The sequence below is a fragment of the Neotabrizicola shimadae genome (assembly GCF_019623905.1).
Taxonomy (GTDB): domain Bacteria; phylum Pseudomonadota; class Alphaproteobacteria; order Rhodobacterales; family Rhodobacteraceae; genus Neotabrizicola; species Neotabrizicola shimadae.
This window is the reverse complement of the sequence record NZ_CP069370.1, coordinates 2,015,991-2,071,933: the sequence shown is the minus strand read 5'-3', so window position 1 is coordinate 2,071,933 and position 55,943 is coordinate 2,015,991. Positions and strand designations below refer to the sequence as shown.

At 67.2% G+C, this 55,943-nt stretch carries 51 protein-coding genes and 1 tRNA gene (2 of these 52 cut by a window edge); 33 read left to right on the top strand and 19 right to left on the bottom strand.

Features of this window, described 5'->3' with window-relative positions; genetic code table 11:
- Both denD and copM read right to left on the bottom strand, forming a co-directional pair.
- A protein-coding gene (gene denD, locus JO391_RS09970) for a D-erythronate dehydrogenase (RefSeq protein ID WP_220664378.1) crosses the window boundary here: on the bottom strand, positions 1 to 215 show its start. The gene continues 760 nt to the left of window position 1, outside the view; 215 of the gene's 975 nt are visible here — the first part of the coding sequence; the start codon lies at positions 213 to 215; the stop codon falls past the left edge of the window.
- A 53-nt stretch (positions 216 to 268) separates the two neighbouring features.
- Positions 269 to 649, bottom strand: a complete 381-nt coding sequence (gene copM / locus JO391_RS09965) for a CopM family metallochaperone (RefSeq protein WP_220664377.1) — start codon at positions 647 to 649, stop codon at positions 269 to 271.
- Positions 650 to 866: 217 nt separating this feature from the next.
- Between copM and JO391_RS09960 the strand changes: the two genes are divergently transcribed.
- Positions 867 to 1,658: a gamma-glutamyl-gamma-aminobutyrate hydrolase family protein gene (locus JO391_RS09960; protein ID WP_220664376.1), complete on the top strand. Its 792-nt coding sequence runs from the start codon at positions 867 to 869 to the stop codon at positions 1,656 to 1,658.
- Here the strand turns inward: JO391_RS09960 and JO391_RS09955 are convergent.
- Positions 1,575 to 2,240 carry a TetR/AcrR family transcriptional regulator gene (locus tag JO391_RS09955; protein WP_220664375.1) on the bottom strand — a complete coding sequence of 222 codons (666 nt, stop codon included), beginning with the start codon at positions 2,238 to 2,240 and terminating at the stop codon, positions 1,575 to 1,577. The two genes, JO391_RS09960 and JO391_RS09955, sit on opposite strands and share 84 nt — an antisense overlap.
- 65 nt (positions 2,241 to 2,305) lie before the next feature.
- Here JO391_RS09955 and JO391_RS09950 point away from each other — a divergent pair, with 65 nt between their 5' ends.
- The 15 genes from JO391_RS09950 to JO391_RS09880 all read left to right on the top strand — a co-directional run bounded on the left by JO391_RS09950 (position 2,306) and on the right by JO391_RS09880 (position 23,876).
- The gene (locus JO391_RS09950) at positions 2,306 to 3,637 is read left to right on the top strand and encodes an MATE family efflux transporter (RefSeq protein ID WP_220664374.1); all 1,332 of its coding nucleotides are present in this window, start codon (positions 2,306 to 2,308) and stop codon (positions 3,635 to 3,637) included.
- A gap of 100 nt (positions 3,638 to 3,737) precedes the next feature.
- The gene (locus tag JO391_RS09945; protein WP_220664373.1) at positions 3,738 to 4,421 is read left to right on the top strand and encodes a D-lyxose/D-mannose family sugar isomerase; all 684 of its coding nucleotides are present in this window, start codon (positions 3,738 to 3,740) and stop codon (positions 4,419 to 4,421) included.
- 79 nt (positions 4,422 to 4,500) lie between these two features.
- The gene (locus tag JO391_RS09940) at positions 4,501 to 6,510 is read left to right on the top strand and encodes a CocE/NonD family hydrolase (RefSeq protein WP_220664372.1); all 2,010 of its coding nucleotides are present in this window, start codon (positions 4,501 to 4,503) and stop codon (positions 6,508 to 6,510) included.
- A complete protein-coding gene (locus JO391_RS09935; protein ID WP_220664371.1) occupies positions 6,503 to 7,123 on the top strand; it encodes a TetR/AcrR family transcriptional regulator in 621 nt (206 codons plus the stop codon). The genes JO391_RS09940 and JO391_RS09935 overlap by 8 nt, the downstream gene beginning before the upstream one ends.
- Complete coding sequence (locus JO391_RS09930; protein ID WP_220664370.1) at positions 7,120 to 8,241, top strand: succinylglutamate desuccinylase/aspartoacylase domain-containing protein; 1,122 nt, start codon at positions 7,120 to 7,122, stop codon at positions 8,239 to 8,241. Before JO391_RS09935 ends, JO391_RS09930 begins: the two co-directional genes overlap by 4 nt.
- 28 nt (positions 8,242 to 8,269) lie before the next feature.
- Positions 8,270 to 9,871: a peptide ABC transporter substrate-binding protein gene (locus tag JO391_RS09925; protein ID WP_220664369.1), complete on the top strand. Its 1,602-nt coding sequence runs from the start codon at positions 8,270 to 8,272 to the stop codon at positions 9,869 to 9,871.
- A 74-nt stretch (positions 9,872 to 9,945) separates the two neighbouring features.
- Positions 9,946 to 10,866, top strand: coding sequence for an ABC transporter permease (locus JO391_RS09920; RefSeq protein ID WP_220664368.1), 921 nt, complete (start codon positions 9,946 to 9,948; stop codon positions 10,864 to 10,866).
- A complete protein-coding gene (locus JO391_RS09915; protein ID WP_220664367.1) occupies positions 10,859 to 11,716 on the top strand; it encodes an ABC transporter permease in 858 nt (285 codons plus the stop codon). Before JO391_RS09920 ends, JO391_RS09915 begins: the two co-directional genes overlap by 8 nt.
- On the top strand, positions 11,691 to 12,680 hold the full coding sequence (locus tag JO391_RS09910) for an ABC transporter ATP-binding protein (RefSeq protein ID WP_220664366.1): 990 nt from the start codon (positions 11,691 to 11,693) through the stop codon (positions 12,678 to 12,680). Before JO391_RS09915 ends, JO391_RS09910 begins: the two co-directional genes overlap by 26 nt.
- Entirely contained in the window at positions 12,677 to 13,648 is a 972-nt protein-coding gene (locus JO391_RS09905; RefSeq protein WP_220664365.1) for an ABC transporter ATP-binding protein, read from the top strand. The genes JO391_RS09910 and JO391_RS09905 overlap by 4 nt, the downstream gene beginning before the upstream one ends.
- A gap of 3 nt (positions 13,649 to 13,651) precedes the next feature.
- Positions 13,652 to 15,454, top strand: coding sequence for a S9 family peptidase (locus JO391_RS09900; protein ID WP_220664364.1), 1,803 nt, complete (start codon positions 13,652 to 13,654; stop codon positions 15,452 to 15,454).
- Positions 15,451 to 17,040: a N,N-dimethylformamidase beta subunit family domain-containing protein gene (locus tag JO391_RS09895; protein WP_220664363.1), complete on the top strand. Its 1,590-nt coding sequence runs from the start codon at positions 15,451 to 15,453 to the stop codon at positions 17,038 to 17,040. The genes JO391_RS09900 and JO391_RS09895 overlap by 4 nt, the downstream gene beginning before the upstream one ends.
- A gap of 220 nt (positions 17,041 to 17,260) precedes the next feature.
- Positions 17,261 to 20,584, top strand: a complete 3,324-nt coding sequence (locus JO391_RS09890) for a transglutaminase family protein (RefSeq protein ID WP_220664362.1) — start codon at positions 17,261 to 17,263, stop codon at positions 20,582 to 20,584.
- 8 nt (positions 20,585 to 20,592) lie between these two features.
- Entirely contained in the window at positions 20,593 to 22,992 is a 2,400-nt protein-coding gene (locus tag JO391_RS09885; RefSeq protein WP_220664361.1) for a circularly permuted type 2 ATP-grasp protein, read from the top strand.
- Positions 22,992 to 23,876 carry a transglutaminase-like domain-containing protein gene (locus JO391_RS09880; protein ID WP_220664360.1) on the top strand — a complete coding sequence of 295 codons (885 nt, stop codon included), beginning with the start codon at positions 22,992 to 22,994 and terminating at the stop codon, positions 23,874 to 23,876. Before JO391_RS09885 ends, JO391_RS09880 begins: the two co-directional genes overlap by 1 nt.
- 63 nt (positions 23,877 to 23,939) lie before the next feature.
- Here the strand turns inward: JO391_RS09880 and JO391_RS09875 are convergent, their stop codons facing one another.
- Positions 23,940 to 24,590, bottom strand: coding sequence for a lytic transglycosylase domain-containing protein (locus JO391_RS09875; protein ID WP_220664359.1), 651 nt, complete (start codon positions 24,588 to 24,590; stop codon positions 23,940 to 23,942).
- Between the two features lie 199 nt (positions 24,591 to 24,789).
- On the opposite strand from JO391_RS09875, the gene gatB reads away from it, so the two are divergent.
- The 3 genes from gatB (at position 24,790) to JO391_RS09860 (ending at position 27,399) form a co-directional block, all read left to right on the top strand.
- A complete protein-coding gene (gene gatB / locus JO391_RS09870) occupies positions 24,790 to 26,316 on the top strand; it encodes an Asp-tRNA(Asn)/Glu-tRNA(Gln) amidotransferase subunit GatB (protein WP_220664358.1) in 1,527 nt (508 codons plus the stop codon).
- Between the two features lie 172 nt (positions 26,317 to 26,488).
- Positions 26,489 to 26,827 (top strand): hypothetical protein, encoded by a 339-nt coding sequence (locus JO391_RS09865; protein WP_220664357.1) that lies wholly within the window; start codon positions 26,489 to 26,491, stop codon positions 26,825 to 26,827.
- Between the two features lie 167 nt (positions 26,828 to 26,994).
- Complete coding sequence (locus JO391_RS09860; RefSeq protein WP_220664356.1) at positions 26,995 to 27,399, top strand: DUF4177 domain-containing protein; 405 nt, start codon at positions 26,995 to 26,997, stop codon at positions 27,397 to 27,399.
- Here the strand turns inward: JO391_RS09860 and JO391_RS09855 are convergent, their stop codons facing one another.
- Both JO391_RS09855 and JO391_RS09850 read right to left on the bottom strand, forming a co-directional pair.
- Positions 27,400 to 28,503, bottom strand: a complete 1,104-nt coding sequence (locus JO391_RS09855; protein WP_220664355.1) for a pyridoxal phosphate-dependent aminotransferase — start codon at positions 28,501 to 28,503, stop codon at positions 27,400 to 27,402.
- A 160-nt stretch (positions 28,504 to 28,663) separates the two neighbouring features.
- The gene (locus tag JO391_RS09850; protein WP_220664354.1) at positions 28,664 to 28,990 is read right to left on the bottom strand and encodes a TfoX/Sxy family protein; all 327 of its coding nucleotides are present in this window, start codon (positions 28,988 to 28,990) and stop codon (positions 28,664 to 28,666) included.
- Between the two features lie 123 nt (positions 28,991 to 29,113).
- Here JO391_RS09850 and JO391_RS09845 point away from each other — a divergent pair, with 123 nt between their 5' ends.
- Together JO391_RS09845 and JO391_RS09840 are read left to right on the top strand one after the other, a co-directional pair.
- Entirely contained in the window at positions 29,114 to 29,638 is a 525-nt protein-coding gene (locus JO391_RS09845; protein ID WP_220664353.1) for an NYN domain-containing protein, read from the top strand.
- Positions 29,639 to 30,371: 733 nt separating this feature from the next.
- On the top strand, positions 30,372 to 31,301 hold the full coding sequence (locus JO391_RS09840) for an IS110 family RNA-guided transposase (RefSeq protein WP_220664477.1): 930 nt from the start codon (positions 30,372 to 30,374) through the stop codon (positions 31,299 to 31,301).
- A gap of 20 nt (positions 31,302 to 31,321) precedes the next feature.
- Here the strand turns inward: JO391_RS09840 and JO391_RS09835 are convergent, their stop codons facing one another.
- Genes JO391_RS09835 through JO391_RS21710 form a run of 3 tightly spaced genes read right to left on the bottom strand, consistent with a single transcriptional unit; the run spans position 31,322 to position 36,638 of the window.
- Positions 31,322 to 32,476 carry a hypothetical protein gene (locus JO391_RS09835; RefSeq protein WP_220664352.1) on the bottom strand — a complete coding sequence of 385 codons (1,155 nt, stop codon included), beginning with the start codon at positions 32,474 to 32,476 and terminating at the stop codon, positions 31,322 to 31,324.
- A gap of 9 nt (positions 32,477 to 32,485) precedes the next feature.
- Positions 32,486 to 34,678: an excinuclease ABC subunit UvrB gene (gene uvrB, locus JO391_RS09830; protein WP_220664351.1), complete on the bottom strand. Its 2,193-nt coding sequence runs from the start codon at positions 34,676 to 34,678 to the stop codon at positions 32,486 to 32,488.
- 55 nt (positions 34,679 to 34,733) lie between these two features.
- The gene (locus JO391_RS21710; RefSeq protein ID WP_220664350.1) at positions 34,734 to 36,638 is read right to left on the bottom strand and encodes a calcium-binding protein; all 1,905 of its coding nucleotides are present in this window, start codon (positions 36,636 to 36,638) and stop codon (positions 34,734 to 34,736) included.
- 143 nt (positions 36,639 to 36,781) lie between these two features.
- On the opposite strand from JO391_RS21710, the gene JO391_RS09820 reads away from it, so the two are divergent.
- From JO391_RS09820 to JO391_RS09805, 4 genes are all read left to right on the top strand, one after another.
- A complete protein-coding gene (locus JO391_RS09820) occupies positions 36,782 to 37,363 on the top strand; it encodes a hypothetical protein (RefSeq protein ID WP_220664349.1) in 582 nt (193 codons plus the stop codon).
- 92 nt (positions 37,364 to 37,455) lie between these two features.
- Positions 37,456 to 37,767, top strand: a complete 312-nt coding sequence (locus tag JO391_RS09815; protein ID WP_220664348.1) for an ETC complex I subunit — start codon at positions 37,456 to 37,458, stop codon at positions 37,765 to 37,767.
- Entirely contained in the window at positions 37,767 to 38,231 is a 465-nt protein-coding gene (locus tag JO391_RS09810; protein WP_220664347.1) for a GNAT family N-acetyltransferase, read from the top strand. Before JO391_RS09815 ends, JO391_RS09810 begins: the two co-directional genes overlap by 1 nt.
- Before the next feature lie 46 nt (positions 38,232 to 38,277).
- Positions 38,278 to 38,354: transfer RNA gene (locus JO391_RS09805), tRNA-Arg, on the top strand.
- A 5-nt stretch (positions 38,355 to 38,359) separates the two neighbouring features.
- Here JO391_RS09805 and JO391_RS09800 read toward each other — a convergent pair.
- From JO391_RS09800 to JO391_RS09775, 6 genes are all read right to left on the bottom strand, one after another.
- On the bottom strand, positions 38,360 to 38,617 hold the full coding sequence (locus JO391_RS09800) for a hypothetical protein (RefSeq protein ID WP_220664346.1): 258 nt from the start codon (positions 38,615 to 38,617) through the stop codon (positions 38,360 to 38,362).
- A gap of 52 nt (positions 38,618 to 38,669) precedes the next feature.
- A complete protein-coding gene (locus JO391_RS09795; RefSeq protein WP_220664345.1) occupies positions 38,670 to 39,911 on the bottom strand; it encodes a mandelate racemase/muconate lactonizing enzyme family protein in 1,242 nt (413 codons plus the stop codon).
- Positions 39,912 to 40,060: 149 nt separating this feature from the next.
- On the bottom strand, positions 40,061 to 40,768 hold the full coding sequence (locus JO391_RS09790; protein ID WP_220664344.1) for an alpha/beta fold hydrolase: 708 nt from the start codon (positions 40,766 to 40,768) through the stop codon (positions 40,061 to 40,063).
- Entirely contained in the window at positions 40,761 to 41,549 is a 789-nt protein-coding gene (locus JO391_RS09785; RefSeq protein WP_220664343.1) for an alpha/beta fold hydrolase, read from the bottom strand. Before JO391_RS09785 ends, JO391_RS09790 begins: the two co-directional genes overlap by 8 nt.
- Before the next feature lie 72 nt (positions 41,550 to 41,621).
- Positions 41,622 to 42,596, bottom strand: a complete 975-nt coding sequence (locus tag JO391_RS09780) for a threonine ammonia-lyase (protein WP_220664342.1) — start codon at positions 42,594 to 42,596, stop codon at positions 41,622 to 41,624.
- A complete protein-coding gene (locus JO391_RS09775) occupies positions 42,593 to 43,417 on the bottom strand; it encodes an alpha/beta fold hydrolase (protein ID WP_220664341.1) in 825 nt (274 codons plus the stop codon). Before JO391_RS09775 ends, JO391_RS09780 begins: the two co-directional genes overlap by 4 nt.
- Positions 43,418 to 43,544: 127 nt before the next feature.
- Here JO391_RS09775 and JO391_RS09770 point away from each other — a divergent pair, with 127 nt between their 5' ends.
- The 3 genes from JO391_RS09770 (at position 43,545) to JO391_RS09760 (ending at position 47,948) form a co-directional block, all read left to right on the top strand.
- Complete coding sequence (locus tag JO391_RS09770; protein ID WP_220664340.1) at positions 43,545 to 45,323, top strand: ABC transporter transmembrane domain-containing protein; 1,779 nt, start codon at positions 43,545 to 43,547, stop codon at positions 45,321 to 45,323.
- 112 nt (positions 45,324 to 45,435) lie between these two features.
- A complete protein-coding gene (locus JO391_RS09765) occupies positions 45,436 to 47,325 on the top strand; it encodes an acyl-CoA synthetase (protein WP_220664339.1) in 1,890 nt (629 codons plus the stop codon).
- A gap of 98 nt (positions 47,326 to 47,423) precedes the next feature.
- A complete protein-coding gene (locus JO391_RS09760) occupies positions 47,424 to 47,948 on the top strand; it encodes a hypothetical protein (RefSeq protein ID WP_220664338.1) in 525 nt (174 codons plus the stop codon).
- 3 nt (positions 47,949 to 47,951) lie between these two features.
- Here JO391_RS09760 and dtd read toward each other — a convergent pair whose 3' ends face one another.
- From dtd to JO391_RS09745, 3 genes are all read right to left on the bottom strand, one after another.
- Complete coding sequence (dtd, locus tag JO391_RS09755) at positions 47,952 to 48,395, bottom strand: D-aminoacyl-tRNA deacylase (RefSeq protein WP_220664337.1); 444 nt, start codon at positions 48,393 to 48,395, stop codon at positions 47,952 to 47,954.
- A 10-nt stretch (positions 48,396 to 48,405) separates the two neighbouring features.
- Positions 48,406 to 49,314, bottom strand: coding sequence for a carbohydrate kinase family protein (locus JO391_RS09750; RefSeq protein ID WP_220664336.1), 909 nt, complete (start codon positions 49,312 to 49,314; stop codon positions 48,406 to 48,408).
- Positions 49,315 to 49,379: 65 nt separating this feature from the next.
- Positions 49,380 to 50,342, bottom strand: coding sequence for a phosphoribosylaminoimidazolesuccinocarboxamide synthase (locus JO391_RS09745; protein WP_220664335.1), 963 nt, complete (start codon positions 50,340 to 50,342; stop codon positions 49,380 to 49,382).
- A gap of 139 nt (positions 50,343 to 50,481) precedes the next feature.
- On the opposite strand from JO391_RS09745, the gene JO391_RS09740 reads away from it, so the two are divergent.
- The 5 genes from JO391_RS09740 (at position 50,482) to JO391_RS09720 (ending at position 54,405) form a co-directional block, all read left to right on the top strand.
- Entirely contained in the window at positions 50,482 to 51,012 is a 531-nt protein-coding gene (locus tag JO391_RS09740) for a serine O-acetyltransferase (RefSeq protein ID WP_259444873.1), read from the top strand.
- A 143-nt stretch (positions 51,013 to 51,155) separates the two neighbouring features.
- Positions 51,156 to 52,388, top strand: a complete 1,233-nt coding sequence (gene trpB, locus JO391_RS09735; RefSeq protein ID WP_220664333.1) for a tryptophan synthase subunit beta — start codon at positions 51,156 to 51,158, stop codon at positions 52,386 to 52,388.
- 280 nt (positions 52,389 to 52,668) lie between these two features.
- Positions 52,669 to 53,193 carry a PepSY domain-containing protein gene (locus JO391_RS09730; RefSeq protein WP_220664332.1) on the top strand — a complete coding sequence of 175 codons (525 nt, stop codon included), beginning with the start codon at positions 52,669 to 52,671 and terminating at the stop codon, positions 53,191 to 53,193.
- A gap of 81 nt (positions 53,194 to 53,274) precedes the next feature.
- Positions 53,275 to 53,862 carry a hypothetical protein gene (locus JO391_RS09725; protein WP_220664331.1) on the top strand — a complete coding sequence of 196 codons (588 nt, stop codon included), beginning with the start codon at positions 53,275 to 53,277 and terminating at the stop codon, positions 53,860 to 53,862.
- Between the two features lie 27 nt (positions 53,863 to 53,889).
- Entirely contained in the window at positions 53,890 to 54,405 is a 516-nt protein-coding gene (locus JO391_RS09720; protein ID WP_220664330.1) for a helix-turn-helix transcriptional regulator, read from the top strand.
- A 2-nt stretch (positions 54,406 to 54,407) separates the two neighbouring features.
- On the opposite strand, the gene JO391_RS09715 is transcribed toward JO391_RS09720, so the two are convergent.
- Positions 54,408 to 55,943 carry the end of an efflux RND transporter permease subunit gene (locus JO391_RS09715; protein WP_220664329.1) on the bottom strand. Its footprint extends 1,602 nt past the window's final position, so only the last 1,536 of its 3,138 coding nucleotides appear in the window; its start codon lies beyond the right edge, outside the window; it ends in the stop codon at positions 54,408 to 54,410.

Sequence of the window (55,943 nt, the reverse complement as noted above, 5' to 3'; positions counted from 1 at the left end):
TCCGGTCGGCCGTCCAGCAGCCGGGAAGGGGCATCCGCTGCGGTCAGGTCCAGCCCGATGGCCTGAACCGCACCGGGAAAGGCCGGCACCGGCGGCGCAGTTACATCGGCCAGCGTCAGGCCGCTGACCGGCTGGCCGCCGATGCCTTGCGCGGCAACGGCAGAGGCGAGTTTGCGACCGATCATGCCGCCGGCGCCAAGGATCAGGACATGCATCGTTTCCTCCCGGTTCGGGAAAGGAAAGCCCCTGGCCGGGCGCAGCGCAAGCCTTACTCGCCCTGCGCGGCCAACCAGTCCTTCATCCAGGCGATCTCGCCTTCCTGCGCAGTGATGATCGCCTCGGCCAGTTTGCGAACCTCGGGGTCTGTGCCGTATTGCAGTTCGACCTTGGCCATGGCGATGGCACCCTCGTGGTGGGCGATCATGCCGCGCACGAAATCCACATCGGCATTGCCGGTGAAGGCGATGTCCATGTCGCGGTGCATGATGGCATTGGCTTCGCGGAAGGCGGCGGTCGAGGGCGCGTCATCGGCCATGGCCGACATGTCGTGGCCGGAATGGTCTGTCGTGCCCCCTGTGGTCTGGGCCAGGGCGGGCAAAGCGAGGAAGGTCGCAAGGAGCAGGGCGAGGCCGAGCATTCGGGCGGACATGCGGGTGCCTTTCTGTGGCGTGACAGGCCAAGGGGAAGCGATGCGCGGCGACCTCGCAAGTCACACCGGCGTGACACCGTCGCCCGCGATCCGCCCGCACTGCCCGAAATGCGGGCAACCGGTGCGGAAATGCACGGTTTCCGTGGCTTTCGCCCCTTCCGATGCCGAAGGGGCGGGCGTATCCTGTCGCAAACCTGTCACGAAGCGCGATCACACCATGACCCGTTCGGCCAAGCGGCGCCCCGTCGTCGGCATCATCGGCAACATGACCCTGCTGAACGAGCACTATCCGGTGCATGCGGGCGGCACGATGAACTCCACCGCCGTGGCAGATGTGGCGGGATGCCTGCCCTTGATCATCCCGACCGACCCGCGCTTCGTCTCTGTCGAGGAACTTCTGGATCTATGCGACGGCTTCCTGCTGACCGGGGGGCGCCCGAACGTGCACCCAAGCGAGTATGGCGAGGAAGAGACGCCGGCCCACGGTGCCTTTGACCGCTGCCGCGACGCGATCACGCTGCCCCTGGTGCGCGCCTGCGTCGAACGGGGGCAGCCCTTCTTTGGCATCTGCCGCGGCTTCCAGGAGGTGAACGTGGCCATGGGGGGCACGCTGCACCCCGAGATCCGCGAACTGCCCGGCCGGATGAACCACCGGATGCCGCCAGATGGCACGATCGAGGAACGGTTCGCGCTGCGCCATGCGGTGCATTTCACGCCGGGCGGGGTGTTTGCCCGTCTGATGGGCGCGGAAGAAGTAATGACCAACACGCTGCACGGCCAGGGCATCTGCCGGCCCGGCCAGCGCATCGTGATCGACGGGCGTGCCGGGGATGGCACGCCCGAGGCGATCTACATCCAGGACGCGCCGGGCTTCACGCTTTCGGTCCAATGGCATCCGGAGTGGAACGCCGCGCAGGACCCCGTCTCACGGGTGCTGTTCAGCGCCTTCGGGGATGCCGTGCGTGCCTGGGCCGCAGGAGAGCGGCCCCAGTTCCGGCAAAGCGCCTGAGGCTTCAAACCCGTCGAACAGGCTGGCCAGCGCCTGGTGCGCCGCTGGCAGGCGGCTTTCGTCGCCCGCCGCCCAGTCGGCCAGGTTCAGCGCCGCACCGTTCAGCATGTGGCCAAGCGCGGTGGGATCGACCGGCTTGAGCCTTCCTTCTGCGATCAGCGCGGCGAAGGTGGCCACCATCTCGCTGAAGCCCGATTCCATCAGGATGTCGAAGGCGCGTGTGCCAAGCACGGCCGGCGCATCCTGGAACAGGATGCGGCGGCGGCCCGGGTCCATCGCATCGGTCAGATAGCGGTGGCATCCCGCACGGAACGCGGTCCAGCGGTCGTCATGCGGCGCGGCGGCGTCGCCCCAGCCCTCGGCCAGTTCGGTATCGATGCGTCGAAGCACGGCCTCGAACAGGCCCTCGCGGTTGGTAAAATGGTGATGCAACGCTCCGCGGGTGACGCCTGCCTCGGCCGCCAACGAATCCAGCGACACCGCAGCATAGCCCCGTTCGCCAAAGGCGCGGCGTGCCACGGTGACAAGCCTTTCGCGCGTGTCCTGCGCGCGGTCGGCGCGAGAGGGGCGGTCAGTTGACATACGGGCCGTATGTGGGTAGAGATTTCACATACGAACCGTATGTGAAGGGCCCCACCGGTGCAACCATGCTGTCGCAGATCCGCACCGAACTTCCGGGAATCCTCCGGCTCGTCTTCCCCATCGTCGCGGGCCTTGCCGCCGCCACGCTGATCGGCGTTGCCGATGCCGTCATGCTGGCGCCGCTTGGCGCAGTGCCCTTGGCTGCCGTAGGTCTGACCGGGGCAGGGGCGGGGCTGCTGTATGCAGCCGTCTGGGGGCTCTTGTCGGCGCTGTCGGTGCGGGTGGGCGAGGCCTGGGGCGCGGGCGAGGGCCGGCGCATCCCCCATATCCTGCACAATGGGTTGGCACTTGGCCTTGGCGTGGGCATCGCCGCGGCAGGGGCGATGGGGCTGATGTGGTTCGCGCTGCCCTACCTGGACCAGCCGGCGGAAGTGTTGGAGGCGGTGCCGGCCTACTGGGCCCTGATCTGCCTCTACCTCATCCCCTATGCCGTGCTGACCGTGTTCAAGGCCACCTTCGAGGCGGTCGAACGGCCCTGGACCGGCGCGGCCTTCGCCTTTTCGGCGGTGCTGATGAACGTGGCGTTCAACTGGCTTCTGATCTACGGCCCCGGTCCCTTCCCGGCGCTTGGCCTGACCGGGGCGGGCATCGCCTCGCTTCTGGCCGAAACCCTGTCTCTGGCCTTCGCCTTTGGCTACTGGCGCTATGCCCCCTCGATGAAACGGCTGCGGCTGCGGCGGTCGCTGGACCGGGTCGAGATCACGGCGGCGCTACGCGAAGGTGCGCCCCTTGGCGTGCTTTACGTGGTGGAATCCGGGTCGGTCACGGTGGCGACGCTTCTGATCGGTGCCTTCGGCACCGTGGCGCTTGCAGGCAACCAGGTGGCCGGCACGGTGGGCGGCGTCCTTTACATGGTGCCGCTCGGCATTGCCGGCGCGGTGGCGATCCGCGTGGCCCAGGCACGCGGCGCGGGCGAACCCGGCACGCTGCGCGCCATCGCGCTCGCGGCGCTTCTGGTGGCAACGGTCTGGCTGGCGCTGGCCGCGCTGGCGCTTGGTCTCTTTGGCCGCGAGATCGCGGCGCTGATCACCGACGATCCCGCGGTGATCGAGGTGGCGGCGGCCATGTTCCTTGTCTTCGCGCTGTTCCAGCTGGTCGATGGCGTGCAGTCCACCATGATGGGCGCGCTGCGCGGCCTGTCCGATACCGCCTGGCCCGCCGGCGTCTCGATCCTGGCCTACTGGGTACTGTCCCTGCCGCTCGGCTGGATGCTGGCGCATTGGGGCGGCCTCGGCGCGCCGGGTATCTGGCTGGGCTTCCTTCTGGGCCTGATCGTCGCGGCGGCCCTGCTGATCCACCGGTTCCTGCAGAAGACGGACGAGGCCATCGCCGACTAAAGCGGAATCCGCCAGGAAACCGCGCGGTTCAACCGTCCCCGCCTTGGCAGGCGCGCCAGACAGGACTACTGAAACGTTATCGCTACCAAGGGAGGACGCCATGAAACGGTCGCGCATCAACGAAATCATGCGGGCGGCAGACGACATGATCCGCCACTACGGCTTTGTCCTTCCCCCCTTCGCCAACTGGTCGCCCGACGAGTTCCGCGCGAAGAAGGCGGTTGCTGGCCGCGTGGTGGACGGGCGCTGCGGCTGGGACATCACCGATTACGGCCAGGGCCGGTTCGACGAGATGGGGCTGTTCCTGTTCACTCTGCGCAACGGGCTCTTGTCCGACCTGCAGCGGGGCGGCGGCATGTGCTATGCCGAAAAGCTGCTGATCAGCCGGCAGGACCAGCTGTCGCCCATGCACACCCATGTCATCAAGGCCGAGGACATAATCAACCGCGGCGGCGCGACCCTGGTGGTCGAGCTTTACGGCAGCGACGACAAGGGCAACTTCGCCTGGGACCGTGGCGGCCTGGTGCGCTGCGACGGGATCGAACGGCCCTATGGCCCCGGCGACAAGCTGAAGCTCGCGCCGGGCGAAAGCGTCACGCTGATGCCGGGCGACTGGCACGCCTTCTGGGGCGAGGGCGGAGATGTGCTGATCGGCGAAGTCTCGACCGTGAACGACGACCTGACCGACAACATCTTCCGCGAGCCCATCGGCCGCTTCGCCGAGATCGACGAGGACGAGGCGCCCTGGCACCTTCTGGTCAGCGATTACGACAAATGGCTCTGACCCTGGGTCAAGCGCACAGATAGATGGTGGACAGCGGCGCTTTCCTTGTTGCATGATCGTACAACAGGGAAGGTGCCGAATGGCCGTACAAGTGCAAGACCTGCTCGACCGGGTCGAAATCGTCGAAGGTCTGATGATCCCGCTGCCGGACGGCACCCGTCTGGCGGCAAAGCTCTGGCGGCCCAAGGGCGCCGGGCGCTATCCGGCCATCCTGGAATACCTGCCCTACCGCTACCGCGACGGCACCCGCACCCGCGACCAGTCGATGCACGGCTGGCTTGCGGCGCAGGGCTATGCCTGCCTGCGCGTGGACATCCGCGGCATGGGCGACAGCGAAGGCGTGCTGCATGACGAATACAGCGCGCAAGAGCTTCAGGATGGATGCGATCTGATCGGCTGGATCGCCGATCAGGGCTGGTGCGACGGCCAGGTCACGATGATCGGCATATCGTGGTCGGGTTTCAACGGCTTGCAGATCGCCGCGCTGCAACCGCCGGCGCTGAAGTCGGTCATCACGGTCGGCTCCACCGACGACCGCTATGCCACCGACGTGCACTACATTGGCGGTTGCCTGTCGAAGGACAATTTCGACTGGTCCGCCACCATGCTGGCCCAGAACGACCTGCCGCCCGATCCCGCAATCGTGGGCGACGCCTGGCGCGAGATGTGGCGCCAGCGGATGCAGGCGAATGAACCCTGGGCGCATATCTGGTTCCGCCACCAGCGCCGGGATGCCTATTGGAAGCACGGCTCGATCTGCGAGGATTTCTCCAAGGTCAAGGTGCCGGTCTATGCCGTCTCTGGCTGGGCCGACAACTATTCCGAAAGCGTGCCGCGCCTTCTGGCGGACTTGTCCGGCCCGCGGCGCGGGCTGATCGGTCCCTGGGCCCATTCCTACCCGCATGACGTGACGGTCGAACCGGCCATCGGCTGGCTGCAAGAGGTGGTGCGCTGGTGCGACCACTGGATGAAGGGCCGCGACACCGGCATCATGGAAGAACCGATGATGCGCGCCTGGATCCAGGAAAGCGCCGCGCCCTCGACCTGCTACACCGAACGGGCGGGACGTTGGGTGGGCGAGGACCGCTGGCCCTCGCCCCGCATCCCTGGCGAAACCTGGCCCCTGGGCGCGGGGGGCGGCTTCGACGGGACGCCGGGTCAGCGTGCGGTGAAATCGCCGCTTTGGGTCGGGCTCACAGCGGGCGAGGTTGGTCGCTATGGCGAGGATGCCGACTGGCCGATGGACCAGCGCATCGACGATGCCGGCTCGCTGGTGTGGTTGTCGGAACCCTTGCCCGAACGGATGGACATCCTCGGTGCGCCCAGGCTTCGGCTGCGGATCGCGGCAGACAAGCCGATGGCGCTGGCCTCTGTGCGGCTGAACGATGTGGCGCCGGACGGGGCCTCCACCCGCGTTTGCCTCGGCATGTTGAACCTTACCCACCGCAACAGCCACGAACACCCCGAGACCCTGGAGCCGGGCCGGTTCTACGAGGTCGAGGTGGAACTGGACGACATCGGCCATGCCTTCCCGGCCGGGCATCGCGTCGCCGTTTCGCTGTCCTCGACCTATTGGCCCATTGCCTGGCCATCGCCGGAACTGGCGACGCTGACGGTGGATTGCGCGGGGTCGGCGCTGGTGCTGCCAGTGCGCGCGCCTCGGGTAGAAGATGCGGGTCTGCGTGTGTTCGACCCGCCGGTGAAGGGCATTGACACGCCACAGACGCATGACTCCGTCGCGTCCGACCATCCCCGCCGCGTCACGCATGACCTGCTGAGCGGCCGGATGGTGGTGGATTTCCCGCGGTGGACCTATGCGGTGACCTTCCAGGACATCGGCCAGACCGTCACTTCGGCCGGCCATGTCCGCCACATCCTGACCGATGGCGACCCGCTCAGCGCCGAGACCGAGACGGCATACGAAGTCTCGATCCAGCGCCCCGATGCCAAGGTCGGGCACCGCAGCACCGGACGCCTGACCTGCGACGCCACCCACTTCCGCCTGCAGACCGAGCTTTGGGTCAGCGAGAACGGCAAGGTGGTCTTCCACCGCGCCTGGGACGAACAGATCGCGAGGGACCATGTCTGACGGCGCGGCTCCCGGCCCCCGCTTCCGCCGCCTTGGCCGCGAGGTCCGCGCGGCGATGCTGGTAGAGGCCGGGATGCAGGTGCTGGCCGAAGGCGGCATCCGCGCCTTCACCATCGACAACATCTGCAAGGTCTCGGGCGCCTCACGCGGGCTGGTGACGCACCATTTCGGCGGCAAGGACGGACTTCTGGCCAAGGTCTACGAAGCGGTCTATCGGCCGCTTCTGGATGCCATCTCTCCGCCGGATGCCGCGCCACCGCATCTGCCCGAACTTCTGGATCACCTCTTCTCGCCGGCGAACTACAGCCGCGACACCCTGAACGTCTGGCTCGCGATCTGGAGCGAGATCGCCACCGGCGGCACGCTGCGCGACGAACACCGCACGCTTTACGCCCGCTACCGCGCCGTGGTCTCCGAAGCCGTGGCCCGTCATGCGGCGGCGAATGGGCGCAAGGTCAACGCCGATGCGATGGCCATGACCCTGATTGCCCTCGTCGATGGGCTCTGGCTCGAACTCTGCCTTGATCCCTCGGGCCTGACCCCCGAAGGCGCGAAGGCAGCCTGCCTGGACCTGCTGGAGCCCGTCCTCGGGCCGATCGGAGATCAGACATGAAGACCGATTGGGCAGAGCTCGGCGGCGACAGCCCCGGCACATCGCGCCGCATCGCCTGCCTGCGCTATGGCACCGAAGGCGCACGGCCCAAGGTCTATCTGCAAGCCGGCCTTCACGCCGACGAAATGCCGGGTGTTCTGGTGCTGCAGCACCTGATGACCCACCTCGATGCGGTCGAGGCGCAGGGCGGCATCCGGGGCGAAATCCTGGTGGTGCCCGCCGCCAACCCCGTGGGGCTGTCGCAATGGGCCTTCCAGCGCCCGCTTGGCCGGCAGGAATTCGACACGCTGCACAACTTCAACCGCGGTTATCCCGCGTTTGGCCCCCGCGCCGGCGACCTGGTCGAAGGCCGCCTGACCGACGATGCCGCGGGCAATGCCGCCCTCATCCGCACGGCACTGCGCACCGCTTTGGCGGAGGAAACGGAGAAGGCCCGCACCGCCATGGTCCGCGGGCAACTGGCGCTCATGGACTGGTCCATAGACGCCGACCACGTGCTTGACCTGCACTGCGATCATTTCGCGGTGATGCACCTCTACGCCTCGCCCGCCCGGCCCGCGGATACCTCGCTCCTGTGCCGCTGCACCGGCGCAAAGGTCGCGCTGATCGAGGAGGTTTCGGGCGGCAATGCCTTCGACGAGGCCCATACAGTGCCCTGGGCCCGCCTGCGCGACCGCTTCCCCGATCATCCGATCCCCGCCGGCTGCTTCTCGACCACGCTGGAATACCGTGGGCAGTTCGACGTCTCCGACGACCTCGCCGCCGCCGATGCGCGCGGGCTGATGTCCTACCTCGCGGCCGTCGGCGCACTCACCGGCTGGGACGCGCCACCGCAGCACCCCGATGCGCCGCACCTGCCGCTCGGCGGCGCGGGCGAAGCCATCGCGCCCCAGGGCGGCGTGGTGACATGGATTGCCCGGCCCGGCGACAGCGTGGCCGAAGGCGAGGTGATCGCTGAAGTCACCGATCCGATGACGCGCCTGCGCATGGCCGTGCGCGCGCCCAACGCGGGCATCTTGTTCCGCACCGAGTTGTGGAAGTCCTGCCTGCGCGGCCAGGGCCTGGCCCATGTGGCGGGCACCGAGGTGGTGCGGGACGGCGACCTTCTATCCGACTGACAAAGAACAACAACAGGGAGCAACAACGATGAGGAAGATACTGGGCGCGGCGCTGTCAGGGCTTGTCCTGGCCGCTGCACTTTCCTTCGGCGGCATGGCCTCGGCGCAGTCCGACGGCGTGCTGGATCGCGGCGTGGGCTCGGAATGGTCCTCGCTGGACCCGCATGTGAACTTCGACGCGGCGGCAGGCTGGATCCAGGCGGACGCCTATGAAGGGTTGGTGAACTTCGATGGCACCGGCAAGGTCATTCCCGGTGCGGCGGAAAGCTGGGAGGTCAGCGCCGACGGGAAGACCTACACCTTCCACCTGCGCGAAGGGCTGAAATGGTCCAACGGAGATCCGCTGGTGGCACAGGACTTCGTCAATGGCGTGCTGCGCACGCTGAACCCCGACACCGCGTCGGAGAAGGGCTACTATTTCTACTCGACCATCCAGATCAAGGGCGCCGAGGCGCTGGCCAATGGCGAGACCAAGGACGCCTCGACCCTGGGCATGACCGCGCCCGACGACCGCACCGTGGTGATCGAGATGAACACCCCGGCGCCGCACATGCTGGACCTGATGGGGTCGTTCCAGGTCTCGCCGCTGCACACGCCGTCCTTCGCCGCGAGCGGTGCCGGCGTGTTCATCGACCCGGCCAAGGTCGTGTCGAACGGTGCCTATGTCATCAAGGAGGTGGTGCCGCAGTCCCATGTGCTTCTGGAGAAGAACCCGAACTACTGGGATGCGGCCAACGTCCAGATCCCGCAGGTGCGCTACCTGGTGACCGAGGATGTCTCGACGGAACTCAAGCGGTTCCAGGCCGGCGAGATTGACGTGACCTACGACATCCCGGTGAACCAGATCGACCAGCTGAAGGCCGACATGCCCGACGAAGTAGTGATCGGCCCCTCGACCGAAGTCACCTATTACAGCTTCAACCTGAACCGCCCGCCGATGGACAACATCGACGTGCGCCGGGCGCTGACGCTGGCCATCGACCGCGAGGTGCTGCAGGAAAAGATCGTCAAGGGCGGCGCCATCCCCTCCTACTCCTATGCCGGCGGCTTCGACCCCGAATACAAGGGGCCCCAGATCGCCGAGGCGACCATGACCCAGGGCGAACGCGATGCGCTGGCGCAGGAACTGCTTGCCAAGGCGGGCTATGGCCCGGACAATCCGCTGAAGGTCACCATCGTCACCACGGTGGCCGAAGACCGCATCCGCCTTGCCCAGGGCATCTCGCTGATGTGGAAGAAGACCCTGGGCGTCGAGACCGAGGTGAACTCGATGGAACGCAAGGCCTGGCTCGATGCCTTCTATGCCGGCGACTGGGATGTCTTCGCCGACAATCTGGTGGGCGATTTCGCCGGTCCCGAGACCTTCCTGTCCTACATGCGGCCTTCGGCGGAACCCGGCTACAACTGGGTGAAACCCGAATATGACGCGGCGATGGACAAGGCGGCAGCGCTGCCCGACAAGCCCTCGCGTTATGTCGCGCTGGCCGAGGCCGAAGCGATTCTCCTGAACGACTACATCTTCGCGCCCATCGCCATCGAGCCGTCGCGCCGGCTGGTCAGCCCGAAGGTGAAAGGCTGGTCGAACTCTGCGGCGGGCTACAACAACTCGCAGTTCCTGTCGCTGGAATAGGCCGCTGGCAGGGGCCGGGGCAACGCCTCCGGCCCCTGGTGAGTTGGGTGCCAAGATGAAGGGGTAGGGCAGGGATGGGCCGCTTTCTGGCGCGGCGTTTGTGGGAGGGCGGCCTGACGCTGGCGGCGCTGGTGACGCTGACCTTCTTCGTCATGCGGCTGGCCCCTGGCGGGCCGTTTTCCAAGAACCGCAAGATCAGCCCCGAGGTGCTGGCCAACATCCAGGAACGGTTCCATCTGGACGAGCCGGTCTGGCAGCAGTTCGGCCGCTATGTATGGGGGCTGATGCACCTGGATTTCGGCCCCTCGACCCGGTTCCGAGACTATTCGGTGGGCGACATCATCGCCTCGGGCCTGCCCTGGTCCCTGACCATCGGCTTCTGGGCCATCCTGATTGCGGCCTTGGTGGGCATCGGGCTTGGCATGGCCGGGGCGATGCGCCGGAACGGCGCGACCGATCTTGTCGCGGGCCTCGTCGGCGTGATCGGCATCGCCGTGCCGATCTTCGTGATCGGCCCCCTGTTCCAGGTGATATTCGCGCTGAAGCTGAACTGGCTTCCCGTGGGGGGCACCGATGCCGGCTGGCGCGCGCTGATCCTGCCGGTCATCGTGCTGGCCCTGCCGAACATCGCCTATATCTCGCGCCTGACACGCACCTCGATGATCGAGACCCTGCGCGAAAACCACGTCCGCACCGCCCGCGCCAAGGGCATCGGCGCGCGCCGCGTGCTGACCGGCCATGTCCTGACCGGCGCGCTTCTGCCGGTCATCGCCTACCTCGGCCCGGCAACGGCAGCGATCATCACCGGGTCGATCCTGATCGAGACAGTCTTCGCCCTGCCGGGCATCGGCCGGCATTTCGTGGATGCGGCGCTGAACCGCGACTATCCGCTCGTCATGGGGATCACGCTGCTTTACGGCGCGCTGGTGATCCTCTTCAACATCCTGACCGACCTCGTGCGCGGCTGGCTTGACCCGAGGGTGCGCAATGGCTGACCGGCACCTCTCCACCACCCAGCTGCAATTCCGCCGCTTCGCGAAGAACCGCCTCGCCATGGCCTCGGTCTTCGTGCTTCTGGCCATCGTGCTTATCTGCTTCCTTGGTCCTTACGCCTTTCCCTTCACCGGCGAGGATGCGGATTTCGACGATATCTCCGCCCCGGCCGAGTTCATCTGGCCGCATCTTTTCGGGACTGACGACTACGGTCGCGATCTTCTGGTGCGTGTGCTGGAAGGCGGCCAGGTCTCGCTGGCCATCGGCTTTCTGGGGGCACTCTCCGCCGGCGTGATCGGCGTTCTTTACGGTGCCATCGCCGGATACGCCGGGGGCCGGACCGACGGGCTGATGATGCGCACTGTCGAGATCCTCTACGGCTTTCCCTATGTAATCCTCGTGATCCTCCTGTCGCTCTTGTTCGGCGGCGGCACGCTGGCGCTGTTTGCGGCCATCGTGTTCACCCTGTGGCTCACCCCCGCCGTCATTGTGCGCGCCCAGGCGCAAAGCCTGGCCCGGCGCGAGTTTGTCGAGGCCGCGCGCGCCGGCGGCATGACGCCCGCGCGCATCGTGGTAGGCCATATCGTGCCCAACTGCGTGTCAGTCGTCATCGTCTATGGCAGCCTTCTGGTGCCCGAGGTGATCCTGTCGGAAAGCTTCCTCTCCTTCCTGGGCATCGGCATCAAGGAACCCCAGGCCAGCTGGGGCAACCTGATTCAGGCCGGCACCGCGGCGATGGACACGGACCTTCGGCTCCTGCTCCTGCCCGGCGGCTTCCTCGTCGCCGTGCTCTTGAGCCTCAACTTCATAGCGGACGGGCTGCGCGATGCCTTCGACCCCAATGATCGCTGAGCCGCTTTTGTCGCTGCGCGACCTGACGGTCCGTTTCCGCCTGCCCGACCGCGAGGTCGTGGCGGTGGACCGCGTCTCGCTGGACCTCTCGCCGGGCGAGGTTCTGGGCATCGTCGGCGAAAGCGGCTCGGGGAAAAGCCAGATCCTCTTCGCGCTGATGGGCTTGCTGGCCTCCAACGGCAAGGTCGGCGGCCAGGCGCTGTTCCGTGGGCAGGACCTTCTGGCGATGAAGCCGTCCGACCTGGACCGGGTGAGGGGCGACCAGATCTCGATGATCTTCCAGGACCCGATGACCTCGCTGAACCCCTATCAGAGGGTCGGCGACCAGTTGGCCGAAGGGCTGCGCGTGCACCGGGGCCTTGGGCGGTCCGAGGCGCGCAAGGCGGCCGTGGCGATGCTGGAACGCGTCCGTATCCCCGATGCCGCCGCCCGCGCCCTGCGCTATCCGCATGAATTCTCTGGCGGTATGCGCCAGCGCGTGATGATCGCCATGGCGCTTCTGATGAAGCCCGCGATCCTGCTGGCCGACGAGCCGACCACCGCGCTGGACGTGACGATCCAGGCGCAGGTGCTTGACCTGATGGCGGAACTTGCGCGCGAGAACGGCACGGCGGTGGTGCTGGTCACGCATGACCTGGGCGTCGTGGCCCGGCTCTGCGACCGCGTGGCGGTGCTCTACGGCGGGCGGCTGATGGAGGAATCCCCGGCCGAAGCCCTGTTCGACGCGCCGAAGCACCCCTATTCCGCCGGCCTCCTGCGCGCCACGCCGCGGCTGGACGACGCGATGACCGCCCGGCTTGGCACCATCCCCGGCCAGCCCCGCGCCGGCGGCCTGTCTCCCGGCTGTCCCTTCGCCCCGCGCTGCGAGGCGAAGCTGCCCCGATGCGACACCGCGCAGCCGCCGCTTCTGGATCTTGGCGCCGGCCGCCGCGCCGCCTGCCACCTGCTGGAGCAACCGGCATGACCCTGATCTCCGCCGAAAATCTCGAAGTCGGATACCCGGTCCCCGGCAAGGGCCTCTTCGGCCGCACCCGCGTTCTGCCCATCGTCCGCGAGGCAACCCTGTCGCTCGACCCCGGACGCACCCTGGGCATCGTGGGCGAAAGCGGCTGCGGCAAATCCACCCTCGGCCGCGGCCTCCTGCGGCTGATCGAGCCTACGGCGGGCCGCGTGGTCTGGCAGGGGCAGGACCTCGCCAACCTCTCGAAAGACCAGCTCCGCAAGACCCGCGCGGGGATGCAGATCATCTTCCAGGACCCGATCGCCGCGCTCGATCCCCGCATGACGCTTCTCAAGATCGTGAGCCGCCCGCTGGCCACCTTCGAGCCCGGCCTCACCGCCGCCCAGTCCCGCGACCGCGCCATGGAGGCCCTGCGCCTTGTCGGCCTGCCCGAGGATTTCGCCAGCCGCTACCCGCACGAACTGTCCGGCGGTCAGGCACAGCGCGTGGGCATCGCCCGCGCCATCGTGGGCCGGCCAAGCCTCATCGTCTGCGACGAGCCGGTCTCGGCGCTGGATGTCTCGATCCAGGCGCAGGTGGTCAACCTCTTGATGGACCTGCAGGAACGGCTGGGCCTCGCGCTGATCTTCATCTCGCACAACCTGGCCGTCGTGCGCCACATCAGCCACGAGGTCATGGTGATGTGCCTTGGCCGCGTGGTGGAACAGGCCCCGCGCGACGCCTTCTATGCCAAACCCCTCCACCCCTATTCGCGCGCCTTGATGGAGGCGGTCCCCGAACCCGATCCGCGTCGCGAAAAGGGCAGGGTGGGCTCAGCGCTCCAGGGCGAATTGCCCTCGCCGCTCGCTCCCCCGCCCGGCTGCGTCTTCGCCACCCGCTGCCCCAAGGTCCAGCCCCTCTGCCGCACCGACCGGCCCGCCTTGCGCGACATGGGCGAAAGCCGCCAGGTCGCTTGCCACTATCCGGAGTAACCCATGTCAGATCCCGCCCGCGCCTGGGCCGCCTTGCCGCAGATCACCAACATCCGGGCCAGCGCCGATGGCCGATGGGCCTTCTGCTGCCGCGCCGGCGTGACCGAGACCGAAGAGGTCTGGGCCATCCCCGCCAATGGCGGCCCGGCCGAACGGCTGACCCACGGCCACGACCATTTCTCCATCCGCGACGTTTCGCCCGACGGGATGCGCCTGATCCTGGCGCAGTCGCGCAATTCCAACGAACACGACCACCTCTTCCTTCTAGACCGCACCGCGCAGAACCGCCTGACCCAGCTGACGCCGGAGCAGTCGATCCACTACCTCTACGGCGGGATCTTCGCCGAGGGCGGCCGGTCGGTGATCTTCCTTGCCGATTTCGATTACGACACGGGCAGCGTCACCGCCGGGGGCTGGGTCTGGAAGCAGGACCTTGCCAGCGGCACCCGCACCTGCCTCGCCCGCTCGGAATCTCCCTTCGACACCGGCATCAAACTCTCGCCCGATGGCAAGCGGCTTCTGTGGCACCGGCACGACCATCTGCCCGGCGGAACGCAGCTTTGGGTGCTGAACCTGGATGGCTCCGGCCTGGCCAAGGTACTGGACTTGGGCGAGGCCAACAATGCCCGCGGCGAATGGATCGCCCCCGACCGCATCGCCTTCGTTGCCGATCTGCACCGGCTGGACAAGGCCGGCATCCTCTCGCTTCCCACCGGCAACATCGCCTGGCTGGGGGGTGAGCCCGACTTCTTCCCCTTCGACGTGGTGCCGGGGGGCGAAGACCGCTTTGCCCTGATCGTACACGAACAGTCCAATACCCGTGCCAAGTTTTGGAATGGATTGACCCTATCGAACATTCCCAACCTTTCCGGCCGCCGCAGCCTCTTGCCGCACGATGCCTTCCCCGATGGCGGCTGGCTGGCCGAGGCCTATGACGCGGACGAACCGCACGACCTGGTGCGCATCCACCCCGACGGCGCCTGCACCACGCTTCTGAGGGCCCAACCGGACCCTGCCCGCCGCCACCCGGCACCGCCGGAAGATTTCCGCTGGACCGGCCCGGACGGAATGCCGATGCAGGGCTGGCTTTACCGGCCCGAAGGCACGCCCAAGGGCCTGATCGCCTATGTCCACGGCGGACCGACCTGGCACTCCGAAGACTGGACCAACCCCAAGATCGGCTACTGGGTGCAGCAGGGCTATGCCGTGCTGGATTCGAACTACCGAGGCTCCACCGGCTTCGGCTATGCCCACCGCGAGGCCGTGAAGGAAGACGGCTGGGGCGGCCGCGAACAGGCCGACATCCGCGCCGGGATCGAGGCCGCGCTGGCCGCCGGCATCCCCGGCCCGGTGGCGGTGGCCGGCAATTCCTATGGCGGCTTTTCCAGCTGGGTCGCCATCACCCGCCATGCCGATCTGGTGACGGCAGCCATCCCGATGTGCGGCATGTATCGCCTCGACATCGACTACCATGAAACCGAAATGCCCCATGGTCGCGCCTATTCCGAGGAAATGATGGGCGGCACCCCCGAAGAGTTCCCCGAGAAATACGCCAATGCCAGCCCCGGCAACTTCATCGACCAGATCCGTGGCCACCTGATGATCGTTCACGGCCTGGCCGATTCCAACGTCGGCCCGGAGAACACCCATACCGCCGTGCGCGAACTCAGCTCCGCCGGCATCCCGCACGAGGTGCTGCTCTTCGCCAATGAAGGCCACGGCATCTTCCGCCGCACCAATGTCCAGACCTATCTGGATCGCAGCGCCGCCTTCCTGGACCGGGCCTTCCGAGAGGGGACCAGATGACCCTGCAAGGCCATTTCATCGCCGGCCCCTTCGATGACGGCGATCCCGTCACCGGGCATTACTACGAGGCGGCAAGCCCCGACCCGGCGCGCGCCCAGGTCTGGGGCTATACCGCTGCGCTCAGCTACCGCCCCGGCGATACGCTGACCCTTCACGCCATGTCGAATGCCCCCCGCATCGCAGTGGAAATCGCCCGTGACGGGCTCACCCCGCGGGTGCTCTGGTCCGGCACAATCGAAGGCGGCTTTGCCGAAACCCCCGCCGATTGTTCGGTCCGGGGCTGCGGCTGGCCCGAACGGCTGCGCCTGCCCATCCCGGCAGACTGGCCAAGTGGAGTCTACACGATCCGTCTCACCGTGCCGGGGCATGAAAGCCAGCACATGTTCGTTCTGCGCGCCGCCAAACCCGCGGCGCGCGTGGCCATGGTGCTCGCCACCGGCACCTGGTGCGCCTACAACGACTGGGGAGGGTCAAACCACTACCAGGGCCTCACCGGACCGAAGGGCGACGACTTCGCCGCGCATGTCTCGCTTTTGCGCCCCTGGGCAAAAGGCTTCGTGCAGTGGCCCGAAGGGGCGCCGCGCATCCCCCATGCCTCGCCCTTGCTCGCCAAGCCGCGCTATCCGCACATGGACTATGCCCGCGCCCGCGGCATTTCCAAGAAATATGCCTCCTCCGGTTGGGGGGCTTTCGAGCGACCCTTCGCGCTCTGGTGCGAAGGGCAGGGGATCGCGCTGGACTACCTGACCCAACACGACCTTCACGCCGACCCCGCGACGCTGGACGGCTATCCCCGCGCCCTGATCGTCGGACACGATGAATACTGGACATGGGAGATGCGCGACCACCTCGATGCCTGGCTTGACAGGGGCGGGGAACTGGCGCGCTTTGCCGGGAATTTCTTCTGGCAGACAAGGCTTTCCGACGATCTCCTCACGCAGACCTGCTTCAAGTCCCGCGCGGGGGCGGAAGACCCGACACCCGATCCCACTCGCCTGACGAGCTACTGGGACCACCCCCAGGTCCGTCGCCCCGCTGTGGCAACCATGGGCCTGACCGGCTCGATGGGCGTCTATGCCGGCTGGAGCCGCTGCGCCGCCCACGGCACGGGCGGTTTCGTGATCTACCGCCCCGACCACTGGGCGCTCACCGACACCGGCCTCGGCTACGGCGACGTGCTGGGACGCTCATCCACGATCTTCGGCTACGAGGTCGATGGCATCGACTACACCATGACCCACGGCCTGCCCTTCGCCGCGCCCGATGCCGGGCTGCAGGGCGACCTGACCATCGTGGCGCTTTCCCCCGCCACCACGCTGTCGCATTCCTCCGGCCCCCACGACCGCGACCAGTTCATCGGCACCGCCGACGCGGAAGAGGTGGCGCAGACCGTCTACGGCGCGCTCACGCCCGAAACGCTCGGCCGCGCCAGCCGCGGCAACGGCTGCCTCGCCGAATACCGCCGGGGCCGGGGCGCGGTGCTGAACGCGGGCTCCTGCGAATGGGTGGCCGGCCTCATCAAGCGCGACGCGACGGTCGAAAGGGTGACGCGGCGAATCCTGACAGGGCCTTGGGCCGTGGCCTGAGGCGCGCCCGTTCTTTGGGCGTGCAGGCGATTTGCGCCTATGAAACAGGCAAAACACTCGCTCAACCCTGTGACACCGGGCGTCCGGCCCCGTGGTGCGGCGTCCCGTGGCGACGGCCACTGGCCCGCTTCCTCACCCTGCTTCATCTTGACCCGAAATACTGCGCGGGGAGCCGGGGGCGCGTAGCCCTCAGCCTTGCGCGTGCCGAAGGACCGGACCCATGTCGATCAAGGCCAGCATCTACCACCTGACCCACTACAAATACGACCGCCCGGTCATCCTCGGCCCCCAGATCATCCGCCTGCGCCCCGCGCCGCACAGCCGCACCCGCGTGCTGTCGCATTCGCTGAAGGTCACGCCGGCCAAGCACTTCGTGAACCACCAGCAGGATCCGTTCGGCAACTGGCTGGCCCGCTTCGTCTTTCCCGAGCCGGTGACGGAACTGAAGATCGAGGTCGATCTTGTCGCCGACATGACCGTCTACAACCCCTTCGACTTCTTCGTGGAAGAGGCGGCCGAGCACTGGCCCTTCGACTATGCGCTGGACCTGGCCGAAGACCTGTCGATCTACCGCAAGCCCGACCCGGCCGGCCCCCTGGTGCAGGCCCTGCTCGACACCATCCCGCGCAATCGCCAGCGCACGGTCGACATGGTGGTGGGCCTCAACGCCCGGCTCAACCAGATGATCGCCTACACCATCCGCATTGAACCGGGCGTCCAGACCCCGGAACAGACGCTGGAACTGGCGCGCGGCTCCTGCCGCGATTCCGGCTGGCTTCTGGTGCAACTTCTGCGCCACCTGGGCTTCGCCGCCCGCTTCGTCTCGGGCTACCTGATCCAGCTGAAGCCCGACCTCAAATCGCTCGACGGCCCCTCGGGCACCGAGGTCGATTTCACCGACCTTCACGCCTGGTGCGAGGTCTACCTCCCCGGCGCCGGCTGGATCGGGCTTGACCCCACCTCGGGCCTGCTGACCGGCGAAAGCCACATCCCGCTCGCCGCCACCCCGCATTACCGCAGCGCCGCCCCCATCTCGGGCGGCTATTTCGGCGAGGCGAAGACCAGCTTCGATTTCGACATGCAGGTCGCGCGGGTCTCCGAACACCCCCGCATCACCAAGCCTTTCTCCGATGACAGCTGGGCCGACCTCGACGCGCTCGGCCGCAAGGTGGACGAGGCGCTGATCCGCAACGACGTCCGCCTCACCATGGGCGGCGAGCCCACCTTCGTCTCGATCGACGATTTCGAATCCGCCGAATGGAACACCGCCGCCGTCGGCCCCACCAAACGCGCCCGCGCCGACACGCTGATCCGCCGCCTGCGCAGCCGTTTCGCACCGGGCGGCTTCCTGCACTATGGCCAGGGCAAGTGGTATCCGGGCGAAACCCTGCCGCGCTGGACCTTCTCGCTCTACTGGCGCCGCGACGGCCTGCCCATCTGGCAGAACCCCGACCTCATCGCCGACGAGGGGTCGTCGCAGGGCGCCACCGCCCTGCAAGCGCAGGAGCTTCTGCGCGAGATGGCGGCCGAGATGGAGATCCCCGAAGAAAACATCCTGCCCGCCTATGAAGACACCGCCGAATGGCTGGTGAAAGAGGCCAACCTTCCGCCCAACGTCACCCCCGACAATTCGAAACTGGAAGACCCCGAGGAACGCCACCGCATCGCCCAGGTCTTCGACCGTGGGCTGACAAACCCCGTGGGCTTCGTCCTGCCCGTCCAGCCATGGCAAACCAGGGCTGGCCGCAGGAAATGGTATTCCGAACGCTGGCGCCTGCGCCGCGGCCGGGTCTTCCTCACCCCCGGCGACAGCCCGGTCGGCTACCGCCTGCCGCTGAACTCGCTGCCATGGCTCAGCCCCGCCGTCTATCCCTACATCAACCCGATGGACCCCACGATCGACCGGCCCGATCTGCCTGAACCCGCCGACCTGGACGATGTCCGCAAGACGCAAGCCCTGGCCAGCTTCGTCGCCAACACGCCCGTCCAGGGCATCAACTCCCAGACGCCGACCGAGATCGAAGGCTTCGTCCGCACCGCCCTGTCGGTCGAACCGCGTCATGGCCGGCTTTGCGTCTTCATGCCCCCGGTCACGATGCTGGAAGACTACATCGACCTTCTGCACGTTGCCGAATCCGCCGCCCTGCGCCTGGGCCTCAAGGTCCATATCGAAGGTTACGCCCCGCCGCATGACCCCCGTCTGAACGTCATCCGCGTCGCCCCCGACCCCGGCGTGATCGAGGTGAACATCCACCCCTCGCACAGCTGGCAGGACTGCGTGGACATCACCACCGGCGTTTACGAGGAAGCCCGCGAAAGCCGCCTCTGCGCCGAAAAGTTCATGATCGACGGCAAGCATACCGGCACCGGCGGCGGCAACCATGTCGTGGTCGGCGGCGCCACCACGATGGACAGCCCGTTCCTGCGTCGGCCCGACCTGCTGGCCAGCCTCATCCTGCACTGGAACCGCCACCCCTCGCTGTCCTACCTCTTCTCCGGCCTGTTCATCGGCCCCACCTCCCAGGCGCCGCGCATCGACGAGGCGCGCCACGATGCGCTGTACGAGCTGGAAATCGCGCTGTCGGCCATCCCGCTGCCGGGGCAGGACACCCCTCCGCTGCCCTGGCTGACCGACCGGCTGTTGCGCAACATGCTGACCGATGTCACGGGCAACACCCATCGGGCCGAGATCTGCATCGACAAGCTCTATTCGCCCGATGGACCCACCGGCCGCCTTGGCCTGGTGGAATTCCGCGGCTTCGAAATGCCGCCCGATGCGCGCATGAGCCTGGCCCAGCAACTCCTGCTGCGCGCCCTCATCGCCCGGTTCTGGGAAAGCCCGGTCCGCGGCGATCTCACCCGGTGGGGCACTGCGCTGCACGACCGCTTCATGCTTCAGCACTATGTCTGGGAAGATTTCCGCGACGTGCTGGCTGACCTTGCCCGCCATGGCTTCCCGATGAAGGAGGAATGGTTCGTCGCTCAGGGCGAATTCCGCTTCCCCTTCTGCGGCGAGGTCGAGGTTGAAGGCACCCACCTGGAAATCCGGCAGGCGCTGGAACCCTGGCATGTTCTGGGCGAAACCGGCGCCATCGGTGGCACGGTGCGCTATACCGACAGTTCCACCGAAAGGGTGCAGGTAAAGCTCACCACAGCCGATCCCGCGCGCTATGCCGTCACCTGCAACGGTCGCCGCGTGCCCCTGCAACAGGTGGCGAACGGCGTTTCGGTCGCCGGTGTGCGCTACAAGGCTTGGGCCCCGGCCTCCGCGATGCACCCGGTCCTGAAACTCGACCCGCCGCTGGTGTTCGACATCTACGACACATGGTCGGGCCGGGCCATCGGCGGGGCGACCTACAACGTGGCCCATCCGGGCGGGCGCAACTACGACACGTTCCCGGTCAATGGCAACGAGGCCGAGGCGCGGCGGCTGGCGCGCTTCTCGCCGCACGGCCACCGGGCCGGGGCCTATGTGCCACCGCCAGAACGCATTCACCCGGAGTTTCCCATGACGCTTGACCTGCGCCGCCCGGCAGGTCTCTGATCCCGCTCATGGAAGCCAAGGCAACGCCAGAGACGCCGCAGGGCGCGGCACGGGGGTATCGGGCGCTGCCCTCGGTGCCCGATGAACTGGTGGATGCCAGGGGCGCCATCCGTCCGGTCTGGCGCGGCTTCATCGACCATCTGAACAGCCTGACGCCCGAGGAACTGGATCGCCGCATCGCGCGCGGCGACCAGTATCTGCGCGATTCCGGGGTCTATTTCCGGCAGTACGGGCAGGGGCCCGGCCCCGCCCAATCGGTCGAAAGGCCCTGGCCGCTGGCCCATATGCCGGTGCTGATGTCGGAAACCGAATGGGCCGAGGTGACCGCCGGCCTGATGCAGCGCGCAGAATTGCTCGAAGCTCTGATGGCCGACCTTTACGGCGAAAACCGTCTTGTCGCCGAAGGTCATCTGCCGCCTCGACTGGTGGCGGAAAATCCCGAATGGCTGCGCCCGCTGGTCGGTGTCAGCCCGCGCGGCGGCCATCACCTGCATTTTCTCGCCTTCGAGCTTGGCCGTGGCCCCGATGGTCGCTGGTGGGTGCTGGCCGACCGCACGCAGGCGCCATCGGGCGCGGGCTTCGCGCTGGAAAACCGTGTGGCCACCAGCCGCGTGTTCTCCGAACTCTACGCCGAAGCCAATGTCCACCGCCTTGCCGGCTTCTTCCGCACCTTCCGCGACGCCATGCAAAGCCTTGCCGGGCCGGGCGAGGGGCGCGTCGCGATCCTCACGCCGGGGCCGCTGAACGAAACCTATTTCGAACACGCCTATATCGCGCGCTACCTGGGCTTCACGCTGGTGCAGGGCGAGGACCTCTCGGTCGAAGAGGGGCGGCTCATGGTCCGCACTGTCTCCGGGCCGCGGCCGCTGTCGGTGCTCTGGCGGCGGCTCGACGGCAGCTATGCCGACCCGCTGGAGCTTGACCCCCGCTCGCGTCTCGGCACGCCCGGACTCGTCTCGGCCTTGCGCGCGGGCGGCGTGGCGATGGTGAATGCGCTCGGATCCGGCATCCTGGAGACACGGGCGCTGATGGCCTTCCTGCCCAAACTCGCCCCAGTGGTTCTGGGCGAGGCGCTGAAACTGCCCAACATCGCGACCTGGTGGTGCGGCGAGGCCTCGGCGCGCGACGACGTGCTGGAAACGCAATCGCGCATGGTCCTGTCCCCTGCCATGGCCACGGGCCTGCCCTTCGAGGGACGCCAGACCGGAACGCTGGCCGCCGCGCTGTCTTCCGCCGCCCTGGCCGAACGGCTTGCCGCGGACGGCGCCGCGCTCGTCGCGCAAGAGGCGGTGACGCTTTCCACCACGCCCGCGCTGGTGGGCGGCCGGCTCATGCCCCGCCCCATGGTGCTGCGCGTCTATCTCGCCCGCACGCCCACCGGATGGGCCGCCATGCCCGGCGGCTTCGCCCGCATCGGCGCCGCGCCCGATCCCATGGCCATCGCCATGCAGCGCGGCGGGTCCGCCGCCGATGTCTGGATCGTCGGCGACAAGCCGGTCGATCCGGTCAGCATGGTCGCCACCCCCGCCATCGGCAACCGCCGCGTCGCCCCCGGCGGCCTGCCCTCGCGCGCCGCCGACAACCTGTTCTGGCTCGGCCGCTATGTCGAGCGCACCGAGGGCATCCTGCGCCTCCTGCGCGCCTGGCACGTCCGCCTCGCCGAAACCGGCCCCGCCGCCACGCCCCTCCTCGACGCCCTCCAGCCCCTGTTCGACGCCTCCGGCACCGATCCCGTCCAGGGCATCCCCGAGGGCCTGCTCGCCACGCTGTCCGCCGCCATCGGCAGCGCCGGCCAGGTCCGCGACCGCGTCTCCCCCGACGCCTGGTTCGCGCTGATGGACATCGACAAGACCGCCCGCCGCATGGCCGCCCGCGTCGAACCCGGCGACGACGCCGCCCGCGCGCTGTCGGCCCTCATCCGCAAGCTCACAGGCTTCTCCGGCCTTGTGCACGAGAACATGTACCGCTTCCTCGGCTGGCGCTTCCTCGGCCTCGGCCGCCGCCACGAACGCGCCATGGCCATGACCTCCGTGCTCCTCACCCTGGCCGATCCCGAAGCCCCCCCCGGCGCCCTCGACCTCGCCATCGAGGTCGGCGACAGCGTCATCTCGCACCGCCGCCGCTTCACCGTCGCCACCTCGCGCGAAACCGTCATCGACATGCTGGCGCTCGACGCGATGAACCCCCGCTCGCTGCGCTACCAGCTCGACGGCCTGGTCGAAGAGATCGGCCACCTCCCCGAGGCCGACCGCTACGGCCACCTCTCGCCCCTGGCCCGCGCCGCCCTGCGCCTGCAAACCGACCTCGCCACCGCCGATGCCGAAACCATGGACAGCGACGCCCTGGCCACCCTGCAATCCGGTCTCGCCAACCTCTCCGATCTCCTGACCGAGGCCTATTTCCGCTGATGCTCTACGACCTGAAGCTGGAGATCGCCTACGACTTCGCCCGCCCCCTCGGCGCCGGCCGCCAGCTTCTGCGCGTGCTGCCCGCCCATCTGCCCGGCCGGCAAGAGGTGCTGCGCGAACGTCTCTCGATCATCCCCCTGCCGCAGGACCGCCGGTCCTTCAGCGATTTCTTCCAGACCCGTACCGTCGAAATCGCCATGCCCGCCGGCCTGACCGAGTTCCGCCTGTCCATGACCGCCTGCGTCCGGCGCGAGGCGAACGTGGCCAGCCTCGACCTCTCGCCCGCCCTTGCCGGCCTCGCGCCGGAAATCGAGGCGCAGCTCACCCTTGCCCCTGACGCGCCGCACCACTTCCTCGGTCCCAGCCCGCGCATCCCCCGTATCGACGCCATCGCCACCTTCGCCCGCGCCGCGACGTCCGGCGCCGCCACCGTGCGCGACGCCGTCGATCGGCTCGGCGCCGCGCTGCACGACCGCATGACCTTCGACGCCGAGGCGACCGAGGTGGACACCCCGCCCGAAACCGCCTTCACCCTGCGCCGCGGCGTCTGCCAGGATTTCGCGCAGATCATGATCGCGGGCCTGCGCAGCCTCGGTATCCCGGCGGCCTATGTCGCGGGCTACCTGCGCACCCTGCCGCCGCCCGGCAAGCCGCGGCTCGAAGGCGCCGATGCCATGCATGCCTGGGTCGCCGCCTGGTGCGGGGTGGAAATGGGCTGGCTGGAACACGATCCCACCAACGACTGCTGGGTCGGCACCGATCATGTCACCGTGGGCATGGGCCGCGACTACGGCGATGTCGCCCCGATCACCGGCGTCCTGCGCACCGATGGCAGCCAATCCAGCCGCCTGACTGTCGATTTCCGCGAGGCGGCCGCCAAATGACCGCCCCCAAATGACAAAGGCCCCGGCGCTCTGCCGGGGCCTTCTGCCTCTATAGGCTGGGCCTTACTGCGCGGCCGGGATCGGTCGAACCGTCAGGGGCACCGACATCGTGCTCAGGAAGGCCAGCGTCGTGGGCTTCTTCTGGCAATACTCCTGGCTGCGCGTCCATTCCGCGATATCCGCGCGCTTCTTCGCGCTGCGGAACGGCGCCCAGTCGCGGCCGAGGCCCCGCGCGCCGTTGCCAACCACCAGATTGTCGCGGTCCACCTGCGCCGCGCCGATGCGCAGCGCACAGGCCAGATTGGCGGCCCCGTCCTTCAACTCGGCCGTCGAATTGGCCTCGCAACCATACTGCCGCGCGGTCGCGGGCGAGATTTGCGTCAGCCCGATCCAGGCCCCGCCGCCGCCCGAGGCCTTCGGGTTCCATGTGCTTTCATGCTTGGCCAGCGCCGAGAAGATGCCGACCCAGAAGGCCCGGCGGTCCTCGATCGAGGCATCTTCGTAACCGGGGCACCAGGTCTCGATGTCGGCAGGCACGGTCTCGGCCAGTTCGTCATCAAGCTTCGCCGCCGCAACCAGCGAACGCGAGGTCCACACTTCGGCTTCCGGGCGATGGTCCCACCGCATCGCGGGAAGATCGTCGCCGGAGTTCATCGTCGAACAGGCCGCGGTGGCCGCAAGCGCCAGAAGGCAGAGGGTCGTCCTGAGTTGCATTGATCCGTACTTGTGGCATCGCATCCTTGCGCGACCGAAGGGTTCTGGAACGCGAATCGTGATTCTCACAACCCGACCGATCACGACTCGGTGCTGAGTCGGCGCGAATCCGCCACCCACCCGCCTTGCCCCGCCCCTTGCCCCGCAGCGCCGGCCTGCGTAAGGAAGTCTCGCAGCACCGCGAAGGGGAATGAAACCCATGCTCGACCTGACCTATGACAGCCCGAAACCGAAGGTGATTTCCGGCGCGAAATCCGACTGGGAACTGGTGATCGGCATGGAGGTTCATGCCCAGGTCTCGTCCAACGCCAAGCTTTTCTCGGGCGCCTCCACCGCCGTCGGGTCCGAGCCGAACTCGAACGTCTCCTTCGTCGATTGCGCCATGCCGGGCATGTTGCCGGTCATCAACGAATTCTGCGTGGAACAGGCCGTGCGCACCGGCCTTGGCCTGAAGGCGAAGATCAACCTGGTCTCGGCCTTCGACCGCAAGAATTATTTCTATCCCGATCTGCCGCAGGGCTATCAGATCAGCCAGCTCTACCACCCCGTGGTGGGCGAGGGCGAGGTGATCGTGGAGATGGGCCCCGGCCCCGAAGGTCAAAGAACGGCCCGCCGGGTGCGCATCGAACGCATCCACCTGGAGCAGGATGCCGGCAAGTCGATCCATGACATGGATCCGACCATGTCCTTCGTCGATTTCAACCGCACCGGCGTCGCGCTGATGGAAATCGTCAGCCGCCCCGACATCCGGGGCCCCGAGGAAGCCGCCGCCTATGTCGCCAAGCTGCGCCAGATCATGCTCTATCTCGGCACCTGTGACGGCAACATGCAGCACGGCAACCTGCGTGCCGACGTGAACGTCTCGGTCTGCCGGCCGGGCGACTACGAGAAATACCAGGCCACGCAGGATTTCGGCCATCTTGGTACGCGCTGCGAAATCAAGAACATGAACTCGCTGCGGTTCATCCAGGCCGCCATCGAGTACGAGGCCCGCCGCCAGATCGCCATCCTGGAAGACGGCGGCAAAGTCGTGCAGGAAACCCGGCTCTACGATCCGGACAAGGGCGAAACGCGGTCCATGCGGTCGAAGGAAGAGGCGCATGACTACCGCTACTTCCCCGACCCGGACCTGCTGCCCCTGGAAATCGAACAAGCCTGGGTGGACGGCATCGCGGCGTCCATGCCGGAACTGCCCGATGCCAAGAAGGCCCGCTTCATGGGTGACTTCGGCCTGACCGACTATGACGCCTCGGTCCTGACCGCCGACGTGGAATCAGCCCGCTTCTTCGAGGACGTGGCGCGGGGCCGCGACGGCAAGATCGCCGCGAACTGGGTCATCAATGAACTCTTCGGCCGGCTGAAGAAGGAAGGCCATGCCATCACCGAAAGCCCGGTCTCTGCCGGGCAACTGGGCGGCATCATCGACCTGATCTCGGCCGGCACGATCTCGGGCAAGATCGCCAAGGATGTCTTCGAGGTGCTCTACACCGAAGGCGGCGACCCTGCGCAGATCGTCGAGGCGCGCGGCTGGAAGCAGGTCACCGACACTGGCGCCATCGAGGCGGCGCTGGATGAGCTGATCGCCGCCAACCCGGCCCAGGTGGAAAAGGCCCGGACCAACGCCAAGCTCGCGGGCTGGTTCACCGGCCAGGTGCTGAAGGCCACTGGCGGCAAGGCCAACCCCGCCGTGGTGAACGAGATGGTGGCGAAGAAGCTCGGCCTCTGAGCCAGGCGGAGCGCGGGCCAGGGCCCGCGCAAGCCCTTTTCCGCCGCCCCGGCCTCCCCCCAAGGATATCTGCCGCAAAGAAGATTGGCGCCGGCGCAACAGGCTGTCTTCTGCCATGACGATGCCGCGATTCCGCCTTTCGCCGTTCTGAATCGGCGTCTAATCCGTCAACATGGACCCGATCTCGCTTACTCCGGAAACGCTCTGCCTTGGCGCCTTTGCTGCCTGCATGGTGTCGCCGCGCCGTCTGGCCATGCGGCTTGGCGGGGCCGGGGCGCTGGCCGTGCCGCTTGGCACCGGGGTCGTGCCCGCGGATGTCTCGCCCGCCACCGCCATGACGCTGGCGGCCGTAGCTCTGGTGGGCGGCGGCGGTCTGGTGGGGCTCCTGTCGCGCATGGTCTTCGTGCGTATGTTCCCCGGCTTCGGCCCGATGTTCCTCTTGCGCGCCGCCTTCTCGCTTTCCGGCCTGGTCGTGCTCTTGATGGCTGCGGGCGTCGTCCATGCCGGCTGAACGGGAAATTGTTAAGTCCAAGTTAATTCGGCTTCTTAAGCCATTGATTTCGTTTGATCAGGCGGGGCGTCCGAGCTCGGACGCGCAACCGGGCGCCGATGCCCTCGCCTCCACCCTCGCCACCGGCGCGATTTTCGGCTAGGCCTGCGACGCGCAAGGGGGACGGGATGCAACGCTACGAATACAGGGTGATGCCGGCGCCGCGGAAGGCCGACAAGGTCAGGGGCGCCAAGACGACCGAGGACCGGTTCGCCGCCTCCCTCACCGCCGTGATGAACGAGTTGGGCGCCCAGGGCTGGGAATACCTGCGCGCCGACACCCTCCCTTGCGAGGAGCGGACCGGGTTGACCGGCAGCAAGACCACCTTCCAGACCCTTCTCGTCTTCCGCCGCCCGCTCCCCGAACCCGAAGCCCAACGCCCCGTCGAGCCCGTGCTCCCCCTGCCAGCCCCGCCTGAACCTTCGGCTCCGGTCCGCCGCCCGACGCCCCTGTGGCTCGGCAAGGCCGAGGCGGCGCCCGGCGCCGCGCCCGCGCTCGGGCCAGCCGCCCCGCGCCCCGCCGCCGAGGAGTGATCAGCCCCGCGCCGCGGCCAGCGCCGCAGGCAGCGCCTCCTCCAGCACCGCCAGCGCCGCCGCATCCCCCGCGCTGATCCGGATGCAGCGGTCCAGCGGGGCTATGCCCGGCATCCGGACAAAGACGTCACGGTCCTGCAGGGCCGTCAGGACCGCCCGGGCAAATGCGCCGCCGCGGCCGCAGTCGATGGTCACGAAGTTGGTGGCCGAGGGCAGGGGCTCCAGCCCGTTGGCGCGGGCGATCCGGGCAATGCGGAGCTTGGCGTGCTCGACCTGGCCTCGGACATGGGCCAGCCAGCCTTGGTCGTTGAGCGCGGCGATGGCGCCGGCCTGGGCAATTCGGCCGAGGCCGAAGTGGTTGCGGACCCGGTCGAAGGCGCGGGCCAGCGGTTCGGCGGCCAGGGCATAGCCCATGCGCAGGCCGGCGAGGCCGTAGCCCTTGGAGAAGGTCCGGAACCGGATCACCCTGGGGTCGTCGGGGGCGATGCGGGGGGCAGTGCCGGCGGGGGCGAGGTCGATGTAGGCCTCGTCCAGAACCAGAAGGCAGGTCGCGGGCAGCAGGTCCAGCATGGCCTCGATCACCTCGGCCGGATGATGGCTGCCCATCGGGTTGTCGGGGTTCGAGAGGTACAGGAGCTTTGCCCCGGTGGCGTGGGCGGCGTCCAGAAGGGCCTGCGGGTCCTCGTGGTTGCCGAGGTAGGGGACACGGGTAAGGGTGCCGCCGTGGCCGGTCACGTGGAAGGCGAAGGTGGGGTAGGCGCCGGCGGAGGTGACGACCCGGTCGCCGGGGGCCACGGTCAGGCGGACGAGGAGGCCGAGCAGGCCGTCGATGCCCTCGCCGGGGACGATGTGGCCGGGGGCGATGCCATGGTGGGCGGCGATGGCGGCCTTGAGGTCGTGCTGGTCGGGGTCGCCGTACATCCAGGCCTCGGCGGCGGCCTGGGCCATGGCTTCGACCGCGCGGGGGGAGGGGCCGAAGAGGCTTTCGTTGGCGCCGAGGCGGGCCCGGAAGGGGCGGCCGCGGGTGCGCTCCAGCGTCTCGGGGCCGGTGAAGGGGACGGTGGCCGGGAGGCCCTGGGCGAGGGGGGTGAGGAAGCGGGTCATGCCCCGAGTTGAGCCTGAAAGGCGGCCGGGGTGCAAGGGGGGCGTCCGAGCTCGGACGCCTTGCCGGATTGAGCAATATCAATGGGTTGCGAGCGCGGATTAACTTGGACTTAACGATTGTCCGAGGCGCACAACAGGCAGAGGCGGAAACCGTCCCCGGCTACTTCGGCGGCAGCGCCCGCACGAAGCCGAGCGACAGGGCCATCAGGCGGCCCCGGCGGGTGTCGTCGGCGCAGGCTTCGTCGGAGCAATCCACCATGCCGGACATCGGGCGGCCGGTGAACATCATCGGGCTGGCGCCGGGCACGGCCAGCGCCTCGGCCTCGTTCGGCTTGCCCACGCGGAACATGGCGCCGCCCTTGTGGATGCCGCAGACCATGTGGCCGTTCAGAAGGAAGGCGAGGCCGCCGAACATCTTCTTCTCGGTCACCGGCTCGGCGGCGAGATCGTCGCGCATCAGCTGCGCCAGACCTTCATCCCAGGGCATCGGCGGCTCCTTCCCACGAAGGGCCACAGGCTAGCAGGCCGGGGCGGTGGCGCATAGGGGGCGGGGCTTGAGCGCGGCGCAGGGCTTTGGCAGGATCGCCGAAAGGTTGTGCCGGTGGTGACGATGTCCGAGTTCCTGTCCCTTCTGTCTCAGCGCGCCGGTCTGGTGGCGCTGGCCCTGGCCCTGCTGGCGCTGCCCCTGATCCTGAAGCTGCTGCACTGGGTGCGGCGCGCGCTGCAGCCGAAGCGGCATGTGGTGGTGGACGGGTCGAACGTCATGCACTGGAAGGACAATACGCCCGACCTGCTGGTGCTGCGCGCGGTGGTGGCCGAGTTGAAGCGGCGCGGCTACACCCCCGGCGTGGTGTTCGATGCCAATGCCGGGTGGAAGCTGATGGGGCGGTATCGCCATGACGGGGCGATGGCGAGGCTTCTGGGCCTGCCGGTGGCGCAGGTGATGGTGGTGCCGAAGGGGCAGGTGGCGGACGGCTGGATCCTCGCCGCCGCCCGCGACCTTGGTGCGCCGGTGGTGACGAACGACCGCTACCGTGACTGGGCCGGGGCGCATCCCGAGGTGACGGAGCCGGGGCGGTTGATTCGCGGCGGGGTGCGGGAGGGGAAGGTGTGGCTGGATTTGGGGGAAGGGTGAGCGGCGGATGATCGGAGTTGGCGCGTAGGGTGCGCATTCATTGCGCACCGTTATGGGGCCGAGGGGCGGGGGATTGGTGCGCAATGAATGCGCACCCTACGGATCGCTGGAGGGCCGGGAGTCGGGGTGAACCCCGACCTACGGGGGCCGTTGGGATCGGGGGTTTTGGGGTGGAACCTCACGCCACGCCTGCTTTCGCGCCGACAAGGCGGGTGTCCGGTGGACACCCGACCGGCGCGGTTGGCGAAATGCCGGCATTTCGCCAAGGGGTTATCCGTTGGCGCCGCGGGTTGGGCACGGGGCGCGGCTGCCCCGGCGGTCGCGCTTGCGCGACTGCCCTGCGGGGGGCAGTCGCGGCCCGTGCGCTTGGGCGCACGGGCGGGAATGCGGTGGCCGGTCGCGGCGCCCGAGGCGATGGCCTCGGGCGGGGGGCGTTGTCCCAGAAACCCGGTCAGAAACGTATGGGGTAGGGGAGGTGACACCCACCGTTCGCCGGAAATTGCGGTACGGCCTCGGTCGAGTGGGTTTCGCGGGGATGGTGGGTTTCACCCACCCTTGTCTCTTGCCGTTTTGCGATAATGTGGCTGGCAGACGAGACCCCGACCCACCCTTGGGCCTTTGAGCCCGTCGCGTAGCTTGGGGCTCGTCTGCCGACCGACTTCAAACCTGAACAGTTGCATGGGAGGGCCGCACCACCGGCCGATCCCGCAGATCAAGGACAGGCCCCATGACCTTGCCACAAGACTGCATCGGCGTCGATATCGCCAAGGACTGGATCGACGTCTTCCACCTCTCCACTGGCCACCGTGAGCGGATTGCCACGACAAAACAGGCGCTTGCCCGCTTTGCCAAGACGGCTGGGGACGCGCTCGTGGTACTGGAGGCCTCCGGCGGTTACGAGCGTCCGGTCACCGAGGCGCTGGCCAAGGCGGACGTGGACTTTGCCCGCGTCAACCCCCGCCAGGCGCGCGAGTTTGCGCGTGCGAAGGGCCGCCTGGCCAAGACCGACCGTGTCGATGCCGAGGTGCTGGCGCAGATGGGCAAGGCGCTGGAGCTGGCGCCGACCCCGCCCGCCGATCCCGACCGGCAGCGGCTGGCCGATCTGGTGGCACGGCGCGAGGTGCTGGTCGGCATGATCCGGGCCGAGAAGAACCGCGCGGGCACCACCCGCGACACCTGGCTCTCGCGGGAAATCGCGTTGTCTGTCCGCGTGTTGCAGGATCATCTTTCCGCTGTCGAGGAGCAGATCGCCGTCCTTGTCGAGACCCGCGACCGGCTGGCCGTGCAGGCCCGACGCCTGCGCTCGGTGCCCGGCATCGGGCCGGCCGTGGCCGCGGTCCTGCTGGCGCGCCTGCCCGAACTCGGCAGCCTCGAGGCCCGGCAGATCGCCGCCTTGGCCGGGCTGGCCCCCCATGCCTGCGATTCCGGCCTGTCGCGCGGCAAGCGCCACATCTGGGGCGGCCGCGCCGGCGTCCGCCGCGCGCTCTACCTCGCAGGCTTCGTTGCGTCCCGCTACGATCCCGTCCTCAAGGCCTTCCGACAACGCCTCCAAGACGCCGGAAAACCCACCAAGGTCGCCCTCACCGCCTGTGCCCGGAAGCTCCTCACCATCCTCAACGCGATGATGCGCGACGGGAGGGACTACGGGAAACAGGCGGGCTGAAAGACAGTTGCTACGGCTAGCTACGGCTGAGTGTCACTCTCACTGAGGTATCCGATCAAAATCGAATCATGATTGTCACTTGCCCAAAAATCAACAACATGCCAAAAGCTGCCTTTCCCGTCGAGTCCCGGTGATCTATATTGAACTCGAAGCTTTGTTGGGCTGCTTCCCACTTTGTATACCACCTCGCTCTCAAGAAGAGCCCGGCGAAGGACTTTGGAGTTCGGCGCAGCGGTCACTTCATGATATTCCGCCGTGCCGGAAGATCGATAAGAGCCTCTTGATATCTGAACTCGCCGAACAATTTCTATCATGCTTTCTAAGACATAGGCAGCCCGCATTTCTATGCCTTTCGGCTCAAATAGGCCAATGTCAAACTTTGTTAACCATTCCGAGTCGCGCTGAAATCTATAGACATCTGGCGTCAATCGCCGAACATTCCACCACATCGCGTGATCAATGCGAAGCTTTGCTAGGTCAGAATCGATGCGATCTCGATCGAGCACTATGTAGTCAAACGGATCTGTGACATATTGTGATATGTAGGAATTCGAGCGGGCAAACTGGGGCGCCTTGCAGAGCGCCGAGGTAAGGGCGTTGATTTGCTCTTTCTCGAATAATCTTACATCGTAGGCTTCCTCGAACTCCAGAAATAGAGCTCGACGACATAGCGTCAGAACTTCATGGAAATCTCTATTTTTTATTGCATTCTGAGCCTTGATTAGTTCCGACTTAGATGGGCTGTCCTTTAGAGAATCCACAAGGCTGAGATGCCAGAAATCGCAATCGAAGACTACCTTACATGCACTTTCAAGGAAGCGACGGGTATCGTCGACGTATCCGGCCAGCTCACGAGCATCGGGCAACGCGCCGTGGTGCTTTGCACTCACTCGAACTGAGTTTATCTCTATGAGCCTGCGCTTATTCGGCAAGGTTCGATCAGGGCCGATGCAGTCGTTTATCTTGTCAATATACTGAATGAATTCAATCTTCCTCGGCACATCCGCATTCAGATGATCACAGCAGGCAATGAAGAAGGTCTCAAGGGCGTCTTGAAGCAGTGATACTGCTGCAAAGACAGGAGGGCCCTGTTCTAGAGCGGCCTGTTCCGTCGACAATTGGTAGAAGTACCTTGCAGCAACAAGCTTCTTCAAGACTGATGGTTCAATATCCATTTCCGGCTTCTACCTCCCCCGCCGCTTGTTCCCACCCCTTGTGCCCGCCCTTCCGGCAGTACTCCTCCCGGAGGCCTTCACCGCCTTCTCGGCCGCTTCCTCCACCGCCGACTGACGCGCCAGCGGGTCGTCGGCGACGGTCAGTTCCACCGCCTCCAGCCGCTTCACCTCGTCCCTCAGCCGGGCGGCTTCCTCGAATTCCAGGTTCTCGGCGGCCTTGCGCATCTGGGCGCGGAGTGCGTCGAGGTGGGCGGCGAGGTTCTGGCCGACCATGGGCCCGCCCATTGAACGATCGACCTTGGCGGTGACGCGGTTCATGTCGGTGTCGCCCTGCCAGAGGCCGGAGAGCACGTCTTCGACGTTCTTCTTCACCGTTTCGGGCGTGATGCCGTGGGCGATGTTGTAGGCGGCCTGCTTTTCGCGGCGGCGGTTGGTTTCGGCAAGCGCGCGTTCCATGCTGCCGGTGATGCGGTCGGCGTACATGATGACGCGGCCTTCGGCGTTGCGGGCGGCGCGGCCGATGGTCTGGATGAGCGAGGTTTCCGAGCGCAGGAAGCCCTCTTTATCCGCGTCGAGAATGGCGACCAGGCCGCATTCCGGGATGTCGAGCCCTTCGCGCAAGAGGTTGATGCCGACCAGAACGTCGAAGGCGCCGAGGCGGAGATCGCGGAGAATCTCAATCCGTTCAATGGTGTCGATGTCGGAGTGCATGTAGCGCACGCGGATGCCCTGTTCGTGCATGTAGTCGGTCAGATCCTCGGCCATGCGCTTGGTCAGCGTGGTGACGAGGATGCGCAGGCCCTGGGCCGCGACCTTGCGGACCTCGTCCAGGAGGTCGTCGACCTGCATGTCCACGGGGCGGATTTCGACGGGCGGGTCGAGGAGGCCGGTGGGGCGGATCACCTGTTCGGTGAAGACGCCGCCGGTCTGTTCCATCTCCCACGCCGCCGGGGTGGCGGAGACGAAGACGGATTGCGGGCGCATGGCGTCCCATTCCTCGAACTTCAGGGGGCGGTTGTCCATGCAGGAGGGCAGGCGGAAGCCGTGTTCGGCCAGCGTGAACTTGCGGCGGTAGTCGCCACGGTACATGCCGCCGATCTGGGGGACGGAGACATGGCTTTCGTCGGCGAAGACGATGGCGTGGTCGGGAATGAATTCGAAGAGCGTGGGCGGCGGCTCGCCGGGGGCGCGGCCGGTGAGGTAGCGGGAATAGTTCTCGATCCCGGCGCAGGAGCCGGTGGCCTCGAGCATTTCGAGATCGAAGTTGGTGCGCTGTTCCAGACGTTGGGCTTCCAGGAGCTTGCCCTCGTCGTTCAGCTGTTTCAGGCGCTGGAAGAGTTCCGCCTTGATGCCCTTGATCGCCTGCTGGAGCGTGGGGCGCGGGGTGACGTAGTGGCTGTTGGCATAGACGCGGATCTTGTCGAAGCTGTCGGTCCTGGCGCCGGTGAGCGGATCGAATTCGGTGATGGATTCAAGCTCTTCGCCGAAGAAGCTGAAGCGCCAGGCGCGGTCTTCCAGGTGGGCAGGCCAAAGCTCCAGGCTGTCGCCGCGGACACGGAAGGCGCCGCGCTGGAAGGCGGTGTCGAGGCGGCGGTACTGCTGGGCGACCAGTTCGCCGATGACCTTGCGCTGGTCGTAAAACTGGCCGACCACCAGGTCCTGCGTCATGGCCGAGTAGGTCTCGACCGAGCCGATGCCGTAGATGCAGGAGACGGAGGCGACGATGATCACGTCGTCGCGTTCCAGAAGCGCCCGGGTGGCCGAGTGGCGCATCCGGTCGATCTGTTCGTTGATCTGGGACTCCTTCTCGATATAGGTGTCGGTGCGCGCGACATAGGCTTCGGGCTGGTAGTAGTCGTAGTAGCTGACGAAGTATTCGACGGCGTTGTCCGGGAAGAAGCCCTTGAATTCGCCGTACAACTGGGCGGCCAGCGTCTTGTTGGGGGCGAGGATGATGGCGGGGCGCTGCGTTTCCTCGATCACCTTGGCCATGGTGAAGGTCTTGCCGGTGCCGGTGGCGCCGAGGAGGACCTGGTCGCGTTCGCCGGACAGCACCCCGGCGGTAAGCTCGGCGATGGCGGTGGGCTGGTCGCCGGCGGGCTTGAACGGCGTCTGCATGACGAAGCGGCGGCCGCCTTCCAGCTTTGGCCGGGTCAGCACCTCGGGGCGGGGCGACAGGTCGTTGGCGTTGTTGTGGGGCATGGGGCTCTCCGGTCAGCCGCCCCAATCTATTCCGTTTTTGTTCCTGCGGTAGGGGTCACAGCACGAAGTCACCTGCGGCGAGGCTGGCGGTGTTGCGCAGGAGGAGGGCGAGGTCCGCCGCAGCGTCGGCATCGGCGTTGATTTCGACCAGAAGGTCGGCGCCCTGCTGGGTGAGCCGGATCTCGCCGCGGGCGAAATCGCCGTTCAGGTCCAGCGCGAAGGCCTGGTCGCCGGCGGCGGGCAGGGGGTCGAGGGCCGAGAGGTCGATGCGGTCGCCCTGGGCGGAGGAGAAGTCGGCGATCTCGTCATGGGCGCCTGGGATGGCGGGGCTTTGGGCGAGGGCGGTGAAGATGAAGCGGTCGGCGCCGAGGCCGCCGGTCAGCGTGTCGGCCCCGGCATTGCCTTGCAGCGTGTCGTTGCCGTCCTGGCCCGAAAGCAGGTTGGCGCCAGCGTTGCCGGTGAGCAGGTTGTCCAGCGCGTTGCCGGTGCCGTTGCGGTTGGCGCTGCCGGTGAGGGTGAGGTTTTCCAGTTCGGCGCCAAGGACATAGGACAGGTTGGTCTGCACCGTGTCGGTGCCGCCGCCGAAGGCTTCCACGATGCTGTCGAGTGCGCTGTTGACGACATAGGTGTCGTTGTCGTTGCCACCAATCATCGTGTCGTTGCCAAGGCCGCCATCGAGCAGGTCGAAGCCGAAGCCGCCGATCAGGCGGTCGTTGCCTTCGTTGCCGTAGAGCTTGTCGTTGCCCGAAAAGGTGCCGTTGCCGCCGTTCAGCGTGTCGCTGCCGGCGCCACCGACGATTTCGTTATCGCCCGTGCTGCCAAGGCCGGTGGAGCCGATGCACCGCCAGTCGCTGGCGCCGGCGTAGACCGCGCGGCTGATGAACTGGTGGACGGTATAGGTGGAAAGGTCCGTCCAGACCTCGTCGAAGCCGCCATTGCCGGTGATGACATCGGCCTGTTCCTGGACGCGGAATGTGTCGTTGCCCGAGCCGCCTTCCATCGTGTCGATGCCGGTGCCGCCGTCGATCAGGTTGGCGCCTTCGCCGCCAATCAGGCTGTCAGCGCCCGAGGAGCCGGAAATCGTATCATTGCCGATGCCGCCGACAATGGTGTCGGCCCATCGGCCGCCAACCACATCCGAACCGATGCCATTGGCAAGGGTGACGTACAGCTTCAGTCCCGGCGCGAGTTTGGCGGAGAAGTCCACCGCGCCGTCGGTCGTGATGCCGAGGCGCGTGACGTCGGAGAGGGCGAACGTATCCTCGATCCGGATGAACTGGGCATATTGCGCGGCGGTGGCGACGACATTGGTGACACCGATCAGCCCTTGGGAAACGAGAAGCGTCTCGATGCCCGTCGGCGTCACGCCGGTGAGGTCGAAGGTCGTGCCGCCGGTGATGCTGTCACGGCCCGCGCCGCCATCGGCTACGCCGGTGCCGGGGGTGTCGAGCTGGAAGAGGTCGTTGCCGCCGTCGCCGAAGGCGCTGTCGCCATCCAGCCCGAAGGACAGGGTGTCGTTGCCGCCCCCGCCATACAGCGTGTCGAATCCGGCGCCGCCGCTGAGGGAATCGTCATCCTCCCCGGCAAGGAGGCGGTCATTGCCGCCCTCGCCGAACAGCGTGTCCCGGTTCAGCCCGCCATAGAGGAAATCGTTGCCGATACCGCCTGACACCTGGTCATCGCCGGCGTCGCCATAGAGACGGTCGTTGCCCTCTTGCCCGCCCAGGACATCGCCGCCGTCGCCGCCATAGACGGTGTCGTTGTCGCCATTGCCGTCGATCAGGTCGTCTCCGGCCTCGCCCAGGATGCTGTCATTGCCGCCGCCGCCAACGACGGTATCGTTGCCCGTGCCGGCAAGAACCGTGTCATTGCCCAGCAGAGCGTTGATCGCATCGTCGCCGGAGTTGTCTTGCGGGCCGGTGGGGAAGGAATCGTCGGCGTCGGTCAGCGTGAAGGGCATTTTCCTGACATCCTTTCACATGGCGTTTTGCGGGAACCTAGGCGATTCGCGGGGAGCCGGGCAATCGTTGTCGCAACGGCAATTCACCGGGTCTTGGGCCGCAGGCCGGGTTTGCGTTGAAAAAATGTGATCCTGCTGGCAAGATGAGGTCTGACGTGCCGGAGGATTTATTGGTGCGCGCTCCGCTGGTTCGAAGCAGTCCTTTTCTTTATTGCATTCCCGCGCACACCCACGCGTTGATGCGGTTTCGCGTACATTCGGTCACGGTTGCGGAAGTTGCCATTTACGAAGGCTCTGGTGTCACGGTGGATACCGAAACGACGGAGGATTTGAGTCCGGCGTCCGGGGCGGGTGGAGAGACCGGGCCGTTGCGGCGGGTGCCGCAGTCACAGATCGACGTGGTGCGCACCTGGGAAGGGGCGCCGCCCGATGAGCCTGTGTATTATTCTTCGGTCGAGACTTACCGGAAACTGCACAGCATGGCCCTGGCCCGGTACGGGATGCGCTGGACGCCCTCCTGGGACGAGGGGCTGGATTTGCCCGAGATCGATCCCGGACCGGCGATGGACCCGCCGCGAGAGACGCGCATCACCGATGCCGAACTGGAGCGTCTGCGGCGCCGGATGATGGAGGCGCATCCCGACCATGGCGGCACAAACGAGGACTTCGAGGCGGCATATGCGGCCTATGAAGCGGCGCGGCAGCAACGGGCCGCCGAATCCTGAGGCCTGACGGGGGCGGCGCGGCCGAATAGCCTCTTGCGTCGGGGGGGGCTGATCCGCTTTATCGGCGCAGGGAACCTACGTGGAGCGACTCCATGCGCGCGCGCATCTATCAGCCGGCCAAGACCGCCATGCAATCGGGCACCGCCAAGACCCATGCCTGGGTTCTGGAATACGGGCAAAGCTCGGCGCGCGAGGTCGATCCGCTGATGGGCTGGACCTCGTCGAGCGATACGCAGACCCAGGTGCGGCTGCGGTTCGAGACCAAGGAAGAGGCGCTGGCCTATGCCAAGGCCAAGGGGATCGAGGTCACGGTGACCGAGCCGCACCAGCGCAAGCCGGTGATCCGGCCGCGCGGCTATGGCGAGAACTTTGCCACCGACCGCAAGGGCGCCTGGACGCATTGATGGCGGTGTCGATCGCGGCGGAAAGCCCGCTGACGCCGGACCTGGGCCTGCTGTTCGAGCGGCACACCGCGGACATGCACGCCGACACGCCACCCGAGAGCATTCACATGATGGACCGCGGCGCGCTTGAAGCGCCGGGGATTTCCTTCTTCGTGCTGCGCGACGGTGGCGTGCCGCTGGCCATGGGGGCGTTCAAGCGGATTGACGGGACCCATGCCGAAATCAAGTCGATGCATGTGCTGGCCGAGCATCGCGGGCGGGGCCTGAGCCGGGCGATGCTGGATCATCTGGTGGCCGAGGCGCGGGCGGCGGGCATTCTCCGCCTGTCGCTGGAGACCGGATCGCAGGACGCCTTTGCCCCGGCGCGCGGGCTTTATGCGCGGGCGGGGTTCCTGGAATGTCCGCCCTTCGACGGCTATGTGCTGGACCCGAACTCGGTCTACATGACCCGTCTGATCGGGTGACGCGGCCCTTGCGCGCGCGGCCCCGGTGACGCAAAAGGCGGGCAGCGGTCCCGTAGCTCAGCTGGATAGAGCAGCTGCCTTCTAAGCAGTAGGTCGGGGGTTCGAATCCTCCCGGGGCCGCCAGCGGTTCAGCTCATCCCCAGCATCTGCTTGATCATCGCGATCCAGCGCGTGTTGTTGCGCATGGAGCGGATGAAGGCGACGGTATTGCCGGCGTGGCCGTCGAAGGAAAAGCGCACGTCGGAGTGGAAGGCGCATTCGGTGAAGGTGGGCGGCTGGCCGCCCTTGAAGATCAGGGTCGCGCCCTTGAACGTGACCTTGTCGAAGGTGGCCCCGTCGAGCACGATGTCGCCCTGCAGGGTGGTGTTGTTGTACTTGCGGCTCATGGTCGGTCCTCCGGTCTGGCGCTTGTGGCGCGGCGGGGCGGGCTTGGCAAGCCTAGTCGCCTTCTTTCCGCGGCGCGCCACCTTCGAACCGGTTGCCGTGCCGATAGTCGCAGGGCGCCTCCTGCATCTGGAGATGCAGGCCGGTGCCCGTGAAAGGATGGGCGCGGGCGAGGTCCTCGTCGAAGTCGATGCCAAGGCCGGGGGCTTCGGGCGGAAGGATGTAGCCGTCGTCCCAGCGGATCGAGTTGCGGATGAGCTTCAAGTGGAAGGCACCGCCGGTCTCGATGGTTTCCGCGATCAGGAGGTTGGGGATCGAGGCGGCGAAGTGGACGTTGGCGGCCCATTCCACGGGGCCGGCATAGAGGTGCGGCGCCATCTCGGCGTTGAAGATTTCGGCCATGGCGGCGATCTTCTTGGCTTCCCAGATGCCGCCGACGCGACCGAGCGCGGGTTGCAGGATCTTCACCCCGCCGGCGCGGAGGAGGGTGCCGAATTCGTATTTCGTCGTAAGCCTTTCGCCGGTGGCGAGGGGCACGCGGACCTGAGCGGCGACGGCCGCGAATTCCAGCAGGTTGTCGGGCGGGATGGGTTCTTCGTACCAGAGGGGGTTGTAGGGCTCCAGTTCCCGGCCCATGCGGATGGCGCCGGGCGTGGTGAACTGGCCGTGGGTGCCAAAGAGGAGGTCAGCGCGGTCGCCCACCGCCTCGCGGATGGCTTTGCAGAAGGCCACGGAGCGGGAGATGTCGGACATCGCGGGTTCGTGGCCGCCGCGGATGGTATAGGGGCCGGCGGGATCGAACTTGACCGCGGTGAAGCCCATGTCGACGAAGCGGATCGCGGCTTCGGCGGCGGCTTCGGGGCTGACCCAGAATTCGGCCGATTCCTTGCCGGGTTCGGGGTAGAGATAGGTATAGCTGCGGATGCGGTCGTTCATGCGGCCGCCGAGCAGTGCCCAGACCGGGCGGTTGCGGGCCTTGCCGAGGATGTCCCAGCAAGCGATTTCCAGCCCCGCGAAGGCGCCCATTACCGTGGGGTCGGGGCGTTGGGTGAAGCCCGAGGAATAGGCGCGGCGGAACATCAGTTCGATGTTTTCCGGGTTTTCGCCCAGCATGTGCCGTTCGAACACGTCCTCGATGACGGCCTGCATCGCCTTTGGCCCGACAGTGGAGGCGTAGCATTCGCCATAGCCCGTGATGCCGGTGTCTGTGGTGAGCTTCGGGAAGATCCAGTAGCGGCCGCCCCAGCCGGGGAAAGGCGGGGCCACGACGAAGATTTCGAGGTCTTTCAGCTTCATCGCGTGCCCCCTTGGCTGGTCGCCGGGGGGCTGTGCGCCCCCGGACCCCCCGCAGGATGTTTCCGGACAGAAATGCGGGTGGCGCGAGGCTAGGGGCGGCGGCCGCAGCCGGCATGGCGGAAAGCGACACGCTCATGCCGCGGATGGGATCAGGCGGGGGAGGTCGCGAGGCGGGCGAGGGTCTGGGCCAGCGCCTGCGGCTGGCTGAGGAAGGGGGAGTGGGAGGTGGGCAGGCTGGCGGTGCGCCGGGCGGGGATGGCATGGGCCATGGCGCGCTGGAGCGCGGGCGGGATGGCGCGGTCATCATCGCAGAAAAGGGCGAAGGCGGGGGTGTCGGGCAGGGCCGTCAGCGGGGTTTCGTGCGGGGCAACGGGTTCCGGGCAGAGGTTCGCGCGCGCGCGGGCGATCCGATCGGTCGGGGCGTCATGGGCGAAGGTGTCGGCATAGGTTTCGGGGGCGAAGCTGTAGGTCAGGCGGTCTGGCGAGGGGCGAAGCGCGCGGGTGAGCGCGGTGGGCCGGGCCGCGCGGCGGAGGTCTGCGAGGCTTTGGCCGGGGGCCGGTATCCAGGCGGTGAGGTAGATCAGACGGCTGACCAGGTCGGGGCGCCTTTGCGCGGCGGCGGCGATGGCGAAACCGCCGGCGGAATGGCCCACAAGGACCGCCGGGCGGTCGATCCGGGAGAGAATGGCCGTGGCATAGAGGTCGAGCGTGATGTCGGCGGGTGGGGTGCGGTCTTGTCCATGGCCCGGCAGGTCAAGGGCACGGGCCGGCAGGCCGAGGGCCGCGAGTTCGGGGAGGACAAGATCCCAGCACCAGGCGCCATGGCCGGCGCCGTGGACGAGGATCAGGTCAGACATGGCCGATGCGGGTGAGGAAATCGGTGAGCACCTGGGCGTACTCCTGCGGCTTTTCGAGGAAGGTCATGTGGCCTGCGCCGCGGACCAGGCGAAACTCTGCGCCGGGGATCAGGTCTGCGGATTCGCGCATGAGGTCGGGCGGAGTGGAGCCGTCATTGGCGCCGGCGATGAACAGGGCGGGCAAGCGGAGGGCGGCGGTGGTGGTGTAGAAATCCGCGCCCGAGATCGCGGCGGCGGCGCCGAGCCAGCCTTCGGGATGGGCGGCGTCCAGCAGTGCCGCGGCGGCCGCAACGCCGGGGGCGGTGCGCCAGTTGCGACCGAACCACCGTTCCAGGCTTGAATCGCGGATGCCGTCGATGCCGGATTCGCGGAAGGCTGCGATGCGGGCGTTCCAGAGATCGGCATTTCCAAGTCGGGCGGCGGTGTTGGAGAGGATCAGGCCGCGCACGAGGTCGAGCCGCTTGGTGGCAAGGCCCTGGGCAATGAGGCCGCCAAGGGAATGGCCCAGAACGACGGTCTCCTTCAGGCCGAAGTGGTCGATCGCACGTTCGGTGTCTCGGATGAGCTGGCCCATACTGTAGGGCGCGGCAGGCACGTCCGATTGCCCGTGGCCGCGCAGATCGAAGGTGAGAACGCGCAGCTTGGTGGGGAGGAAGGGCAGGATCGGGTCGAAGCCGGCGGAGGACAGGCCAAGGCCGTGGATCAGGACGAGGGCCGGGGCGCCATCGGGTCCGGTCAGGGTGGCATTCAGGCGGATGTCGTCGAGCCAGATCAGGGGCAAATGTTCGAGTCCTTCTGAGTCAGCGCTCTTATTCCGGGTCAGATGCCACGAGAATGTTCGAAAATGGCAAGATCAGGCGAAGCGATCCAGCGCCTGCCGGAACAGGCCTGGATCGACGTTGCCACCCGAGGCGGTGCAGATCGCGGTGTCGGACCCCAGGGCGTCGGCGTGGAACAGGGCCGCGGCCAGCGCGATGGCGCCGCCCGGTTCCAGCACGATGCGCAGATGGGTGAAGGCCAGGGCCATGGCGCGCAGGGCCTCTTCATCGGTGGCGACGAGGCCTGCACCGCAGAGGCGTTGGAGGATGGGGAAGGTGATCCGCCCAGGTTCGGGGGTGACGATGGCATCGCAGATCGAGCCGGAGGGGCGGGCGTTGCGCAGGATCTGCCCGGCGGCGAGGCTGCGGGCAGTGTCGTCGAAGCCTTCGGGCTCGCATGGGTGGACGGTGAGGCCGGGGGCGCGGGCCTGGAGCGCGAGCGCGATGCCGGCGGTCAGGCCGCCGCCGCCGCAGCAGGTGAGGACGGGGGCTTCGGAAATGCCGGCCGCAGCCGCCTGTTCGGCGATTTCCAGGCCGCAGGTGCCCTGGCCGGCAATGACCTGGGGTTCGTCATAGGGCTTGATGAGTGTAAGGCCGCGTTCGGTGGACAGGGCGGTGCCGATATCCTCGCGGCTTTCGGTGTCGCGGTCGTAGGTGACGACCTCTGCGCCATAGGCGCGGGTGTTGGCGATCTTCACCGGCGGGGCGTCGGCCGGCATGATGATGACCGAAGGAACACCGTGCATGGCGGCTGCGAGCGCCACTCCCAGGGCGTGGTTGCCAGAGGAATAGGCCACCACGCCCTTCGCACGGATTTCGGGTGGCAGGGCAGAGACCGCCGACCAGCCGCCGCGGAACTTGAACGAGCCGGTCAGTTGCAGGCATTCGGCCTTTACGAAGACGCGGCGCCCGGCGATGCGGTCGAGCAGCGGGGCGTTCAGGAGCGGCGTGCGGCGGGCATGGCCCTGCAGGCGGGCGGCGGCGGCTTCGATGAGGGCGAGGGAGGTCATTGCACGGCTTTCAGGAAGGCCTGGATCGCGGCCAGGCTTTCGGGCTCGTCCAGGAAGGGGACATGGGCGCGGTCGGGGACTTCGGCCAGAATCAGGTCGGGGCGGCGGCGGCGCATCTCGTCTGTGGTTTCGGGGGACAGGAGATCGGAATTGGCGCCGCGGATCAGGGCGAGGGGCAGGCCGGCGCAGGCGTCGAAAAGCGGCCAGAGATCGGCAGGGGGGCCGTCGAAGGCGGCAAGGAAGCTGTCGCGCAGGGTGGGGTCGTAGGTGATGCGCAGGCCCTGTGGCGTTTCGCGGTAGTGCAGCCGCGCCTCGTTGAGCCAGCGGTCTGGCGGGACATGGGCAAAGCCCGTCATGTGGCGGGGCGAGGCTTCGGCCAGGGCGGCGTGGGTCTTTGCCACGGGGTTGCGCCCGACATAGTCGAAGATGCGGGTCAGGCCGGGGCGGGCGACCTCTGGCCCTATGTCGTTGAGGCAGAGGCCGCGGAGGCGGTGTTTTGCGGTGGCGGCGAGATACAGGCCGATCAGGCCGCCGCGCGAGGTACCGAGGAGGGCGGCCTTGTCCACGCCCAGGTGGTCGAGCAGGGCAATGGCATCGGCGGCCTCTTGCGGGACGGTGTAGGTGGTGGCGCCGGTCCAGTCCGATGCGCCGCGGCCGCGGTAATCCATGCGGATGAGCCGCAGGGGCGGCAAGTGGGGCATGAGATAGCCGAAATCGTGCATCGTGCGGGTCAGGCCGGACAGGCAAAGAAGGGGCAGGCCTTCGCCGCGGTCGTCATAGGCGAGGCGGGCGCCGTCGGGGGCGGTGAAATGCGTGGACATGGGCGGAACCTCCGGTCCGGCCCTTGGTGACATGCGGAGGTCGGCGGGAAAAGGGGGCGCGGCAACCGCGCCGCTTGCCCCGGCGGGAGCAACGGCCTAGATCGCCGGGGCGCGAAAGGAAGCGAGCATGGCCGATAACACGTCTGAGGTGCGCCCTGGGTCGAAGAGGGTGGGGGCGCTGCGCGGTCTGGTGCCGTTCATCCGGCCCTACCGGTCCTATGCGGCGATTGCCGGTGCGGCTCTGGTCCTGACGGCGGCGGTCAGCCTGATCCTGCCCTTGGCGGTGCGGCGGGTGGTGGACGGGTTCGGCGCCGCGGATGCAGAGCTTCTGGACCAGTATTTCGGCGCGGCGCTGGCGATTGCCGCGCTGCTCGCCCTGGGGACGGGGCTGCGCTACTACTTCGTGACGCGCCTGGGTGAGCGGGTGGTGGCCGATATCCGCAAGGCGGTGTTCGACCGGGTGATCGGCATGTCGCCGGCCTTCTACGAGCGCATCCTGACCGGCGAGGTGCTGAGCCGGATCACCACGGACACGACGCTGATCCTGTCGGTGATCGGCTCGTCGATCTCGGTCGCGCTGCGCAATCTGCTGACTCTGGTGGGCGGGCTCGTGCTGCTGTTCCTGACCTCGGCAAAGCTGACCGGGCTGGTGCTGTTGCTGGTGCCGCTGGTGGTGGTGCCGATCGTGGTGCTGGGGCGGCGGCTGCGGCAGCTCAGCCGCGAGAACCAGGACTGGATCGCCTCGTCCTCGGGGTCGGCCAGCGAGGCGTTGACGGCGGTGCAGACGGTGCAGGCCTTCACGCATGAAGGGCTGACGCAGCGCGATTTCGGCGAGGTGACCGAGAAGGCCTATCTGTCGGCCAAGGCGCGGATCGGCACGCGGTCGGTGATGACGGTGATCGTGATCTTCCTGGTGTTCACCGGCATCGTGGGCGTCTTGTGGATCGGCGCGCGGGATGTGCGGGCCGGGGGCATGACGCCGGGCGAGCTGGTGCAGTTCGTGATCTATTCGGTGATGGTGGCGGGGTCGGTCGGGGCGCTTTCGGAGATTTGGGGCGAGTTGCAGCGCGCTTCGGGGGCGACGGAGCGGCTGATCGAGATCCTGCACACGGAGGACACGGTGCAAGACCCTGTGCGGCCGGTGGCGCTGCCGCGGCCGGTGCGGGGCGAGATCGCGTTCCAGGACGTGCGGTTCCGCTATCCGGCGCGGCCCACGGTTTCGGCGCTGGATGGCGTGAGCCTGCATGTGGCGCCGGGCGAGACGGTTGCGCTGGTCGGGCCTTCGGGTGCGGGCAAGACCACGATCCTGCAGTTGTTGCAGCGGTTCTATGACCCGCAGGAAGGCCGGATCACGCTGGACGGGATCGACCTGCGGGATATGGCCCGCGCGGATTTCCGCAAGGCGATTGCGCTGGTGCCGCAGGATCCGGTGATCTTTGCCGCCTCGGCGCGCGAGAACATCCGCTTCGGGCGGCCCGAAGCCACGGATGCCGAGGTGGAGGCGGCGGCGAAAGCCGCGGCGGCGCATGAGTTTTTGGTGGCGCTGCCCGAGGGCTACGACACCTGGCTGGGCGAGCGGGGGGTGATGCTGTCGGGCGGCCAGCGGCAGCGCGTGGCCATTGCCCGGGCGATCCTGCGCGATGCCAGCGTGCTGCTGCTGGACGAGGCGACCAGCGCGCTGGACGCCGAGAGCGAGCGCGCGGTGCAGGCCGCGGTGGAGCGCATGGGCGAGGGTCGCACGGTTCTGGTGGTGGCGCACCGGCTGGCCACGGTGAAGCGGGCGGACCGCATCGTGGTTTTCGAGCACGGGCGGATCGTGGCGCAGGGCACGCATGACGAGCTTGTGGCGGGCGGCGGGCTTTACGCCCGGCTGGCGCGGCTGCAGTTCACCGACGGACAGGCCTGACCGCCAGCCACCGACGTTGCGTCCCTCCCTGCGGCGGGCGCTTGTGGCAGGGCTGATTTGTCGCCATCTTTCCCGAACTCCCCCGGATGAGAGGGGAGACGGGGAGGAGACCATGGGAAGTTTCGCGACACGCGAGGATCTGCGCGCGATCGAGGCAGAGATGCCCTGGGAGGCGCGCGAGTTGCCGCGCACCATCTACCGCTTTCTTGCGCGCACGGCTGCGTCGCATGGGGCGCGGCCCGCGATCACCTATCAGCTGATGGCCGATCCGGGTTCGAAGGCCGAAACGCTGACCTGGAACGCGCTGATGGGGCAGGTGACCCAGGCGGCGAACCTGTTGCGGTCGTTGGGCGTGGGGCCTACGGATTGCGTGGCCTATGTGCTTCCGAATTCGATGGAAACGGCTGTCACCCTTCTTGGCGGCGCCGTGGCCGGGATCGTGACTCCGATCAACCCGCTTCTGGAGCCGGAGCAGATCGCCTCGATCCTGCGCGAGACGAAGGCCAAGGTCGTGGTGACGCTGCGCGCCTTTCCCAAGACCGACGTGCCGCAGAAGGTGGCCGAAGCGGTGCGCCATGCGCCGGGCGTGCAGACCGTGCTGGAGGTCGATCTGGTGCGGTACCTGACTTTCCCGAAGTCGCTGCTGGTGCGGCTGTTGCGGCCCAAGAACCCGGTGGCGCATCATGCGCGCGTGCTGAACTTTTCCCATGCCGTGGCGGGGCAGCCTGCGGACAGGCTGAGCTTTGACGATCCGGCAGAGGATCGGGTGGCGGCCTATTTCCACACCGGCGGCACGACCGGGATGCCCAAGGTGGCACAGCACCGGGTTTCCGGCATGGTCTACAACGGATGGCTGGGCAATCGGCTGTTGTTCCGGGAGACCGACACGGTGATGTGCCCCTTGCCGTTGTTCCATGTCTTTGCCTGCCATCCGATCCTGATGTCGATGATCGCGAGCGGGGGGCATGTCGTGTTTCCGACACCGGCGGGGTATCGCGGGGCAGGGGTCTTCGACAACCTTTGGAAACTGATCGAACGCTGGAAATGCACTTACCTGATCGCGGTGCCCACGGCGCTTTCGGCGCTGATGCAGCGGCCGATCAATGCCGATGTCAGCACATTGCGCGGGGCTTTCTCGGGCTCGGCGGCGCTGCCGGTGGAGTTGTACAACCGGTTCGAGAAGGCGACCGGGGTGCAGATCGTGGAAGGCTATGGCCTGACCGAGGCGACCTGCCTTGTTGCGGTGAATCCGCCGGATGGCACGAAGAAGATCGGCTCTGTCGGGCTGCCGTTCCCCTATACCGAGGTGCGAATCCTGCGGCCCGTTTCGGGCGGGGACTTCCACGACTGCGCGGTGGACGAGGTGGGCGAGATCTGTGTGTCTAACCCCGGCGTGGTGGTGGGCGGCACCTATACGGAAGCCGAGCGCAACAAGGGACTGTTCGCGGGGAAGTATCTGCGGACGGGCGACCTTGGGCGGCTTGATGCGGATGGCTATCTGTTCATCACCGGGCGCGCGAAGGACCTGATCATTCGCGGCGGGCACAACATCGACCCCGCGCTGATCGAAGAGGCGATGATGCGCCATCCGGCGGTGGCCTTTGCGGGGGCCATCGGCCAGCCCGACAAACATGCGGGCGAGTTGCCCTGCGTCTATGTGGAACTGATGAAAGGTGCCACGGTGACGGAGGCCGAGCTTGCCGATTGGGCCAAGGCGCAGATCAGCGAGCGGGCGGCGGTGCCCAAGCACATCGAGATCCTGGACGAGTTGCCCAAGACCGCCGTGGGAAAGGTCTTCAAGCCCGATCTGCGCAAGCGCGCGATTGCGCGGGTTCTGTCGCATGACCTGGCAGAGGCCGGGTTCGCGGTGCGGGTGAGCGAGGTGGTGGAGGACCGCAAGCGCGGGCTGGTGGCGCGGCTGGAGAAGACGGGTCCGGTCGATGCCGAGGCGATGTCTCATCTCCTGGGGCAGTACACGTTGCCCTGCGATATGGTGGATTGAGCCAAGCCCGCCATGCACTTGGCGGGCGGCCTAGCCTGGGGGCTTGCGGGAATCGCGCCCCGAGCCAATCATGCAGCCATCGGTTTGTGGAGGGCATCATGGGGCGTGCGGCGGCATTCCTGGCGGCGCTTTTCTGCGCAGGCCCAGTTCTGGCGGACCCGCAATCCGAAGTGCTTTTCTCGCACAAGGCCTGGCAGGTGATGGCCGTGGCCTTCGACGACGGAAGCATATCCTGCGATGCCGAAGTGTCCGATCCGGGCGAGAGCTTCTCGATCTGGATTCACCAGGACGGGTCGGTGCAACTGGTGTTCTTTTCCTCGCAGTGGGATTTCGGCGAGGGCGACAGGGCGAACCTTCAGGTCGAGATCGATCGGCGATCTCCCTGGCGGCTGACGGATGCCGAGTTGTACCAGCAATCGGTGCTGTTCGGGCTGAGCGATGCCGATGCCGGGGCGCGATTCATCAACGAGGTGGCGCGGGGCAACGTGCTGTATCTGCGCACCGAGGAAGGCGAGGACGTGCAGAGCTATTCCCTGGCGGGGTCGCGCGCGGCGATCGACGCGCTGTTTCAGTGCGGCGATGCGCTGCCTGCTACCTCGCCCTCGAACCCGTTCAAGAACTGATCGTCAGGGCGCGGCTGTGTCCAGCCAGATGGTGACGGGGCCCTGGTTCAGGAGCCGGACATCCATGTCCGCGCCAAACTCGCCCTTGGCGACCGCGATGCCTTCGGCGGCAAGGCGTGCAGAGAAGTGGTCATAGAGCCTTTCGCCCTCGGCCGGCGGGGCGGCGGTGGAAAAGCCGGGGCGGTTGCCGCGCAGGTCGGCGGCCAGGGTGAACTGGCTGACGACAAGGGCCGCGCCGCCGGTGTCCTTCACCGAGAGGTTCATCTTGTCGGCGGCATCCTTGAAGATGCGCAGCTTGGCGATCTTGGCGGCCAGCCTGTCGGCCTCGGCCTCGGTATCGCCCTGCATGGCGCAGACGAGGATCATCAGGCCCGGCCCGATTTCGCCCGTGACGCGGTCGCCCACGGTGACGGAGGCGTGGCTGACGCGCTGGACGACGGCTCTCACGGGGTGGGCCTCACAGCTCGTGTGCCCAGGGCGGGTTGGCGCCGGGGCGCGAGCAGGTGATGGCGGCGGCGCGGGTGCCGAGTGACAGGGCGTCGGTAAGGGCTGCGTCGGACAGGCTGGCGACGGCGGCTTTCGAGAGAAGCCCGGCGCGGTCGAGCGCGGCCAGGAAGCCCGCGTTGAAGGTGTCGCCCGCGCCTACGGTGTCGGCCACGGTGATCTTCGGCGTATCGACATGGACCGAGCCGCGGGCGGTGTAGGCGGTTGCGCCCTTCGCGCCTTCGGTGATGAGGACGACCTTGGTGCCCTTGGCGAGGATCGCCGTCGGGTCGCAGGCGCCGTAGAGCCAGACGGCGTCTTCGTCGGACAGTTTCACGATGTCGGCGGCGGCGATCATGCGGTCGATGCGGGCGGTATAGGCGGCGCGGTCCTTCACGAAGGAGGGGCGCACGTTCGGGTCGATCATCGTCACGCGGTTGCCCGCCTCGCGCAGGAACAGGGCCTCCAGTGCCGATCCGCAAGGTTCGACGGCCAGCCAGATGCCACCGGAGAAATAGGCGCTGATGGTGGCGGGAAGGACCGGCATGTCGGCCAGGGTCATCATGCGGCCGGCGGTGTTCTCGTCGTAGAAGAAGTAGCTGGCATGGCCGTTCGTCAGCTTGACGAAGGCAAGCGTGGTGGGGCGGTCAGAGCGGACGCAGTAGTCGAGGTTCACGTTGGCGGCCGTGAGCGTTTCCTTGAGCACATCGCCCATGAGATCCGAGGAGAGGCCGGTGAGGAAGCCCGACGAAGAGCCGAGCCGGCCGAGCGCGATGGCGGTGTTCATAACCGCACCTCCGGCATAGGGCGCGAAACAGGCCTCGCCCGCCGTGGATGTGCGCGGCAGCATGTCGATCAGGGCCTCGCCGCAGCTGAGAATCATGGCCGTCCTCCCCCTTGTGGTGCCGCCATCCTAGCGGATCGTCATGTTAGCGCAAACATCAGCCGTCAGGCGGTGAACCAGGGCCGCAGGTTGGCCCGAACCCGCGCGAGCGGTGACTCGCCGGTCGTATCGGGCTCAAAGGACTTGCCGGTTATGCGTTCGTAGGCGTCGATATAGACTTGGGCAGTGGCCTCGATCATCTGGGCCGGAATCTGAGGGATCGGGTCATGGTACGGGTCGCAGCGTTCGGCGACCCAGGACCGGATCACGTCCTTGTCGAAGCTGGGCGGGCGTGTGCCGGCCTGGAAGGCCGCCTCGTATCCCTCGGCGATCCAATAGCGCGAGGAATCGGGCGTGTGGATCTCGTCGGCGATGAGGATGCGCCCGGCCTCGTCGGTGCCGAACTCGTATTTCGTGTCCACCAGGATCAGCCCGCGCTCGGCCGCCATCTTCTGGCCGCGCGCAAAGAGCGCAAGGGCATGGGCCGAGACCTCATCCCATTGCGCCTGGGTGAGAAGGCCCTGCGTCACAATCTCTTCCGCCGTCAGCGGCTCGTCATGGCCGCCGTCGAAGGCCTTGGAGGTCGGCGTGATGATCGGCGCGGGCAGGGCCTGGTTGGCGCGCAGGCCGTCGGGCAGGTCGTGCCCGTACATCCGGCGCTGGCCCTTGTTGTAAAGCGTCAAGACCGAGGTGCCCGTAGTGCCGGCCAGGTAGCCGCGCACCACGATTTCCACCGGCAGGATGGTGACCTTGCGGCCGATCACGACATTGGGGTCAGGGTAGGACAGCACATGATTGGGGCAGATGTCCGCCGTCGCCTCGAACCAGTAGCGGGCAAGCTGGGTCAGCACCTGGCCCTTGAAGGGGATGCAGGCCAGGATGCGGTCGAAAGCCGAGATGCGGTCCGACGCGATGAGGATGCGCCGCGCCGGTTCGGTCGCGGTGGCAGGCAGGTCGTAGCAGTCGCGCACCTTGCCGAAATACGGGTTCGGCAGTTCCGGGATGCGGGTGTGATCGAGGATGCGCATGGGGGCCCCTTGGGAGCGTCGAGGACCGCGCCGGTATCGGCAGCGGCCCCCCGGCTGTCAATGGCCTGTCACCAGCGGAGGGCCTTTCGCGGCGGGCGGCAAAAAGGGAAGGTGGCCCACGAGGCAAGGAGGCCGAGTCGTGCAGGGTGACGGTCCGGGAGAGGTTGCGGGCGTTTCGGCCGATGTGCCGGACTGGTCGCGCGAGGAGCCGCGCCGGTTCTGGGACCCCTCGCGGCGGCTGCTGCGGTCAATTCGCCGCTATCAGGCCGCCCGGGCCCGCGGAGCAGGGATCGCCGCGCGCTGGTGGGTGCTGCAGCATCGCTTCTGGTCGGTGATCACGGGAGCCGAGATTCCGCTGACGGTGCGCATTGGCGGAGGCCTTCTTCTGCCGCATCCCAATGGAGTTGTGATCCATCCCGAGGTGGAGATCGGGCCGAACTGCCTAATCTTCCAGCAGGTGACCCTGGGCAACACGGATCACCGCGCTGGTGTGCCGCGGCTGGCGGGCCATGTGGACATCGGCGCCGGGGCGCGGGTCCTGGGGCCGGTTACACTTGGGCCGCATGCGGCGGTTGGCGCCAATGCGGTGGTGCTGAAGGACGTGCCCGGCGGCCATGTCGCGATGGGAATCCCCGCCCGGATCCGTCCCCGGCGCATCGAGGGGGCCTGAGCAGGAGGGGGCCGCCGCGCTCATCTTCTTTCCGGCATGTATCCTTGGGGGGGTGAATTGGTCGAAGGCCAAGAGGGGGAGACAGCCCCCTTTCCCCGGCGGGTTCCGGGCGCTACACCAGACCGGCAGAGATGGAGGGCGCAATGGCCGAGGACGGGATCAACAGCTTCATGACCGGGCCGGACGAGGCCGGGCGCTTCGGCATCTTTGGTGGGCGCTTCGTTTCGGAAACGCTGATGCCGCTGATCCTGGAACTGGAAGCCCGGTATGAACATGCCAAGACCGACCCGAGCTTCTGGGCAGAGATGGACTGGCTGTGGAAGCACTATGTCGGCCGCCCCTCGCCGCTGTACTTTGCCGAGCGGCTGACGAACCACCTGGGCGGCGCCAAGATCTACATGAAGCGCGACGAGTTGAACCACACCGGCGCGCACAAGATCAACAACGTCCTGGGCCAGATCATCCTGGCCCGCCGCATGGGCAAGACCCGCATCATCGCCGAGACCGGGGCGGGCCAGCACGGCGTGGCCACGGCCACGGTCTGCGCCAAGTTCGGGCTGCAATGCGTGGTCTACATGGGCGCGCATGATGTGGAACGGCAGGCGCCGAACGTGTTCCGCATGAAGCTTCTGGGGGCGCAGGTCATCCCCGTGACCTCGGGCCGCGGCACGCTGAAGGACGCGATGAACGATGCGCTGCGCGATTGGGTGACCAATGTGCGCGACACGTTCTACTGCATCGGCACGGTGGCGGGGCCGCATCCCTATCCGGCCATGGTGCGCGACTTCCAGTCGATCATCGGCAAGGAAGTGCGCTGGCAGTTGGCCGAGCAGGAGGGCGAGGGGCGGTTGCCCGACACGGTGATCGCGGCGATCGGCGGCGGATCGAACGCCATGGGGCTGTTCTATCCGTTCCTGGACGATCCTTCGGTGAACATCATCGGGGTCGAGGCGGGTGGCAAGGGCGTGGACGACCGGATGCAGCACTGTGCGAGCCTGACGGGCGGGCGGCCCGGCGTGCTGCATGGCAACCGCACCTATCTTCTGCAGGATGCAGACGGTCAGATCCTGGAGGGGTTCTCCATTTCCGCCGGCCTCGACTATCCTGGAATCGGGCCGGAACATGCCTGGCTGCACGATACGGGCCGGGCGCAATATGTGAGCATCACCGATGCCGAAGCGCTGGAGGCGTTCCAGTTGTCTTGCCAGCTGGAAGGCATCATCCCGGCTCTGGAGCCGAGCCACGCGCTGGCCCATGTGATGAAGATCGCGCCGAAATTGCCCAAGGACCATATCATCGTGATGAACATGTGTGGCCGGGGCGACAAGGACATCTTCACCGTTGCCCGCCATCTGGGCGTGGACATGAAGGTCTGACATCCACTCGATTCGTGATGCAAGAGCCCCCTGCCGGACAGCCGGCGGGGGGCTTTCTTCTGGGTCGGACCGATGCCGCCCAAGGGGTCCGACGAAGGGTCGGGGACGACCCGGACCAAGGTCTTAAACCGCGGTTTAGACGTGCAAATCTCGCGCCGATGCGGTCCTTCCTAAACCGGGGGGCAATGGGCTGGTCTGTGCCTTGGGCGCCAGATGGCCCGGCAGCCGGAACGAGGCTGGGCACATCCGGGCCGAGCGCCCCTGGAACGAGGATACGGACATGACACGCATTGCACATCTTGCTGCCACGGTGGTCTTTCTTGCGACGTCCGCCGCGCAGGCTGCCATCGACCCTGCCGCGCTTGGCCGGCAGTGGTTTGCCGAAGGCTATAGCGCCGTCGAGGTCACGGTTGGCCGCAGCCAGGTGAAAGTGGAAGGCATTCGCGGGGGGCAGAAGGTCGAGGCGGTCTATGACTCTGTGACCGGGGCCATCCTGAAGCAGGAGGCCGGGGCCACCGAGGCCGAAGACGATATCCGCAATGGCATCCTGGTGCGGCAGCGCGATCGGGACTTCGTGCGTGTGAGTGCAGTCGGCCGGGACGATTCGAGCGATGATGATGGCAACGATGACGATCGTGGGCGCGGCCGCGGTCGTGGCAGCGACGACAGCGGCAGCGATGACCGTGGGGGTCGCGGGTCGGACGACGGTGCGAACCATGACAACGGTGATGACCATGGTGGCAACCGCGGCGGCGACGACAACCGTGGGAGCAACAACAGCGGCCGGGGCGGAAGCGACGACTGATCCGGCTCTTCCGGCCCGATGCGTGCCGGGCCGCGATCCACCGTGGAAAAACAACCCGGGCTTCGGCCCGTTCGAGGCCCGATGATGATCCGACGCGCCTTCCTGCTTGGCCTCGCTGCACTCCTTTCGGGGGCAGGCGGCAGCTTTGCCCAGGGCTACGCTGACACCCTGCTGTCGGAGCTGCGCCGCGAAGGATATGGCGACATCGTGCTGTCACGCACGCTTCTTGGCAGGCTGCGCATCGTCGCCGAACGGAACGGGCGGCGGCGCGAGATTGTGCTGAACCCGAACACCGGTGAAATCCTGCGCGATCTCTGGCTGGTCGAAAACGGTGTTGGGCGCGACGGCTCGTCTGGTTCAGGGCCGTCGGGACGTTCTGAGCGGTCCGGCAGCGGCAATGGCGGCAATGACGATGATGACAGCGGCGGCAATGACAGCAGCCAGAGCGATGACAGGGGGAGCGACGACGGGGGGAGCGACGACGGGGGCGGGGACCGCAGCGGAAGCGGCGGTGGCGATGATGACCGCGACGATTCCTCCGGGAAGGGGTCTTCCGGTGGTGGGTCCTCTGGAAGCGGGTCCGGTGGTGGATCGCGGTCGGATAACGGTGGGGGCGGCAGTGGCGACCGTGGCGGCGGGGACAATGGCGGTGACGACAAGGATGACTGACACCGGGTGTTTCAACAGGATGCGCGCGTGAAGGGAGGCCTCGCCATCGCTGTTGTCTTTGTTCTGCAAGCCGCCTGCGCGGTGTTTTTCATTTCCGACATCGTCGCCTCGGTTCTTGGTCTGGAGACGGAACCGCTGAACTGGGAAACCCGGGAACTTATGGAAATCGGTGCAGCCATCGGACTTGTGCTTGGCATGGGGTTCGGGGCGGTGATGCTGATGCGGGCGATCCGCGAGCGGAATCTGGCGCGCGAGCGGCTGAGGCGCGCCTCCGGCGCGTTCATGGACCTGCTGGACGAGCGGTTTGCAGAATGGGGGCTGACGCCGGCCGAGCGGGACGTTGCCCTGTTCGCCATCAAGGGCCTGTCGCTGGCCGAGATTGCCGTCCTGCGCAACACCTCGGAAGGCACGGTCAAGGCGCAGACCAATGCCATCTACCGCAAGGCGGGAGTGTCTGGCAGGCCGCAGCTTCTATCGCTGTTCATAGACGATCTGATGCGGGACGAGATCGCAGGGCGGGGCGCCCCGCGATCTGCCGCCTGAGGTCAGGCTGCGGGCTTCTTGCCCTTCACCCGTTCACGCAAGGACTGGAACAGGACGTAAAGCGCGGGAATCACGAAAATGCCGATCAGGGCCGCTGTCAGCATCCCCCCGGCCACGCCGGTGCCGACCGACCGGCGCGAGAACATCGAGGCGCCGGTTGCCAGCACCAGCGGGATGAGGCCGGCGATGAAGGCGAAGGAGGTCATCATCACGGCGCGGAAGCGGGCGGCTGCGCCTTCGATGGCGGCGTCGAGGATCGGCACGCCCTGTTCGCGGCGGGCCTTGGCGAACTCGACAATGAGGATGGCGTTCTTGGCGGCCAGCGCAATCAGCACGACAAGGCCGATCTGCGCATAGACGTTGAAGGCCATCTGCGGCACGAACTTGGCCGCGAGCCAAAGCGAACCCATGGCGCCCGCCACGCCGAAGGTCACCGAAAGCATCACCGGAACCGGGATCGTCCAGCTTTCGTAAAGCGCCACGAGGAACAGGAAGGCGAAGAGCAGCGAGAGGGCGAGGATGGCCGTGGTCTGGCCGGCGGCCTCCTTCTCTTGCAGTGCCGTGCCGGTCCAGTCGTAGCTGTAACCGGGCGGCAGGTTGGCTTTCGCCACCTCTTCCATGGCCGCAATCGCCTGGCCTGAAGAGGCCCCGACCGAAGGGTTGCCGGAGATCGTCACGGCGCGCTGATTGTTGTAGCGCAAGAGCGAGGAGGGCCCCACGGTGAAATCGACCGAGGCCACCGCGCCCACGGGCACCATGGCGCCGGTGGAGGACCGCACATGGATGCGCGAGATGTCGTCGACGCGGGAGCGGTCATCCTCGGCTGCTGTCATCTGCACCTGCCAGGCACGGCCGAACAGGTTGAAGTCGTTGACATAATAGGTGCCAAGCGTGGATTGCAGCGCGTTGAACAGGTCCGAAATGGTGACGCCAAGCGTATAGAGCCGGTCCCGGTCCACATTGAGGTACAACTGCGGGGTTTCCGCCGAGAAAGTGGTGTAGACGCCCGACAAATCCGGGTTCTGGTTCGCGGCCTGAACCAGCCCGCGCGCCGTGGCTGCCAGTTCGGCAGGCGGGTGGCCCTGGGGATCGAGCAGTTTGAATTCGAAACCCGATCCGGTGCCAAGCCCGGGGATCGGCGGCATGTTGAACGGGATGACCTGCGCCTCGCGGATGCCAGCGGTTTCCTGCACGGTGGCGCGGATCGCGGCAAAGACCGAGGTTGCCAGGGTGGGCCGGTCTTCGAAGGGCTGCATGGTCACGAAGGCCACGGCTGCATTGGACCGCACGGCACCGTCGAGCATCGAATAGCCGGGAAGGGACACCACGGAATCCACGCCGGGCAGATCCTGCAGGATCTTGGCGATGCGCGCCTGGACTTCGGCGGTGCGGTTGACCGAGGCGGCTTCGGGCAGGCGGGTTTCCACCAGGAAATAGCCCTGATCTTCGTTCGGCAGGAAGCCGGTGGGCACGGCCCGGAACAGGCCAGCGGTCAGCACCATGGCGCCCGCCAGCATGAGGACGCCGATCAGAACACG

What these genes read in the sequence shown, in the direction of transcription:
- copM (WP_220664377.1), bottom strand. Translation starts at nt 649, where the DNA reads ATGTCCGCCCGAATGCTCGGCCTCGCCCTGCTCCTTGCGACCTTCCTC.
- JO391_RS09960 (WP_220664376.1), top strand. Translation starts at nt 867, where the DNA reads ATGACCCGTTCGGCCAAGCGGCGCCCCGTCGTCGGCATCATCGGCAAC.
- JO391_RS09955 (WP_220664375.1), bottom strand. Translation starts at nt 2,240, where the DNA reads ATGTCAACTGACCGCCCCTCTCGCGCCGACCGCGCGCAGGACACGCGC.
- JO391_RS09950 (WP_220664374.1), top strand. Translation starts at nt 2,306, where the DNA reads ATGCTGTCGCAGATCCGCACCGAACTTCCGGGAATCCTCCGGCTCGTC.
- JO391_RS09945 (WP_220664373.1), top strand. Translation starts at nt 3,738, where the DNA reads ATGAAACGGTCGCGCATCAACGAAATCATGCGGGCGGCAGACGACATG.
- JO391_RS09940 (WP_220664372.1), top strand. Translation starts at nt 4,501, where the DNA reads ATGGCCGTACAAGTGCAAGACCTGCTCGACCGGGTCGAAATCGTCGAA.
- JO391_RS09935 (WP_220664371.1), top strand. Translation starts at nt 6,503, where the DNA reads ATGTCTGACGGCGCGGCTCCCGGCCCCCGCTTCCGCCGCCTTGGCCGC.
- JO391_RS09930 (WP_220664370.1), top strand. Translation starts at nt 7,120, where the DNA reads ATGAAGACCGATTGGGCAGAGCTCGGCGGCGACAGCCCCGGCACATCG.
- JO391_RS09925 (WP_220664369.1), top strand. Translation starts at nt 8,270, where the DNA reads ATGAGGAAGATACTGGGCGCGGCGCTGTCAGGGCTTGTCCTGGCCGCT.
- JO391_RS09920 (WP_220664368.1), top strand. Translation starts at nt 9,946, where the DNA reads ATGGGCCGCTTTCTGGCGCGGCGTTTGTGGGAGGGCGGCCTGACGCTG.
- JO391_RS09915 (WP_220664367.1), top strand. Translation starts at nt 10,859, where the DNA reads ATGGCTGACCGGCACCTCTCCACCACCCAGCTGCAATTCCGCCGCTTC.
- JO391_RS09910 (WP_220664366.1), top strand. Translation starts at nt 11,691, where the DNA reads ATGCCTTCGACCCCAATGATCGCTGAGCCGCTTTTGTCGCTGCGCGAC.
- JO391_RS09905 (WP_220664365.1), top strand. Translation starts at nt 12,677, where the DNA reads ATGACCCTGATCTCCGCCGAAAATCTCGAAGTCGGATACCCGGTCCCC.
- JO391_RS09900 (WP_220664364.1), top strand. Translation starts at nt 13,652, where the DNA reads ATGTCAGATCCCGCCCGCGCCTGGGCCGCCTTGCCGCAGATCACCAAC.
- JO391_RS09895 (WP_220664363.1), top strand. Translation starts at nt 15,451, where the DNA reads ATGACCCTGCAAGGCCATTTCATCGCCGGCCCCTTCGATGACGGCGAT.
- JO391_RS09890 (WP_220664362.1), top strand. Translation starts at nt 17,261, where the DNA reads ATGTCGATCAAGGCCAGCATCTACCACCTGACCCACTACAAATACGAC.
- JO391_RS09885 (WP_220664361.1), top strand. Translation starts at nt 20,593, where the DNA reads ATGGAAGCCAAGGCAACGCCAGAGACGCCGCAGGGCGCGGCACGGGGG.
- JO391_RS09880 (WP_220664360.1), top strand. Translation starts at nt 22,992, where the DNA reads ATGCTCTACGACCTGAAGCTGGAGATCGCCTACGACTTCGCCCGCCCC.
- JO391_RS09875 (WP_220664359.1), bottom strand. Translation starts at nt 24,590, where the DNA reads ATGCAACTCAGGACGACCCTCTGCCTTCTGGCGCTTGCGGCCACCGCG.
- gatB (WP_220664358.1), top strand. Translation starts at nt 24,790, where the DNA reads ATGCTCGACCTGACCTATGACAGCCCGAAACCGAAGGTGATTTCCGGC.
- JO391_RS09865 (WP_220664357.1), top strand. Translation starts at nt 26,489, where the DNA reads ATGGACCCGATCTCGCTTACTCCGGAAACGCTCTGCCTTGGCGCCTTT.
- JO391_RS09860 (WP_220664356.1), top strand. Translation starts at nt 26,995, where the DNA reads ATGCAACGCTACGAATACAGGGTGATGCCGGCGCCGCGGAAGGCCGAC.
- JO391_RS09855 (WP_220664355.1), bottom strand. Translation starts at nt 28,503, where the DNA reads ATGACCCGCTTCCTCACCCCCCTCGCCCAGGGCCTCCCGGCCACCGTC.
- JO391_RS09850 (WP_220664354.1), bottom strand. Translation starts at nt 28,990, where the DNA reads ATGCCCTGGGATGAAGGTCTGGCGCAGCTGATGCGCGACGATCTCGCC.
- JO391_RS09845 (WP_220664353.1), top strand. Translation starts at nt 29,114, where the DNA reads ATGTCCGAGTTCCTGTCCCTTCTGTCTCAGCGCGCCGGTCTGGTGGCG.
- JO391_RS09835 (WP_220664352.1), bottom strand. Translation starts at nt 32,476, where the DNA reads ATGGATATTGAACCATCAGTCTTGAAGAAGCTTGTTGCTGCAAGGTAC.
- uvrB (WP_220664351.1), bottom strand. Translation starts at nt 34,678, where the DNA reads ATGCCCCACAACAACGCCAACGACCTGTCGCCCCGCCCCGAGGTGCTG.
- JO391_RS21710 (WP_220664350.1), bottom strand. Translation starts at nt 36,638, where the DNA reads ATGCCCTTCACGCTGACCGACGCCGACGATTCCTTCCCCACCGGCCCG.
- JO391_RS09820 (WP_220664349.1), top strand. Translation starts at nt 36,782, where the DNA reads ATGAGGTCTGACGTGCCGGAGGATTTATTGGTGCGCGCTCCGCTGGTT.
- JO391_RS09815 (WP_220664348.1), top strand. Translation starts at nt 37,456, where the DNA reads ATGCGCGCGCGCATCTATCAGCCGGCCAAGACCGCCATGCAATCGGGC.
- JO391_RS09810 (WP_220664347.1), top strand. Translation starts at nt 37,767, where the DNA reads ATGGCGGTGTCGATCGCGGCGGAAAGCCCGCTGACGCCGGACCTGGGC.
- JO391_RS09800 (WP_220664346.1), bottom strand. Translation starts at nt 38,617, where the DNA reads ATGAGCCGCAAGTACAACAACACCACCCTGCAGGGCGACATCGTGCTC.
- JO391_RS09795 (WP_220664345.1), bottom strand. Translation starts at nt 39,911, where the DNA reads ATGAAGCTGAAAGACCTCGAAATCTTCGTCGTGGCCCCGCCTTTCCCC.
- JO391_RS09790 (WP_220664344.1), bottom strand. Translation starts at nt 40,768, where the DNA reads ATGTCTGACCTGATCCTCGTCCACGGCGCCGGCCATGGCGCCTGGTGC.
- JO391_RS09780 (WP_220664342.1), bottom strand. Translation starts at nt 42,596, where the DNA reads ATGACCTCCCTCGCCCTCATCGAAGCCGCCGCCGCCCGCCTGCAGGGC.
- JO391_RS09775 (WP_220664341.1), bottom strand. Translation starts at nt 43,417, where the DNA reads ATGTCCACGCATTTCACCGCCCCCGACGGCGCCCGCCTCGCCTATGAC.
- JO391_RS09770 (WP_220664340.1), top strand. Translation starts at nt 43,545, where the DNA reads ATGGCCGATAACACGTCTGAGGTGCGCCCTGGGTCGAAGAGGGTGGGG.
- JO391_RS09765 (WP_220664339.1), top strand. Translation starts at nt 45,436, where the DNA reads ATGGGAAGTTTCGCGACACGCGAGGATCTGCGCGCGATCGAGGCAGAG.
- JO391_RS09760 (WP_220664338.1), top strand. Translation starts at nt 47,424, where the DNA reads ATGGGGCGTGCGGCGGCATTCCTGGCGGCGCTTTTCTGCGCAGGCCCA.
- JO391_RS09750 (WP_220664336.1), bottom strand. Translation starts at nt 49,314, where the DNA reads ATGATTCTCAGCTGCGGCGAGGCCCTGATCGACATGCTGCCGCGCACA.
- JO391_RS09745 (WP_220664335.1), bottom strand. Translation starts at nt 50,342, where the DNA reads ATGCGCATCCTCGATCACACCCGCATCCCGGAACTGCCGAACCCGTAT.
- trpB (WP_220664333.1), top strand. Translation starts at nt 51,156, where the DNA reads ATGGCCGAGGACGGGATCAACAGCTTCATGACCGGGCCGGACGAGGCC.
- JO391_RS09730 (WP_220664332.1), top strand. Translation starts at nt 52,669, where the DNA reads ATGACACGCATTGCACATCTTGCTGCCACGGTGGTCTTTCTTGCGACG.
- JO391_RS09725 (WP_220664331.1), top strand. Translation starts at nt 53,275, where the DNA reads ATGATGATCCGACGCGCCTTCCTGCTTGGCCTCGCTGCACTCCTTTCG.